Source organism: Ktedonobacteraceae bacterium (assembly GCA_035653615.1).
In the GTDB taxonomy this organism is placed as follows: Bacteria; Chloroflexota; Ktedonobacteria; order Ktedonobacterales; family Ktedonobacteraceae; genus DASRBN01.
Genome location: DASRBN010000025.1, coordinates 230685 through 288355, shown reverse-complemented (window position 1 = coordinate 288355; position 57671 = coordinate 230685). Strand labels below are relative to the sequence as shown.

Here is a 57671-nt window from a genome sequence, read left to right as displayed (position 1 = left end):
CGACCAGAACGGTATCAGCAATGCCTTCGCGACACTTGGTATGATCGCCCAGGAGAGCAACAAGCTTGATGAAGCGGAGGTAGCCTTTACTGAGAGTTATACACATGCCAGGCGAATAGAGCAGATGGGCCTCATGAGCCGTGCCCTGTCCGGTCTTGCAGATGTGGCAAGGATGCGGGGTGACGCAGCACGCGCTACTTCCCTCTTAGAAGAAGCCCTTACCAATGCACGAGCCACCGGGATCACATGGGATATCCCCATCATGACGACCCTGCTCGGCCACCTGGCCCGCCAGCAGCAAAACTATGCGCTGGCCACAGCGCGCTACCGCGAGGCTCTTGCGCTCTATCGTACTTTCAGTAGTCCCCTCTACACAGCCGGGTGTCTGGAGGGCTATGCCGCCACCATCTGTGCAGAAGGACACTACGCGCAGGCCACACGCCTCTGTGCGGCAGCGGCGAGGCTGCGCGAACAAGCGCAAGCACCACTTCCACCAGCCGAGCGCGAAGCCTTCGAGCAGGTTGTTGCAACCGCAAAAGCGGCACTTGACAGGCCAGCCTTTATCAGGGCATGGAACACAGGGACAACGCTCACGCAGGAGGAAGCGATTGACAATGCGTTATCAGACTGAAAGGCGCGAAGCCTCGTCGTGGAACGAGTGCATTCGTGACGAAACCACTTTCGCCGTCTGCTCGCCCACTATCAACAAAAAGCTGGGGCATTCTCTGGCCTTTCCCCATTTCGCCTGTGACTTGATCGCGCATCTAGCCGCCGGGTTATTCGGATAGGTACTTAGATCAGTTTGTGGTCAATGGCGTAACGCGTTGCGGCACTGCGCGAGTTGACAGCGATCTTGGTATAGATGGAGCGCAGGTGGCCCTGCACGGTACGGGGACTGATTACCAGCTTGCCGGCCACCTGGGCATCGGGTAATCCGAGCGCGACGAGACGCAGCACTTCCACCTCACGCATGGTCAGCCCGTCGGGGTAGGCTGATGGACCACGCGGTTTGGCGCTCATAGTCGGTTCCGATGCTGTGAGAACCTGTTCCGGGCTCATATTGCGCCCCTTCTCTCGTGCTTGCGCATAGGCCTCTTGCCCCAGGTAGGTACGCGTCACTGCGACCTCGCGTTCATAGTCGGTGCGTTCAGTGAGATTCAGATCGATGGTGACATTCAGGCGTGCCTCAGCGGCTCCAAGCAGAATTGCTGCTCGCTCATAGTGTCCCTGGACACGGGCTACGCGAGCCAGACCCAGGAGAGACCACCCCACAACCGCTTTGGCCTCGAACGTCTGCGCGAGCGAGAGGCTCTCACGGTAGAGCGCATTTGCCTGAACTATGTCGCCCTGGCGGGAGGCAAGCTCTCCCAGGCGCGAGTACACCAGGCTGATGTTGCGCGCCGTACCAGTTTCCCGGGCAAGGGCCAAACTTTGCTGATACAACGAGAGGGCCTGCGTATCATCTCCCCGGCCTTTCGCGATTGTTCCTAAGAGAAACAGCGCACTGAAGGCCGATTCCCTGTCACCCACCTGCTGGGCAATGGCGAGCAGTTCCTGGGCAAGGGTCTCAGCCTGGGCATCATCGCCCTGAGCAAGTGCGACGGCTGCCAGGAGCTTGCGCGGACTGATCTGGGCTCGTGTTTCACCGCTTTCCTGGCCGAGCCGCATGCTCTCTCCTGAGAGCCGCCGTGTTGCTTCAGCGTCACCTTGTTCCCAGGCCAGCCGTGCCAGGCTATCCAGCGCGTGTCCAAGCAGCCACTGGTCCTCTTCTGCCCGGCAAAGGGAGAGGCTCTGCTCAATCAAGGTACGGGCTTCTGTAAAGTTCTGTTGATAGGCCCGCACTAATCCTAAATTCAGCAGAGCCTCCGCCAGGCCTGACGTGTGCTTTAGCTCCCGGTAGCCAGCAATGCTCTCCTCAAGCAAAAGGGCAGCGGTGCTATAGTTTCCCTGTCGCAGGGCCAGATCTCCCGCTCCACAGAGCGCTTGCGCTCGCGAGGCGGGAGACACCGCGCTGGGTGGGAGCGCAAGGGCTGCTTCCAGAAAGTCGCTTCCCTCGCGAAAAGTGCCGCGTGTGATCCAGTACCAGGACAATGCCGCACAGAGTCGCACCGCCAATGTTGATTCCTTGTACTCGATCAGTTTCAAGAGTGCTGCACGGAGATTCTCCTGTTCCTGGTTGAGCAGCTTGAGCCACCGAATCTGCTGGCCGCCTCCCCGCAGGCGAGGCGCAATGTCTTCAGCGAATGTCAGGTAGTACAACGCATGTGCCCGTTCGCTCTCTTCGGTCTCTCCCTGTTCGGCCAGGCATGCCAGTCCATACTCACGCACCGTTTCAAGCATGCTAAATCGTGGTTGCTCATCCTCCTGGCTGGCCCGTTGCACCAGGCTGTTATCGAGCAACGCTGCCACTCCACTTAATGCGTCACTGGTCGAGCTACCTCCACTGCGACAGATTTCCTCGACTGCTTCGAAGGACCAGCCGCCAACGAAGGCAGCAAGGTGTCGGAAGAGCCACTGCTCAGCGGATGTGAGGAAATCATAGCTCCATTGCAGTGTTCTGCGTAATGTTTGCTGGCGTTCTGGAAGAGTGCGCGCTCCCCCGGTGAGGATCTGCAGTCGCTGTGCGAGAAGAGCGAGCAGGGCCTGGGGGGAGAACAGTTTGATGCGGGCCGCTGCCAGTTCGAGCGCCAGCGGCAGTCCATCCAGACGAACGCAGATTTCCGCAATGGTGTGCGCATTCGCCGCTGTCACCTCGAAGGACGGGAGCGCAGCCTGCGCGCGATCCCTGAAAAGGGCAATCACGGGATAGTGGAGCAGGATATCATGTGCTGGAAGCCGTGTCAGGTCAGGCAAGGCCAGGGGAAACACCGGAAACTCGTGCTCTGCCTGGAGATGGAGGACGCTGCGACTGGTTACCAGTACCTTGAGATGGGGACACACCCGCAGGAGTTCCTCCACCTGTAGAGCGGCGACGGCTACCTGCTCGAAATTGTCCAGGACCAGCAGCAGGTGCTTCTCATGGAGGAAGACACATACGCGCTCGAACACTGATTGCTGGTCGAGTGCCTTGAGATCGAAGGTGTGAGCAATGGAAGGAATGACGAAACTGGCGTCGCGAATGGGAGCCAGGGAGGTGAAGGCCACGCCATCAGCGAAATCATTGAGGAGTTCCATCGCCACCTGTACGGCAAGGCGCGTCTTGCCGACGCCACCCATGCCAATCAGGGTCAACAGGTGTATATCCGGGCGGCGGAGCAAGGTACACACGCTGGCAATATCCTGTTCGCGCCCAACGAGTGGGGTGAGTTGAAGCGGTAAGTTGCGAGGAGGGATGTGCGCTCTGAGTGATGTCTGATCAGGTTGAGTTGAGAGCATCGACATATCTTGTGATGCCCCAGGCGAGGATCCATATGCAACGTGAACATCGCTCTCACTGCTGGGCAGGCGAGCTTTACCCGCCAGTTTTGTGGCAACCACATGTAATCGTTCGAGCGTGACACGTTCCGACTTGCCTAAATAGGCTGAAGAGAGCTTACCTCCATCCTTGCGGTACGCTTTCCAATACCAGCCACCACGCCGGTTGCCGGCCTGTTCTTTGCGGGCCGTGAAGGTGCCGCTGGGACTCGTAAAGGCGAACGTCTCGGCATCGGCCAGCCAGGCATACCACTCAGGTGTTCCGACGGTCAGCATCTGCTCGTGTTCCTCCCGTCGATCCACCAGGAGAGTGTCGCGTACGAGAGGGATCGGCTTCGGCATGGTTTTGCTCCTTGAGACCGTCTCTGTTCGCTGTCGCAGTTACCGAACCAGTATAGCAGATGTTCGGTAACTTGTCACGCTGCGTGCAATTCCCGCCAGAAGGTGTTTTGGAGAAGATGCGCGGGGTACATGGCCTATTAGGCTGGAAGTGAGCGAAACTATTAGTACAGATGAGAGGAGACTTGTGAGCAAATGGCCCAAATTTTTACGAATCCTTGTTGTATCCCCTAAGAGGACAGTGGAAGTGGGATAATGAGAGTGTGGTAGAGGACAGGAGGCATGAGGAGAGCAGGCGCTCGCTCTCTATCGAGGCGAGCGAATGGAACGGCCTGTTGACCATGCCGCCTTGAACGATTTCGCAGCCTATATACAGGAAACGATTCAGTGAACACGAACAGTTTCTGTTTTAACATTTTTTTAACACTCCCTGTAACGCTGCGTGATTAGTATATCAGTAGATGGAACAAAGTAGCGGGCGATGGCGAAAACGATCTGGCTGTTGGCTTCTTGGTGGAATTTGATATTATGTATAGCTACAACGAAGGTGAAATATGACTAAACACATAGGAACTTTGGATTATCGTTCAGATCATTATTGGGTAGTTGGTATGCCTGGACACGATGACTATGAGCTGCAATCAGGAGATCTCATAGAGATTTGGCTAGAGACGCACTGGTTGTTCACGAGCATTGGGTCCTATTCGGATACCTGGAGGCGGCTTTGGAGATTTCTGGATATGGACGGTACAATGGTGATACCACTCCTGGGTATGAGAGTGCAGTTGTAGTTTCTATAAGAGGCTGATAGGGAACTGAATTTTGCTTTTTGCGTCCTGGCCTCTCTCTTAACTTTGATAAATGTTGCATTTCTGTCAAAAATAGTGTATAGTTAAAGAGTCTCATAGATCTTCGTATGAGACATGTCCCTCCAACCATATCCCTTTTAGCACCAGCCACCTGCATACTATGCAGTACCTTTTCCTCTCGTCAAATCCTACTCGCTGTGAGCAAGAAGTACGTCTGGAATACAACAGCAAAGGACAGTATTATGCCATACTTCATCTACCTGTTACTGCTCAGCGCGATCTTTGTTGGCTCACTTTGGTTCCATGATGTATGGTTCCCACCCGAGGGCCGAGCGAAGCATAAGAAACCGAACAACTACCAAGAACCCGTCTAAAGTATCAATGAAAAAAGTAGTAATAAGGAAGTGAACCATATGGCAAGTCAGAAAAATCTTGATCTTCTTTTTTCAGGGAAAACGCCCTGGAATACCTGGCGACGGGAATACCCTGAACTCCAGGCTTTCGAGCCAGACCTTCACAACGCAGATCTCCACAGCGTTGATCTGCGCGGAATAGATTTCCACGGAGTCGATCTGACCGAGGCCAATCTACAAGAAGCGGACCTGCGAGGGGCAGACCTGCGAGAAGCAGACTTGCGCCATGCCGATCTCCGGGGCGCCAATCTGAGCGATGCGAATATGCTGCAGGCACATCTCCATGCGGCAGACTTACGTGGCGCTGCTCTCCGCAGCACGAGCCTGAAGGGGGCAGACCTCAGCAACGCAGATCTGCGAGGAGCTGACCTGAATGGTGCCATCCTGTGCAAAGGTTTATTCGATCAGGCAAACTTGTCCGGGGTAGACCTCAATGGGGCAGACCTTCACACGGCAGATCTACGAGACGCGGACCTGAATGGCACCATCCTCAGCAAAGCAACCTTTGAGAAGGGCGACCTGTCCGGGGTAAATCTCAACAAAGGCCTGAAAGCAAAAGAACGAAGAACAGGAAGTGTCGCTATTCCGGATGACACGGCGGCATAGTGATCAGTCCAAATTGATAGTGAAAGGACCTGGCAGCGAACTACTGCCGGGTTCAAGGACGGCCAACCCTTAGATCCCCGCTTTTCCTGATCTTGCAACAGTCCTAAATAAATGCTAAATCGATTTGATAATAATGAATAAATATGTTATAATAGAATTAAGAAAAAGAGCAAAAGCTTGTCTCTTTCTTCCAACAGGAACAGCTTCGGCACTTCCCTGCTTCTGTATCTGCCCAGTAATGCCACTGACATCCCCTCTGTCGATTTGACGAGGAGCCAGGCTCACAACAACGGTGATCTGCCATGCCAGAAGCCGCACCAAACACCCTGACTTACAACATCCGTACGAATGAGCCATCCACGTAGCCAGGTAAAGCTGAGCAGGAACGATGAGTTACCTGTATGCATAGAGAGTAAGAGACGGAGTGAATTCTGATGAGTACTCAAGTATACACTACGGAACAGCAGGCATACTCGCCTGGGTTCCACATGGCCGAAAATTATGTGTTCAAGTCCGAGCGGGGACTGAGTCGCAAAGTTGTTGAGCAGATTTCCGAAATGAAGGGCGAGCCCGATTGGATGCGCAAGTTCCGCCTGAGGAGCCTGGAACTCTTTGAGAAGCGCCCGATGCCGACCTGGGGTGCCGATCTATCAGGCATTGATTTTGATAACATTTACTACTATATCAAGCCAGTCGCTAAGCAGGGGAAAACCTGGGACGATATCCCATCAGACATTAAGGACACCTTTGATCGACTGGGTATTCCGCAGGCAGAGCAGAAGTACCTGGCGGGCGTGACGGCGCAGTACGAGAGTGAAGCGGTGTACCACAAGGTGCGTGAAGACCTGGAGAAGCTGGGCGTGATCTTCACCGACATGGATACGGCGCTGCGCCTGTATCCCGATATGCTAAAAGAGCACTTCGGCACCGTTATCCCACCGTCCGATAATAAATTTGCATCACTCAACAGTGCTGTGTGGAGCGGCGGCAGCTTTGTCTATGTGCCAGAGGGCGTGCGCGTTGAAATTCCGCTGCAGGCCTACTTTCGTATCAACGCACAGAATATGGGTCAGTTCGAGCGTACGTTGATTATCGCTGCTCCTGGTTCCTATGTGCATTATGTCGAGGGGTGTACGGCTCCGACCTATGCCAGCGACAGCCTGCACAGCGCCGTCGTGGAGATCAAGGTGATGAAAGGCGCGCGCGTACGCTACACGACCATCCAGAACTGGTCGAAGAACGTGTACAACCTGGTAACCAAGCGCGCCGCTGTGTATGGAGATGCCACGATGGAATGGGTCGACGGGAACCTGGGCTCGAAGGTCACCATGAAGTACCCGGCGGTGCTCTTGATGGAGCCAGGCGCTCGTGGGGATATTCTCTCGGTTGCATTCGCCAGTGATGGTATGCAACTGGATGCTGGAGCCAAGGTCACGCACCTTGCTCCGTATACAACTTCCCAGATTCTCTCGAAGTCGGTCTCGAAGGGGAATGGTCGAGCCTCGTATCGCGGCCTGGTCCGCATCAACCGGGGAGCGCACCACACCAGGTCCAGTGTGCGCTGTGACGCGCTCTTGCTCGATGAGAACGCTCGCACCGACACCTATCCAACCATCCGTGTTGAGGAGAACCAGACCGAAATCGGCCACGAGGCCACCGTCTCGAAGGTCGGTGACGACCAGCTCTTCTACCTGATGAGCCGTGGCCTGGATGAGACCGAGGCCTACTCGCTGATCGTCAACGGATTCATCGAGCCGATCACCAAAGAACTCCCTATGGAGTACGCGGTTGAACTGAACCGCCTGATCCAGTTGGAGATGTCCGGCAGTGTAGGCTAACCCCCCTGCCCCAACAGTAACAAGAGATGACCTCAAACAGTCATTTCAAAAATAATTTATCGCATTGATAAATATGGAGAACCTAGCGACGCTAGTGAAAGAGATGTGTGAAAATGCAACAGGTCAAAATGTATACGCCAGGAATGTTTAAGAGAGAAGCGAGGCAGCAGTTTTGGAGGGACATAAAGAAAATGCAAAAGGATGGCTGGCGTGTTCACACGGTCACCAATACGGGAGAGGGGAATGATCAAGCACATACCGGTCGATTGACTGTGGTGTATGAGAAATAGGTGAAACAGTACTTGGGGTATTGTTCCAATGACAATGCAAAAGCGAAAGGACACAACTGATGACCATCATTGCCCCATTTTCAGAGCAACTCAGTGAACAATGGCTGCTGGAAAGAACGTACCATGCACAATTGCGCAATGGAGAGGAACTTTCTGTTCCCGACCTCACTCGTGCCATGAAGCAACTCATCGACTTCGACGTTCCTCCCTCATCGCAGTCATCGAAATCAAAGTTGCCAGAGAGAGCGTCTCTGAAGAAGAGTAGCAACTTCTCTGTTCCTCTTTCCACCTGGAGGGAGGTTTCACAAGAAGAGGCCCGTACAACCTATCAACAAGGCATACCCATTCTGCTCTTTAGCGAGCATGCCTCGGAGCATCCCAAAGGCGGCTCTGGCTACTGGAGCGCGAGTAAAAACATGCGCGTCATCATCAATGGGGATGAACGGGAGCATCTAGGAGCCGTTTCTGGAACCGACTACGCCGTGTGCTATCTTGACCTCCAACGAGGAACGTTCTCGAATGCCTCCTGGAGAAAGTGGTTCTCTGCTGACTGCACGATCTTAGAGAGCAGCGATCATAGCGACATCACCTTCCTTGTTCCTTGTATGCAGTTTCCCTCTACCACTCATTACACGGTGATTGCCGCCGATGGGCAAGTCTATGAATATGCTGGCCGTGCCGAAGCGATCCAGCACTTCCACACATTGCCACCACAACAGGTGAGCAATGGCAGCGCTGTCCAAACCGTTTTCCCACAGTTCTGCTACTATCATGAAGTCACGTGTCCCAGCGGCGTCTACCGTCTTGAATTCTTCGGACCCCGGATGGATGAGCGAGGATACGAAGTCAGAGGGACAGCATTTAGTGGGAGAGAAAGAACGCAGGAAGTCCTGGCGTGACTTCTCGTAATATGATCCCATGTGCCACATCGCTCTTTTCGGACACGTTCTTTCAGGCATCATCTCCGACCTGAGGCGTTCTGCATACCAGCGAGAAAGCGTAACGAAGTTACTCCCCAGGAACTGTATCCAGGAGGAAGCCGCGAGAAGGAAAAGGAGCCTATGACCATGCCCACCCTCGACCAGACAGAGAGGATCTGGATTGGACGCACGTCCAATCAAGGATATCACTATGTGCAGGTGGTGTTCCCAGGAAATACGCCGCGTGAGCAATGGCATCAAGCCAATTGCCGGGTGCTGATAGCGCGAGGACATCTCCAACCAGAGCAGGGGAACGATCGTGATACAACTCAAAAGGCCTGGGATCCGACACGCCGCTATACGCGAATTCATACATGAGCTGAAGAGACGTGTAGAGACACTCTTAATATTCTACACCTTGCAAAAGGAAAAACAATGTCACAGCAGATCACCACACAACAAGCATCGAAGAGTTACAGACCCGGTCTGTTCCGTTCATCACATCGCAAGTATGAACGTGACTTGAAGCGACACGTAGAACAGGGCTGGCGGCTGGTCTCTTGTACAGAAGCAGGGCGGGATATCTTCCTCCGTACATGGTTCACTGCCATCTATGAACGATAAAGGCCTGTGAGGGAAGCAATCTAGACCCCTCACAGGCTTTGTAGCATATCCTTATCAACTGGCTGTTTTCGCTTCTAAAAGGTCACGATGGATGTAAAGAAGAGATGAAGCGACCTACGAAAGCGACTTCATTGTTGGTTCTGGATCGCCCGGCGTCTCTGTAACGGTTTCCTCCACCTTTTCAGTCATGTCATCTTTCGCCCTCCGGAACTCACCCGGGTGGGTTACGCGCCATTGTGACCAGATGGCAATCAGCAGTGCCTGCAGTACCCCTGCGACAGGCGAAGCCAGGAGCGCACCAGCGATGCCAAAGAGTTCGGCCCCAGCGATCAGCGCAGCCAGAGAAACAACCGGGTGCAGGCCAATGGTCTTCCCGACGATGCGCGGCCCCACCACATCGCCCTCAAGCACATGCACGACAACAAAGTAGACCAGCACGATCACAGCGAAGACCCACCCCCTGGTCAGGGCGAGAAGCACGCAGATCGCACCAGAGACCAGCGTTCCCAATACTGGAATGAACTCTAAGGCGAACGCCAGTACACCCAGTAAGAGGGCAAACGGCACGCCGATAATCTGCATCCCGACTCCCACGAGGAGGCCAATCAGCCCACACAGAATCAACTGACCGCGAATGTAGCCACCCACGACACGCTGCAGGGTATCTAACAAAAACCTCATAGCTCCTTGCTGCTGATCCGGCATGTTCCGGCGTAACCAGTCGGACACACGAGAGCCACTGGCGAGCAGGTAAATACTGAGCACTGCCACCAGAATGACATCCAGAAGGGCACCAACGAGTCCTGTGAGCAGCGGGACAACACTCCCTGCGAAGCCTTCGATGCTGGCTACGATCTGATCACGTGCCGAGTCAATCTGGCTCTGCGAGATGCCAAGGGATCTCACTGTTTGTTCTAAGGGCGTGAGCTGGCCACTTTTTCCTGGCGTCAGCAAAAACCGCACATAGCCGGAGAGCGCGATGAACTGCTCGATCGCGGTCCTCACAATCAGGTAGAGCAGCACACTGAGAAGACCTAGCACAATGAGGTAGACAATGAGGATGGCGAGGAAACGCGGCATCACGCGCTCCAGCAACTTCACAGCAGGCGCGAGCGCATAAGCGAGCAAGGCCGCAATCGTGAGTAGAAGCAAGGTTTGGATCACGTGTCCTGCAAGCCACAGGATGAGCAGGGCGACTCCCGTCCATGCGAGAATGGCGAGTGGCAGGCCGCATCGTCGGATCCATTTGGCGATCACTGCTACAGAATCAACGTCTCTGATATTACGAGGACGAGTATCTGAAGACATAAACTTTCTTCCTTTTAGGAGACAACTTACCCTGACTCTGAACCGACAAGGCGCTGTGCCATTTGCATCAGGTCCTCGTTCCTAAAGCGCGGTCTCGCTTGCCTCCGCATGAGATCCCTTAATCCACTAGGACTTTCAAGCATGAATACTGTAGCGTGCCGCCCACCAGCTAAGTCCCAGAATGGCTACCGCTGGCAGATATATGACCGTCTCGATCCCTGGCGTATCCGCAATCACGCCTGCAAAGAGCAGCACAGGAATAGATCCCTTCGACCAGAATGTTCTCGGGTTCCAGTCCAGCCATAGGAGATGCGACCATCAGGCGCTCGTCTGTTCGGTAAACCTTGACCGCAATATGCTGTTGCTTCACTTGTTCTTGCACGCTATTTTCTCTCTACCATGCTTTTTCCCTCTTGAAGAGGTCTCCTCAATGCATACGGCTCTTAAGGAGAGCTACGGAGCGTTAGAAAAAGCGTTATGCAGTCGTTCCTTCAGGAGATGCCTGGCCCGAAAGAGGTGGGTCTTGATCGTGCCAACAGGTATGGCGAGGGCCCCGGCCATCTCTTCATACGTCATTTCCTGCAGGTAGCGCAGGATCAACACCATGCGGTACCTGGCTGGCAGGTTCTCCATCTGCTTGCGCACCATGATCTGCCAGTCGCGTAGCTCCAGAATAGCTTCTACCTGCCTCTCCTTATTCACCTCCTCGCGGATCTGTTCCTCCTGTATGGCCGCTTGCAAAGCTCTCCCCCGCTTGTGCTGTTCAAGCTGTCGCAAAGAACAATGGTAGGCAATGCGATACAGCCAGGTTGCAAAGCGCGCCTCGCCACGGAACGACGGCAGTCCTTGCCATGCAGCCAGAAACGCTTCCTGCGTGACCTCGCTGGCCTCTTCGTAGTCCTGCAGCATACGCAAACTTATATTGAAGACGCGGCGCTGGTGTCTTTGCACGAGCAGGGCAAAGGCATCCTGGTCCCCCTGTTGACTGGCTTTCACCAGTTGCGTATCGTCCTGCTCTGCTTGCCAGGAGACGGCGCCTGGGAGGGATACCTCCAGGTTGTGTGATACTTGCATCAGATTCTCGTTCCTATAAAGCCTGGTATTGCTGGTCTCTGTTCGAGATGGGCTTACTCAAACATGGGCTTCGAGTTTTGTTTTTTTGTGAACTGATCATGGTGCTTCTGCGCGATCAGCGCCACAATTTGTACAACCTAAGGTGTGGTATGTTCATTCGATCAAAATTTGATCGAACGGACCTCTGGGCGGAAATTTTTATCACTCCACGAACGTCCCTCCTGGTTGAGCCGGCACTGGAGTTAGTTCGCATTGCGCGTGAGCCGATCCAGGATAGTGCTCCGTATGCGGTAAATCTCCTGCACATCGCTCCACTCCTGCGGGCAGAACTGCACAATCTCTTTGGGCTGGAGCCCGCAATGATAGAGCAGATAGGTCAGCCGCCGCTCACGCCGGTGGGGTAGCGACGTTTGGAGAATCTCCCAGCCCGCGAGGCTATCAGTCTGATCTTCTGCGCCAGCCTCACCCGGCTCCGGCAACGAGGACTCCTTAGGCTGCGAGTAAGCGCGCAAGGTATCCAGGATCGCCCCGTGGAGGCTGGCTTGCAAGTACTGCAAGGCAGCTGCTAACGTCTTGCATGACACCTGCTGGGTCAAGGCGGTCGCCTGCCAGAAGCGCTCGAAGGTAAGCGCTATGAAGTTCTCTTCGCTCTCCAGGCGGCAGGCTGTCGCTCCGCTCGGATGGCGGCGCAGCCAGGTGAGCACGATCTCGCCGAAGCAGCGTTGCACCCATTCCCGCGCCTCCAGGTCACCCTCGACGGTCGCGCGGCGGAAGAGTTCAAGCCCAAAGGGCTGGTCGCATGGCTCGCTACGATGATAGGCACCCAGTTCCAGGAGGCATTGTTCTGCAAGCCCTGCATTACTCAGCGCGATGTTTGCACTTGTTCTTAGAAGGAGAGCAGGTCTGGCCTGCTCAGGAAGAAGCTCCTGCGTCTTTCGGCTTACATTATTGCTCATACCTCACCTGCTTTTCACGGGCTTCATGTTGCTTCAAGCTGGAACCAGGCTTGATCAAGAATCTCCCTATGTTTGCCGCAATACGTCCTGATGATTTGTAGCTAAGAGCATACTAACCACCCGGCGTTAAATAAAGCGTTAAAAAAATGTTAATCAGAGACAGAGGATAGTCATTGGCCCCCTCAGCCACCTATTCCACAGCACTACCCCTATCTACTATCCCCGGTTGACGACCGCCGAAATGCCATTGTTCTAGCCGAGCTTTCCAAGGTCAGGAATCGGCGTGTTGGCAGGAATGGTGAGGGAACTGCCGCCGTAGTTATTGTACTGGAAGTACGTCACCCTTGTGCCGGTACCGGCCAGTGAACTGATGGTATCGTTCCAGTCGTCACATGACCAGAGGAAGCAGTTCCTTAGAGGAGGTCATTGCGAGAACCTGGTTTCTGTGCAAAGGTACGCTTGCGAGACGGATAAGATTACGCACCAGATGGCCTTGCCGTTGGGCAACTTCGCCTCTGTTGCACCTGGAGGGCCAGGACTCGTGTACCAGCCTGTTCTTCAGGGATAGGACAGAGCACTTGAGGGTGCAGCGACATATCAGTTCTCCTTCAGCACCAGTTGATGCATGTTCTTTCCTATGATATGCCTCTATCTTAGCAAATACTTTTCTCTCCTGTATATCTACTAGGAGGATTCGCCAGTGGTATCATTGTTATGGTGACCCGTCAGCGACGCAGAATTGGAGGAAAGGTGACTGCACGCAGCGAGTCTATGCGAGTAGCATCCGCTCACCGCACGCTTCGGCAAGCCATCGCGCTGCCTCGAGTAGATACCAGATCGAAGGACTATCGCGTGGCCAGGATTGCCAGGTGGTTCTGGGCGGTGCTCTCCATCACCGACTGACAGGCATCCTGAGCATACGCGAGCATCAAGGTATACACCGCCCGCGCCTTCTCCCACTGGGCGTTCAGTTCATATGCTCGTCCCAGATGAGTGTAGAGGTGCTCGATCTCCGGCGCAGGGAGCATGGCTCCCAGGTCATTGCCATGCAAGCGCTCGTCCATCAGGTGCTGTGCTTGTTCGTAGTAGGAGATGGCACTGGTCACGGCTACCACCTGCATCGCCTCATCGCCTGCCGCGAGACTCCAGTGGAAAGCTGGTTCTACCAGCCCCGCAGCCAGGGCATGATATGCCAGTTCCGCCGCAGGTTCAGGCACCGCTTGCAACACTTCCAATGCACGGCGATGAAAGATGGAGCGCCGCGCCTCCCCCGCCTCAGCATAGATCACCGCACGTATCTTCGCGTGCGCGAACACGTAGCGCCCATCACTCATTGGCCTTACCTGGCGCTCCGACTCTAGCAGTAGACCGCTGTGCAGCACCTCGTCCAGGGCAGAGAGTCCGTCACGTTCTGTGAGGTCGGCCACCTGACACAGGCGCGCAAAGGTGATTCCCTGGCCGAGAATGGTTCCTGCCACCAGCAGCGCAAAAGCGTTCGGTGGAAGTCGATACAACCGGGCGCAGATGACTTCGCGCACGCTGGGTGGGAAGAACCCACGTACCACCGTCTCATGCTCCATGGCGGCGGTAAAGTCAATGGTCCATCCGCCATCGTCGTTCGGGTGAGAGGCGAGCACGCCATGCTCGAGCAACACCTTGAGCGTTTCCATCACATAGAACGGTTGCCCCTCTGTTTCAGCAAACAGCCACTGTCCAAAGCGTTCCAGGTCCGCCGTTCGCCGCTCGTCTTTGCCCGCTGGCCCCCCAAGTGCCTGGAGCAAGCGTACAATGTCTTCAAAGGCGAGGGGGCCGAGCGGCAGGCGGCTCAGCGGTACGGCGCGTTCCATAGCAGTTCGCCACTCGGCAAGCGTGGGCCTCATCTCTCTCTCTTCCATGCGCAGCGTCAGGAGCAGGAACGCGGGCGCCTGGCTCTCCGCGAAGCGCCGCGCGAGATAATGCAACACGTCGAGCGAGGCGGCATCGGCCCACTGCACATCATCGATGAACAACACCAGCGGCGTCCGTGCCGCCAGAGACTGTCCCAGGCGCGCCACCGCTTCGAACAACCGATTGCGTGCCACCAACTTCTCCCCTACAGGAGCGGGCAGGTCGGGATAGCGGTCGTATAGTTCGGGGAGCAGGCGCGCGAGTTCCGCCAGCCATATATCTGAAAGCAGGTCGTCCGGGGCATTCTCTCGCTCAATGCGTGGGCGCAAGGCTTCGATCACGGGCCGGTAGGGCAGCTGACCACCACTTTCAAAGGCCTGTCCCCGCAGCACGTCTGCCCCCTCTAGCTCTGCCCAGGCCAGAAACTCGCTCGCCAGCCGCGTCTTACCAATGCCGACCTCTCCCTCCAGCAGCACGACCTGCGTCTGGCCCTGTCGCGCCATATGGTAGACCTTGATCAACGTGCTCAACTCCGTCGTTCGTCCCAGCAGGGGCCCATCGAGGAACGCTACCGGGGGCTTGGGTGTTTCCCTGCGTCGAGGAGGAGCAACGGCGCGCATACGGCTGGCCAGCCCGACAGTTTCAGAGGTTGGCTCTGTCTGCATGCTGGTGATCAGCATCGTCCGGCAAACATCATAAGCGTGCAACGCGGCGACCCGGTCACCGGCCGCGAAGTGCAAGCGCATCAGACGCTGGTAGGCATCCTCATGCAGTGGGGAGAGGACGAGCCAGCGCCTGACCGTTTCAATAGCAGCCTCAAGCTCTCCTGCCTCGAATTGTAGCTGGGAGAGCCGGTCGAAGACCTCATTTGTACGCAGGTGCCAGTATTCGCGTTGGAAACGCACCCAGTCGTCGAAGGCCGGGGCATCGCGCAGCGAGAAGCCTTCCAGGAACTCGCCGCGCGGGAGGCCGGCCGCATGTTGGAGATGGGCGAGCAGCCGGTGACGCGTGACTTCCGGTATGGTCAGCGTTGTACCGGCCGAGGCACGCGCCGACTTCCAGGCTTCCAGGAGGATTTGGAGGTCAAGTTCGAGAGCGGAGGTGGGATCAAGACCGAGGGTGTCGCGTTGGATGAGCAAGTGAGGGACAGGGGAAGCATCGGCGCCCTCACCCAGCATATGACGCAGATGGAGCAGGCTAATACGCAACGCTGCGCGGCCATGCCTCGCGTCCCCTTCTGGCCAGAACTGCTCGGAGAGATGCTTGCGCGAATGGACGCGGCCTTCCACCGCCAGGTAGATGAGGAGCGCGAGTTCCTTGCGTGTGGAGAACAACAGCACCTGATCAGCATGGCGCACTTCTGGTGGACCCAGTAATGTCAAGTACAGCTTGCCCATTTAACGTTCCTCATAACGCTACGCGGCTATCATGTGAGAAGAGTAGATACAGACATGAGAACTGACTCGATATATCGACCTACAAGGAACAAAGAATGTGAGAGCGTTTCAATGTACCTATCACAAGTAACCTATCCATTATCGCACAAATACGACTTGAGTGAAAGGAGTGCTCCCATGCCCAAGAAAAATAATGGCCTGCATGAGCAGGACAGGCTCATCGAACTGTTGAACCGCCGCCTGGCAGACGCCATCGATCTGCAGTTGCAAAGCAGGCAGGCGTACTGGAACGTCAAAGGGCCGCATTTCATGACCCTGCGCGAACTGTTCGACAAGGTTGCCCGGGAAGTGGAGGAGTATGCGAACCTGATTGCCGAGCACATTGTGCAACTGGGCGGCATGGCTGAGGGAACGGCACACGCGGTCGCCAGGAGGACTTCGCTCGATGAGTATCGGCTTTTAACAGCAGATGGCAACGGCCATATCGCTGCGCTCTCGACGACGCTCACCGCCTTTGGCAAACATGTACGCTACGCCAGCGAGCAGGTGAGCGAACTGAAGGATGCTGATACCGCCGCTATCTTCACCGAGATCGCCCGCGGCATCGACAAATGGCTCTGGTTCGTCGAAACGAGCCAACAAGCAGGCAGTTGAGCGGGGAAGACGGCGTTTAACGTTTGAACAACGCTTTCTATAACGCTCGGTAGCTACACTGAAAGCAGAACCTCTCTTTCCTCCCCTGCCCGAGTGGGTGGGCCTGACGGGAAGACGGTCAAGAGCAGAGAGTGATACTTCGGTATCAAGAAAAGGACAAAATCATGACACTTGCGTTAGTTCTGCTTGCTGCAGTGAATCTGAGTCTGACAAATGTACTCTGGTGGCTGCTGGTTGGGTTGGTGGCTGGCTTTCTTGCCAGCCGGGTGATGCGTGGGGGAGGCTATGGGCTGATCGGTGACATAGTGGTGGGCCTGATTGGAGCGTTCATCGGAGGATGGTTGGCTGATTTCCTGGGGCTGGGAGGCTCTTCTAGTCTGATTGTGACGATTGTGATCGCTTTTATTGGTGCCTGTATTCTCCTGGCCATCTTACACGTGGTCACTGGTGGAGGCTCCAGGCGTAGAGGATGGGGGCGGCGATAAGGAGTACCGTGGACCAGAGATAGGGAAAAAAGTGGTACTCGATGTCCAATGAGTGTCATGGCTTCCCAGATTCGTGAGATTGAGGGCAAGCTGCATCATATTCATCGTGATCTTTTAGAAGCGAAAACAACATCAATTCATTAATTTAAGGAGAAACAAGATGCAAGACTCAACGTTGCAGAGCGATCTGCACTCCCCTCACAGCGATGGAAATCTCTTACCCATCACCAGCGAGCCAGCTGGACCGCCCGGCAACGAACCAACTGGGACGCTCAAAGATGCACCTCAGGTACCACTCAGCGGCCCACGTACTCAGCAACGCACTTTCCTTCCACAAAGGGGGTTATACTATGCAGCGATTGCCGGTGTCATTGCAGGGGTGTTGACTGCCCTGCTGACGATATTGGTCACCCTCGTGTTTGCGGGGACCTTTCATGCAGCCAGCAAGCAAATTGCAGTGGATACGTTGACCGTCAAGACGGCTCTTGCCCTGGCAGGATTGGAACTCCTCAATTTCACAATCAGCCTGCTCATTGGCTTTGTTGTCGGTTTGATCGTGGGCAGAATAGCTGTCCGACGCCGGCTCGGCTTCCTGGCAGGCGCGCTTGCAGGAGCCATTTTCTACCTCATCACCTTTCTGGTGAGTCTCATCTCCAGCTATCCAGGCAACCTCGTAGTAAACGGGACGGCCAGAACGACTGGGAGTCTGGTGATCTCGTTGCTGCTGCTCTGTCTCTGGTGTATTGGTGGGGGGCTCGTGAGTCTGTTCGGTACATGGGTAGCGACCGCGAGACATCCTCACTATTTGAGGTTCGAAGAGTAACAAGGATACATGTATGCAAACGCACCTCATGTCAAATAAACACCGCTCAGAGCCGACAGATGATATCCTGATCCAACAAGCACACATCGGCGATCAAGATGCGTTCGAAATGCTGGTCAACCGATATAGTGCCTTGCTTTTGCTCCTAATTTCCCGCATCGTGCGCGATGAACACCTTGCACACGATGTCTTGCAACATGTCTTCCTCCAATTGTACCACTCGTTACCCACACTGGTATCGGGGGACACGCTCAGGGCATGGTTAAGCCAGGTGGCACGTCGCCGCTCTATCGATGAGCTGCGTCGCAGGCGGCCCATCCTCTTTTCTGAGATCGAGCCGTTCCCAGGCGGGGGGGAATACGCATGCCTTACCAGGCTCCCTGACCCGGATCTCCAGCCAGAGGAGCAGGTCGAACTGCACGAGCTACGACAGCGGCTCCTTGATGCGATTGAGACATTACCCGTACGCTACCGCGCGGTCGTGCTGCTCCGCTATACTACCCAACTGAGCTTCCGCGAGATTGGTCAGGCGCTTAGCATTCCAGAAACAACGGCTAAGACGTACTTTTATCGCGCGAGAAAGCCGTTGCGTACGCTGCTGGAGTCGGAGTTTATGTACTACTGAGACAAGAAGCTATGAAAGAGCCTGCTGCATTCTATGCAGTCTCTCTTCCTCTCGTCATATCGCGCTCAAAGTGAGCAGGAAGGACGTCTGGAATACAACCGGAAAGGACATCATTATGCTAACGTCCATCTCCCTATTGCTGCTCTTCGTGATCTTTGTGGGCGCCCTGTGGTTCCATGACGTCTGGTTCCCTCCCGAGGGGCGAGGATACAAAACGAAACGGAAACTCTACCATGATGGAGTCTAAAGACGGCACCACACATACGATCATACAGCCCACACGTGCGCATCGTCCATTTGTCTACCCAGCCTGGCCGACATCCACACCTGGGCCAGAGGCGACCTGGTGCAAACTCAAGAGAGGTGATTGGGAATGTGGTATACTGAGAAGCATGAGACCACCTATCTTTGTACGCTCCTTGAGCCAGGACGAACGCGAGCAGATCGAAGCGGGTTTGCGTTCATCGGATGCCTTTGTCCTTCGTCGCTGCCAGATTCTGTTAGCATCCGCTCGTAGCAACGAGGGCCAGCCGATGCCCCCATCCGCGACCACATGTCGCTGCGCTTTGTGGATGGTCGTCCGGTGAGCGACATCACCACCCAGTTTCTGGACGGGTGCTGCACGCAATTGCAAGCCCAGGGAAAGACTTGCTGGTTGCTCATCTGGGACAACGCCTCCTGGCATGCCAGCAAACTCGTGCGCAGCTGGATTCGTGAGCACAACGTGCAGGTCAAGACCTCGGGCAAAGGCCTGCGCATTCTCCCATTGTTTCTGCCCAAGCAAAGTCCCTGGCTCAATCCCATTGAACCCAAGTGGGTGCATGGCAAGCGCGCCGTGGTCGAACCCAATGGCTTGCTCAGTGCCAAGCAACTGGCTGAGCGCATGTGCGCCTATTATCGCTGTCCCTATGAAGCTCATTTATCCATTCCTGAAAAGGTCTCTTGAGAAAGCACTAGGCATCGCCCGCAATACGGTGCGGCGCTACTTACGGGGCAAACCGGAGGCGGTGCCTCATCCCAAGCGCGGCTCGGTGCTCGACCCCTACAAGGGACAGATCCGCAGCTGGATGGAGCAGGATCACTTGTACAACTGCGAGACGATGCTGCTGCGCCTGCAAGCGCAAGGCTACAGCAGCCTCTCGACGCTCAAAGCCTTTGTGCATGGGTTGCGTCCGTCTAAAGCAGGCCATTACCTGGTGCTGCGCTACGAAACCAAGCGAGGCAACCAGTGCCCCTTGACCTTCACGCTAGTCAGATCGGCTCCCAGTGCAGGAGTGCGCAGTCCCTGGAAGACCTGCTCGCGCTTGAGATCGGGCACCCGACTGCGGCTTCCTGCACCGCATCATAGACCCGACTGCGACACATCGAGACACCAAGAGCCTCTAACGCCAACGAAGTCGCTCCATAACTTAAGCCCAACAGATAGAGCTTGACGGCCAGTCCTTTGACGCGCAAGGAGCTCTGCGCTGCCGTGACTCCTTGGGGATAGACGCGAAAGGTGCGTTTGCATTTGAGGCACTGATAGCGATAGACCTGCACTTCCTGATAGACTGTATCGCGCAGCACTTTTTTGACTGGCTGATGCAGGCGAAACTTCTGACTGGAGCACTGTGGATCCACACAATGGGTGGGCGGCGTGATCTGCTCGAGCTCCACTTTCGCTAACAACAACTGCAATCGCATGCGTTTCCTCCTTCGGCTTGTTTCTCTCCTTCCCTTTTTTATACCACTTTTACCAACTAACCAACAATCACGACCAACATGAAGATCTTGACAAGGCTACATCCATCAGTATACTTATCTGATAAGATGTCAGACATCTGATATCTGTTATCAGTTATTTGTCTTTTGAGGAAGGGTGAGTTGGCATGGCTAATCTGGCGATTGCACGGCAATCGTTGGTGGAACAGGTGCGCGAAGCAGTGGTTGATCTGCTGCGAGACGAGCAATATACAGCAGGTAGTGCTCTTCCCTCGGAAAAAGAACTGGGCGAGCGTTTTGGGGCTAGCCGGGCGACGGTACGCGAGGCACTCAAGGGGCTGGTGCAGGAAGGTCTGCTTGATTGCCGTCATGGCAAAGGCTATTTTGTGCTCTCACGCGAGGCGGTTTTTCACAAGCCCATTACCCAGTTGCAGAGCGTCACCGAACTTATGACAGAGATGGGCTACACCGTCGAAAATCGTGTCCTGCGCATTCGTGAGGAGATGCCCACGCCACAGGTGCGGCGACAGCTCCAACTGGATGAGACTCAATCTATCCTGCTGCTTGAGCGTGTACGCAGTTCGCGTGGTGAACCGCTCATCTATTCCGTCGATATCTTCCCTCGCACGCTCATTCCGGGCGCGTGGCAAGAGCTGGACTGGTCGGGTTCGCTGCTGCGTCTCTTCGATGAGCAGGCTGCGCAGATTGCCAGTAGCCGCACCACCATCCGGGCCGTCACCCTCCCGACAGAGTTATGTGCGCAGATTGGCGTTTCAAGCCGTACAGCCTGGCTGTGCATGGAACAGCTCAATTTCACCAGAACGGGGAAACCGGTACTCACCTCGCATGATTATCACCGGGGCGAAAATTTTCAGTTTTATGTCAATCGGCGACGCTACTAGCTTTCATGGAAGCCATTCCAAGGCATCGTCCCTGTCGTGGCGGTCACGCTCGCCTATTTCTTCTTCCTTGGAGAGATGCATGTTGCAAGAAAATACCGGGCAGAAAATCATCAATACATCCACTCCACCTGTCAGAGCAGGCAGCGAGGTTTCCCCCATTCCTGCTGAAGATGTAGCACGTCAGTATCAACTGATTGAGCGGGAAATTCACGAAGCCATTGATCGCACTCTGCCGAGTGGCCGCTATGTAATGGGGCCCGAACTGGTAGCTTTCGAGCAAGAGTACGCGGCCTTTTGCGGTACCCGTCATGCCATCGGCGTCAGCAACGGCACAGATGCGCTGCATTTGGCACTGCTGGCTTGTGGCATTGGCCCCGGCGATGAGGTCATTACGGTTCCCAATACCTATATTGCCACCGTTTTTGCCATTACCTACGTGGGAGCTACCCCCGTCTTTGTCGATGTGGAAGCTGATACCTATAATCTAAATCCTCTCCTGCTTGAAGAGGCCATTACCGGGCGTACACGCGCCATTATTCCCGTGCATCTCTACGGCCAGCCTTGCGACATGGAACCAATTCTTGCGATTGCCCGGCGACATGGACTGCGCGTGATTGAAGATGCAGCGCATGCACACGGGGCATTTTATCATGGTATACCTGCCGGGTCATCTGGTGACCTCGGCTGCTTCTCTTTTTATCCCACCAAGACCTTCGGAGCATTCGGCGATGCCGGAGCTATCGTGACGAACGATGCAGCGCTGGATGAACGCATCCGGCAATTGCGCTATATGGGACAGAAAGTCAAGCACCACCATGAAATGATTGGCTACCAGAAACGCATGGATGAGATACAGGCCGCTATCTTGCGTGTCAAGCTGCGCTATCTCCGTGGCTGGATTGCGCGCAGGCAGGAGATCGCTGCCCGCTACCGGCAGTTGCTGGCTGATCTAGAAGATGTATCTCTTGTCCTGCCCTCTGTCGCGCCTGGTCGTACGCATGCTTATTACCTGTACACCGTGCTTGCGCCTCGGCGCGACGAGTTGCGTGCCTATTTGACAGAACACGAAATCGGCACGCAGATTATCTATCCGGTGCTTGTGCCGGATCAGCCTGCCTATCGCGATCAGCATTTCCACTGCGGGCCAATTCCTGTAGCGCGACGTCTGTTCGAGCAAATCCTTTGTCTGCCGATGTTCCCGGAACTGCGCGATGACGAGATCGAACGTGTAAGCGCAGTTATCCATGACTTTTACCGCCGGTTGAGTTAATACATGTTCATTGTCGTCGGGATGAACACTGGAGGTGAAGATGCCCCCAATCACACTTGCCGTCCTGGGAGGAAGTGGTGTAGGCACTCCCGAACTCTTCCATGCTCTGCTCCATTGGCCTGCCAATGCAAGGCCAGAAATGCGCGTTATACTGCTTGGGCGTCCAGGCCGTTCAGAACATAAACTGGAGCGGGTACGCCAGATCAGTCAAAGGCTGGTCAGGCAGGCCAATCCGCCCATAGAGGTCGAGTCTACCACAAACTGGCGAGCAGGATTGGCAGGAGCCGATTACGTATTGAACCAGGTGCGCATCGGCGGGCTGGCAGCACGCGCCCACGACGAAACCTTTCCACAGGCACTCGGCATCGCAGGCGAGGAGACGATTGGGCCGGGCGGCTTTGCCAACGCTCTGCGCACCATTCCCCCTGTGCTTGAGGCGCTGCGATTGGTCAATGAGGTAGCACCACAGGCAGTCGTACTCAATTTGACAAACCCCGCCGGGATAGTTCAACATGCTGCTGGCCGTTATACGGATACGCGCTTCATCAGCCTCTGTGATTCGCCGATGACGCTGGCTGAGGATGTGGCAAAGCTGGTAAAGCTTCCACGTGAAGAGGTCCATATCGACTATCTGGGCATGAATCACCTCGGCTGGATTACCGGTGTCCATAATGAGGCAGGAGACTTGATGGATCAGGCCCTTGAACGGATTGAGCAACTCCCTTACCTGGGCGTTGATAGCACATATATCCGCGCTACCCGCGCTATTCCCATTCCCTACGTGCGCTATTACTTGCACCCGCAGCGCATGCTGGCGCAACAACAGGGGAAGACGCCACGCGCCCGCCAGCTTCAAGAGCTGGAAAAGGAACTGCTCGCAGCTTTCGAGCAGGCTGAAGCCGAAGACGATCCATCCAGGATACTGGGAAGGCGTGGCGCCCTCTGGTATAGCGCCATCATCATCCCGGTGCTGGACGCAATGGTGAATGATCGCAACAGTATATGGGTGGTCAATATCGTAAACAACGATCAGGTTTCCTGGCTGCCATCTGAGACCGTGATTGAAGTTCCAGTCCATATTAATCGGCGCGGCATCCACCCACTGCCGATCCCGGAGGATACGCTTTCAGAGGGCTTACGGGCCTTGCTTTATGCACAGGCAGCATATGAGGCGCTGGCCGTACCAGCCATTGTTGAACAGAAGCGCGACCTGGCTTTACAGGCGCTGGTTGCCCATCCCTTAATTCGTTCGATAGAGCAGGCCGAAGCAGTGGTGCAGGCGGTCTGGCCGGCAGGAGGCATTGAGGTATGAACACGTCCCGGCTCACCGGCGCGCTGGATATCGGCGGCACAAAAATTCTGGCGGGTCTGATCGACCAGCAAGGAGATTTGCTGGCACGGCGACGCATTGAGACGCTGGCAACACGTGGAGCGGAAGAGGTCATCGCACGTGCTGGAGCCATATTGAATGAATTGCTGTGGGAAGTTGGGGCAGATGTAGTGGCACTGCAAGCCATCGGATGCAGCGTGCCGGGACCACTGGATAGCAAGAGTGGTACTGTCATCTTCTCGCCTAATCTCGCCTGGCGCGACGTGCCGTTCGTTGAACTGCTCCATCGCCAGTTTGATGTTCCCATTGCTATCGACGATGACGCGCATTGTGCAGCCCTGGCTGAGTGGCATCTGGGAGCAGCCCGCGGAACCCATTCTGCCGTCTATGTGACAATCAGTACAGGCATCGGGTCGGGCATAATTATCGATGGCAGGCTCTATAGTGGAGCACACGGCTTTGCCGGTGAGGTGGGACATATCACGCTCGACAGAAATGGGCCACCCTGCTCCTGCGGCAATGCTGGCTGTTTTGAGGCTGTAGCTTCCGGCTCAGCCATCGCGGCAAGGGCAAGGGAGGCAGTAATGAGCGGCCAGAAGACAATACTGTCGGCATTCCACGAGAATCCCGCCCTACTCACCGCTAGCGAGGTGATGCAGGCGACGGCAGCAGGCGATGCCGTAGCAGGGCAGATCATCGAAACGGCAGGGGATTTTTTAGGTCTTGGATTAGCAGCGGTGGCATCCGCTTTTGACCCCCAGATTATCGTCGTGGGCGGTGCTGTGGTGCAAGCAAATGACCGATTGTTGGCACACGCCCGAGCAGCCTTTGTAGCACGCGCTATCCCGCCGCTCGGCTCACTGGTCTCCATCGTTCCAGCGGTGTTGGGGGACGAGAGCGCACTGCGCGGAGCAGCCCTGCTGGTTACGGCGCGGATGGAGGAGGCAAGCCATGTTTGAACACATTCCCGTCGATCTGCTGCAACGCGCCATGCAGCCATCGTTGGTCTACGGACACAACATTCTGGTGGAGACAGCACGCCAGATACAGCAGGATTCCACCGGTGGCATTTGTGCCATCTTGACACAGCCTGAACCCTGGACCAGTGCCCGCGAGCAATTTACCGATTTCAATGCGGCGCGGGTAATCTACCTGCATTCGATGGAACAGGAGGAACTGGCGCAGATGGAGCGTATGCTGCCTGCAATCGGGATGGTGATGGGCATTGGTGGCGGACAGGCGATGGACGCGGCGAAATACGTAGCCTGGAAACGCGGCATCCCCCTGATGCTCGCTCCAACCATTATTTCTGTCGACGCGGCAGTGACAAATACGATTGCGGTGCGAGCAGGCAGCCGCGTGCGCTATATTGGCTTCGTAGTGGCCGATGCCATTGCCGTCGACTTCGAGGTCATCAGCAAAGCTCCAGCAGACCTCAACCGGGCAGGCATTGGCGATTTGCTCTCCATTCACACGGCGCTCTGGGACTGGCAGCATGGCAGCAATGATTACGATCCCCTGGTTGCAGGACAGGTCCGCACCATCCTGGATGGACTGGATGAATGGGCCGAAGCCATCTCGCGCTGTGACGAGGAGGCGTTGCGCTATATCATGGAAAGCTTTGTGTGCGAGAATACCCTTTGCCTGCAAACGGGAAGCAGCCGACCGGAGGAAGGCTCCGAACATTTTCTTGCGTACAACATCGAATACATCACAGGGCAGGGCTATGTTCACGGGCAACTCATCTGTCTCTGCACCTACGTCATGGCGAGATTACAGGAGAACCGGGTGCAGTGGGTGAGACAGCTGATCGAGCGGGTACGCTGTCCCTGGCGGCTTCATGAACTGGGTATCAGCCGCGAAGCATTCACCCATGCGCTGCTGACGCTGCGGCACTATACAGAAGCCGAAGCATTTCCCTCGAGCGTGATTACCCTGCGACAGATCACGCCCGAGTTTGCCGGGCAAGTTGCTTCTGAGTGTGAGTAAGAAGGGATGTGAAAAGTGTAAGGCTCAAGAGACGAAAAAGGCTTGAAAGGAGGTAAATTCGTACGCTCATCCGGTTGAAATACCGGCATTATGAGTGCATGAGGCTGTTCGCATTGAGATATGGTTCCTGAAATTGCCATGAAGGCAAGCTCGACATCGTTGCTCGTCTCCGTATCTCTTTTAGTGTTTTGTTCTTTCACCACAGCTTCGGAGGTCTTATGGCAAATACAATCGAAAGCGGCAGGCCAGCGGCAGCGGTCTTTGTCCGCCAGGCGACAGGACTGGTACGCGAACTCTCGTGGGTTGATACGTTCATCATGGTGTTCGCGATTCTGAACATTCCACTCGGGCTGTCGGAGGTGGCAGCATTCGCGACGGGAACCTCAACTTTTCCGGCGGCGAACATGCCCCTGGCGTTCATCTTCTCTGCTCCCGCCATGCTCACCATTGGCATGGTCTATGCCCTGTTTACTGCCGCCATGCCCCGCTCCGGCGGCGACTATGTCTGGGCCAGCCGGGTGTTGCACCCGGCCATCGGCTTCGGGGTCAACTTCTTCGTCACCTTTATTCTGCTTTCCAGCGCCGGCCTCAACAGCCTGCTGATGGCAACCTGGTTCTTGCCCCCGGTTTTCCACATCATCGGACTGGACAATGTGGCGGCATTCTGCGCCGATACTACCGGCTATGGCGCCGTCACGGTTGGTACGGTTGTCACGTTAATCCTGCTGGGCGTCTTTCTGCTCGGCCTGCGGCGCGTGCGCCAGATTATGTTCGGGCTGTTCACCTTCATCATGCTCGGCACGATTTTCTGGCTCATCCTGCTCTTTGCCTCCTCGCACAGCGATTTTGTCTCGCTGTTCAACGCCAGTCAAGGCAATGGAGCTTACGCGGCAGTGCTCGCTACGGCAGCGAAGAATGGCTACAAAATCCTGCCCGCTGCGGTGTTCTTCAACACCTTCCAGGCCGTTATTTACGCCTTCCAGAGCTACAACGGCTTCCAGAGCTCTGGCTACTTCAGCGGTGAAATCAAGCAGGCTCCCTCCTCGGTGATGCGGGCGATGCTGACCGCGTTGATCTGTGGGGCCATCGGATTCAGCCTGGGCATGCTCGCCATCTACCATTACTACGGGCAGGATTTTATCGGCTCGCTGGCTACCAATGGACTGGCCTTCCCTAACTCCAATGCATTGCCTTTCCCGGCGGTAATGCCCGCCCTCGGCCTGTTCGTGACCACGAACCCAATTGTCCATATGATTATTGCCCTGACGTTCCTGGCCGCCATCTTCTGGATTCAGCCCCCGGCGGTGCTGATCGGCACGCGCAACCTCTTCGCCTGGTCATTCGACCGGCTGCTACCAGGCAGGCTGGCCGATGTGAACGAGCGACTCCACTCCCCGGTCATCGCGACGGTGATTGTAGCTATCGTCATCGAACTGTTCACCCTGATTACGATCAAGACGAACTACTTCGGGCAGTTGCTTGGCCTGGCAGCCTTCAGCGCGCTGGTCGGGATTATCATCTCCTTCGCGGCGGTGATCTTTCCTTTCCGCCGGCCAGACATCTTCGAGAAAGCTCCGGGTTTCGTGCGTGCTCGTTTTCTAGGCGTACCGGCCATCTCGATCTGGGGGGCGCTCTCGATGATTGTGAACGGTGTGCTCTGCTACATCGCTTTCACCTCCCCGGCTTTCGGTGGTAGCTCGAACGTGCTTGACCCGACTTTCTTGAAAGGTGTCTTCTTCACTGCTCTTGGCATCATTATTCCCGCCCTGCTCTACTTCGTGTCGCGCTTCATCAATAGGAGCACCCGGCAGCTGGATATAGCGCAGGCGTATAAGGATATTCCGCCAGAATAGACCATAGGCCAGGTCATCCCCCCACCTGGTCAACCGCAAGAGTTGGCTCTACCATCCACCGCTTGCCGGCGCGAATGTGCCAGCAAGGGGTCATAGAGAGTAGAGGCAATTCTTGTGGTCGTCCTGGGTGGTGAGGTTATGGAGTAATCTGGCGGACCGGGCATTGTGATGGAGGCGATGGATAGGAAGGAAGATTCTTTATGAGCGGTTTTCGTTTGTATTTCGTGACCGATATTCACGGGTCGGATGTGTGCTTCCGCAAGTTCATCAACGCGGCAAAGTTTTATAAGGCAGATGTTCTTGTGTTGGGTGGCGATATTACGGGGAAGTTGATCATGCCTATCGTGGAGGGCGATTCCGGTACCTACAGCTTTCGCTGGCATGGCGAAGAGCACCAGGTCAGTGGGAGCGAGCTGGTCAACGCACAGAAACAGCTACGGGATGCTGGCTACTATCCGGCGCTGCTCACGCCGGAGGAAGTGGCCGCACTGAGTGAGGATCAGGGGAAAGTTGAGGAGCTTTTTGTGAAGCTGGCCTGCGAGTCCATCAACCGCTGGATGGAGCTTACCGAGGAGCGGCTGCGCGGCACGGGCGTCGAATGCTACATTTCACCGGGCAACGATGATCCCGTCGCTATCGATGCCATCCTCAATCGGGGAAGACTGGTGGTGAATCCGGAGGAGCGCGTCGTGGTGCTCAAAGGCGAGTGCGAGATGATCTCCTGCGGTACGACGAATATCACGCCCTGGCACAGCCCACGTGAATTGCCGGAAGACCAGTTGGAAAAGTTGCTGGATGGGCTGGCGAGGCAGGTGAGAAATCAGACGAAAGCCATCTACAACATACATGTTCCACCCTACAATACTCCGCTCGATAAGGCTCCAAAGCTCGATAACAATTTGAAGCCCCTGGTTTTGCCAGGCGGTGTGCAGATGGTGCCAGTAGGCAGCACAGCAGTTACAAACGTCATCAAACGCTACTCCCCGATGCTGGCCTTGCACGGCCACGTTCACGAGTCGCGTGGCAACGTGAAACTGGGACGCACGCTCTGCATCAATCCAGGTAGCGAGTATGGCGAAGGCGTGCTGCGCGGCGCACTGGTACAGATTGGCAGAAAAGGCATTGAGGATTTCCTGCTGACAGAAGGATAACCAGGAAGGAGACAGGCTATGGAAACATTGCAAGCAGGCGCGGCACGCGTGGTCATCACGCCACCAATCGGAGTCCCACTTTCAGGGTATTTTGCGGCGGAGGGACGCAAGCAGACAGCGCAGGATGTGCATGACGACCTGTACGCCCGCGCCCTGGTACTCAAAGATGGCGAACGCACCGTTGCCATCGTGACAACCGACCTGATCGGCCTGGATGACGAGGAAGTGGGAGCAGTGCGCGCCATTGTCGAACGCGAAACCGGTATTGCGCCGGAGCATCTCATTGTTGCCTGCACGCATACGCACTCGGGGCCGATTGTTCGCCCTTTTCCGCCCAGCGACCTGGTGCCGGGGCAGGCAGACGAGCACTATTTTCGCCTGCTGCCACGCCTCATCGCTAGCGCGGTCATCATGGCAGAGCGCAGGCAGCGGCCGGCACGCGTGGGAGCAGGAAGCGGCACCTGCTTTATCAACATCAACCGGCGCGAGATCTTGCCGGATGGCACCTTGCGCGGCTTGCCATTTCTGGGCAGAAACCCCGATGGCATTACCGACCGCGAGGTGGGCGTGTTGCGGGTGGATGATGCTACGACAGGTGGCGTGTTGGCAGTTTTGCTCAGCTATGCCTGTCACCCGGTTGTGCTTGGCCCGAATCTCGAAATTTCCGCCGATTACGTTGGCTACGCCGTCAATTTTCTTGAACGGGTGCTGGGAGGAAATGCCGTGGCGATGTTCGCCAACGGAGCGCAGGGTGACATGAACTCCATTGTGCATCCGGGAACATATGCAGACGCCGAGCGGCTGGGAACGATTCTGGGCGCAGAGGCGCTTCAGGTGGCATTGAGCACACAGACCCGGGACGAGGTGCGTATTCAAACCGCGACGCGCCGCACGGAACTGCCGCTCAATCTCGCCGCCTCACCCGAACGACAACAGGAGTATATTCGCTTTCTGGAAGAGGAGCAGCGGCGCTTTGTGGCGGAAGGCGACGAGAGACGGGCCTGGGATATCGAGATGCGCCTGGCAGTGGCTCGCTACCGGCTCTACAATCGCGAGCACCTGGGGCAGCCCTATATGCCTGCTGAAGTCACGGCATTCGGGTTGAAAGGCGATGGTATCAGCGTAGGTCTCGTTTCAGAACCGGCAGAACTCTTCTGCATGTATGGTATGCAGGCGCGGGAGCATTCGCCGTTCGCTACGACGCTGGTACTCGGTCTGGCAAACGGCTTCATCGGCTACGTGCCAACGCCCAACATCTATACAGAAGGCGGCTATGAGTGCGAGGCCACACAGGTTGCGCCAGAGGCCGGCGAGCAGCTCTGTCAGACCATGATCGATGCACTTTATGCCGTTTATCACCTGTTATCCTGAGTGCAACGAAGGATCTAAAGGAAACATCCATGTCTCTACTCGAACAGTTACAACATGCTAATGTCAAACACCTGGAATTCGGGCGCGGCCTCGTTCATGGTCTCGGTTCGCAGTTTGGACGCTATGTCGTCACCAGTATGCCCGTTCCCTGGGGACTGGTCAAGGGGCAGATCGGCGCGCAGCCGGTGAAGGTGATTGACGTACAGGATATGGAGCTGGAACATGCCAAGCAGATCGAGCAAATAGCGCCCTCGTGCGATGCTGTCGTTGCCGTTGGCGGTGGACAGGCAATGGATATGGGCAAGTACATCGCGTGGAAACGGGGCTGCCCACTGATCACTATTCCCACGATAGTTTCCACCAATGCCTATGTCACGCAGGCGGTAGGAGTGCGCAACAATGGCCGCGTGGAGTATATCGGCGCAGTCACACCCGAACTGGTAGTGGTCGATTACGACCTGATTCGTACAGCACCTGCCGAACTCAATATTGCCGGATGCGGTGATATCCTCTCCATTCACACAGCCTCATTCGATTGGAAGCTGGCCTATGATGTGGGGCAGGAACCGCAAGGCTATGTGCCGGAGGCTGTGGAACGCGCACGGGGGCTCATCCGGCGGCTAGATGAAGCGGCGGAAGAGATTCGCACCCTCAGTGATGAGGGCATTCGCACCATTGTCGAATGTTACCTGGAAATTAACGATATCTGTATTCCCCTCGGCCACTACCGGGCTGAAGAAGGGCCAGAGCATTTCTTTGCCTACAACGTCGAGTATCTGACACGGCGCACGTTTGTGCATGGTTGGATTGTCGGTCTGGGCATTCAGTTGATGAGCCAGCTCCAGGAAAATGCCCCTGAAGAGATCGAGGCCATTATGCAACGTGTAGGCTTGCCGCATTCTCCCCGCGCCAACGGGCTGAGCCGCGCCGATGTCATCACTGCCTTGAAGACGTTGCGCGAACGCACACTGGCAGATGAGCGCTGGTACGGCATCATTCACCAGCGCGGCATCACCCCCGATTTCATCGAGCGCGTCACGGCTTCCCTGGATTTTTGACGTGAAGAGATGTTCTGGCTATGCAGTTACTTGGAAAGGGGGGTTTTGTGGTATAACATTCTAAACATGGGTATGTTCTTGCGTAGCAAGCCAACAAAAAACCGCTCAGCATGACACGTGAGAGGTCCTTTTTCACGATATAAAGGGTACAAGATGAAACCAGAACCCGATACTGATACCAGCAGTTCGCATGACGAAAAACCTCCGACGCTTGAGGCGGGGCAGGAAGAGGCGCAACGTTTGATTGCGCTGGCACAAGAGAAAGGAATTACGCTGCGCGCGCTGGGCGGTGTTGCCATACAGCTGTGCTGCCCGCATGCTAGCCATCGTGCGCTCAATCGCAGCTATGCTGATCTTGATTTTGTCGTGGGCAGCAAGCAGACTCGCGCTCTTACCAGCCTTTTGACCGCTAACGGCTACTCAGCCAATCGTCGTTTCAACGCCCTGCATGGCGAAAAACGGCTGCTCTTTTATGATGAGCCGAGATCGCGGCAGGTGGATATCTTCGTGGGCAGTTTCGAGATGTGCCACAAGCTGTCGCTCGACCAGCGCCTCCACCTCCATCCCTTGACGCTCAGCCCCGCTGATCTGCTATTGACCAAGCTTCAGATCGTGCAATTGAATACGAAGGATATCCAGGATGTACTCGCGCTGCTGCTCGATTTCCCGCCTGTAGAATCCTCAAGGCAGCCGGGCGAAGAATTGGATGTGAGCATCATAACGCGGTTGTGCGGACAAGACTGGGGCTGGTTTACAACAGTAAATGACAACTTCGAGCAGATAAAAGCACATGCAACCGAGTTGCTGGAGCCTGAAGAAGCTGCACTTGTGAATGAGCGTATCGAGACGATCCGGCGTCTGATGGAGGAGGCGCCGAAATCCACGGGCTGGCGTATACGCGCGCTAGCGGGTCGGCGTATTGCCTGGTACGAGCTGCCGGAAGAGGTCAACCGCTGACACCTCTTTATTTCCGATTACCTGTACTACCCGTTTTGTCCGGCGTCGATGGTTGAAGCTTCAAAACTGAGAATGGGATTGGCCTGGAAAGCCAACAATGAAGACCAGCCCACTCACCACGAGAACAAATACCAGCATCGAGAAAGAAACGGCTTTCCACTAGCACGCGGACCTTTACTGCAAGCGGCTCGCAAAGGCATAGTCTTCAACACCAGGTCTTCCATCCTTTTAAGACAGGCGGTTTTTCTCTGGAAAAGAGGGTAGAGCCTGCAGGTATCAATAATCGAGCTGGCCGAGTTCAGGTAAATAGGTTTGCAAACGCGTGTAGAGGTCCCGGTATAGTGCGAAACCCTTGCGATACCGTTGCACTGCACTGATTTGCGGAAAATAAACCGGCCCCCGCGTGATAAAGCGAGCAATATCACTCCAATCAGTACACATACCCACCCCCATAGCGGCTACGTACGCGGCTCCGAGAGCGGAAGCCGCCTGGCCTGCTACTACCTGTACGGGCAGATCTACGACATCAGCAGCTATTTGCATCCATAGCGCGCTGCGACTCCCGCCATCAGCCGCCACTACATGGCGGATTGGCCGTCCCGCTTCTTTCAGGAGCGTCAAATGATGCGCGAAGCCGTAACAAACTGCCTCCAGTACAGCACGATACAAATGTGCGCGGGTGTGATGTAACATCACGCCGGCGAAAACACCACGCGCTGCCGGGTCGAAAATGGGCGTCTTCTCCCCCAGGAAATAGGGCAAAACGACAATTCCGCCCGCGCCCGGCTCTACCAGCTGCGCCTCGCTATCCAGCTCCTGTGGAGATGTGCCACCGGCCAGCTCTTTAGCAAACCACTTGACCAGCGAGCCACTAGCGGCCATACAACCGTTAATCAGCGTCAGGCCTGGAATATCGTGATAGTCAAAGTAGAAATGTGGATCGGGGTCGGGGCGCGCATCGCAATACAAGATATCGCCGGCGCCGCCAAATTTCAGCAAAACATCGCCGCTCTGGGTAAGCCCCGCTGCCAGCGCTGCCGCTACATGGTCGGCGCTACCTGCGACTACAGGAGTGCCGCTGAGGAGGCCCGTCAATCGTGCGGCCTCTTCGCTTACCCCGGCCACAATTTCCACCGGCGCATGTACAGGGGGCAACAGGGCGGGATCGATGCCGGCGTGTTCCAGGTAGGGTCGATGCCAACGGTGCCGCGTTACGTCATACAGGCCGCTTTCGACAGCCCAGTTCTCCTCCAGTGAGTAATGACCGGTGAGCCTGTAGACGATGAAGTCATACGAGCCACACATATGCGCAGTCTGTTCGACAACTTGAGGCTCATGCCGCCCCAGCCAGCGCCACTTCGTATCAATGCTTTGCTGATTCGGAACACCTCCAGTGATGCGCAGAAATTCTCGCGGGTCCACGGCGGCACGTAACTCTTCGACCTCCTGAATCGCGCGCACATCATTTTGCTGAATGCCGGGCCGCAGTGGAGTACCAGAGGCATCGAGCAGGAGCAGAGCAGGCACCATCCCGGAGATTCCTATCGCCTCGATGGCTCGCGGCGGAACTACTTGAAGCAGGCGACGACAGGCTTCGCAGCAAGTTGCCCACCATTGTTCTGGATCTTCTTCCGCCCAGCCAGGATGAGGAGAACGCAACTCATGGGGTAATTCGACCTGCGCCACGATACCCTGTTCGCGCTCTAAGGCAATCGCCTTCAGAGCAGTTGTACCAACATCGATACCCAGCACATAGCGAGCAATCATGGATGTGCCTCACTCAAAGCACGCGCGGCACGAACTTCATCCATAAAACGGCGAACGCGCTCCGCATCGACGGGATTCCAGGTGTAGCCGTCGTATTTCAGGCCTGTGCCGACGATGACGCCATCGGAAACGGCCAGGGTGTCACGCACTGTTTCAATTTTCACGCCGGTATTGGCCAGCACGGGCGTACCAGGTACAGCGGCCCTGGCCTCGCGAATATGATCGAGGTTGACTTCCGCGCCCGCCATGGCTCCCGAAATGAGAATGGCATCGGCCAGCGAAGAAACAACGACGCTATGGGCCAGCGCACCAATTGGGCGAGGCGAAACAGGGCGCGCAAACTCAGGCTCGATATTGAAAAACAGGCGCACCTGTTGCGCGCCAATGTGCCGCCGGTAGTCCAGCGCCGCGGCAGCATCCGGTTGCCACAACCCCATATCGCTATCGTAGACGCCGGTGAAGACCTCGCGCACAAATGTTGCCTGCACGGCCTGGGCTACCGCGATGGCGGCCAGCGGGTCCCAGAGAAGGTCAACGCCATAAGGAAGCCGGATATGCGGGCGCAATTCTCCAATGACCGCTGCCATGGCGGCAATGGGCGCACGATCAATATGAAATCTGTACGGGCGATCTCCCTCGTTACAAAACAGCAGGCCATCCACTCCGCCATCTTGTAAGATATCCAGGTCGCGCCTCAACGCATCCACTATGCCTGCCATTCCTGCTTTACTGTCATAAAGTGGGCGCCCAGGCAGAGGCAGCAGGTGCATCATCGCGATCACCGGCTTTGTCTGCCCGAAAAGGGTTTCCAGTAACGAACGATTTGAAGTATCCGCGCGATCATTTCCATTCACATTGGACATGCTTTGGCCCCCTGATTGTCATTCTGAGCACAGCGAAGAATCTTCGCCCTGGCGTTCACCACGTCTTTTTCATGATGCTAGCATTTACTCGGGCGGCAGTTCGCTGTAAATGAGGTCGAGATTCACTCCTTGCCGCGCCCTCACAAAACGCGCCACATAGAAGATCACCAGGCCGATTACGATGAGAGCTCCCATAAAGATGAAGCCCGGCAGCGGCCCCAATTGAGGCGTAGCAATGCCAAGTGACTGGTAAGAAAGCACCAGGTACGCCAGACCAATCATCACCGCTATAGATAGTACCGCAACTACGGGCAGCAGCGGAATACCCGCAATCCTCACATTCGCCGGCGAGTTTTTAAACAGGTCGGGACGGCGTAGAGGAAACACAATCGCCGCCACGCTCACACAAAGAATGGTCACCACTCCGGCCAGCACACCCATAGAGAGCAGCGTGGCGAACGAACTTGAGAGTACCGACCAGATCAAGATGGCTGTGACAATCAGCGAAGCAGTAATGATGGCCGGAACCGGCGCGTGCGTGCGCTCGCTCACCTCCGAAAGCTTGCCGGGCAGAATGCGGTCGAAAGACCAGGCGAAAATCGTGCGCACGGGCATAAACGTATTGGGAAACATGGCCGGCAGGTTCCAGAAGACAAAGCTCACCGCGATCAGTAGCGCGAAGACGCTATTGTTGGCCGCGATACTCGCCATCAAGTTGTAGTAAGGCAGCACCGGCAGCGGATAGGTAGTAGTGCCTGCCAGGGCATTGATGCTGGCGATAAATTGCTCGGTCGCGCTACGGTAGAGAAGCAATACGCCAATAATCATAAAAAGCGAGTCCCACACCAGCGCACCAATCATGATAGAAACCTGGCGGCGCAGCTTCCCGGCAGATTTGAGTTCTCCGGCGATATAGACCGACCACCAGTTCCACATCATGAAGGTCATAATAATGGCAATGACCGGCAGGGTCGAGGAGAATTGATGCCCGCCAGTGAAAACAAAGCCAATCTTAGAGGCAGCGGTCTCGATGGCTTGAAAGGAATTCGCACTGTGCGTAAATGGCCGCGCAAAGGCATTGAAGTTGGCGATGAAGCTCGCATTTGAGCTTATCAGCAGGGCGATAAACGCCAGGAAGGTGCCCAGGCTAGCAATCGTCCAGCACACATTCTGTACGCGGAACGATGCTTTCGTTCCGGCTGACATAGCCACCGCGAGAATAATAATTAACAGCAGACCAAGCCCGAATGTCCACCACTGGCCGACGGTATCGCTACCGCTCACAGCATTGCCCGCGTTAATCAGGCTATTGTTTTGCGTGACCGCGCCCAGCACTGCCAAGGCCGGGCCGACCGCCAGCACCGCGAAAGAGCGCGCCCAGAAGGCCGCGCCAATCAAGGCGGAGACCGCCGCAGAAAAATTGCTGAACACGGCAACTGCCGGATGCAAGATACGGCTGATCCACACGTAGTCGCCGCCGGTGCGAGGCATAGCCGATGCCATCATCGACATCATGATGCAGACAGGAATATTGACCAGGAAAGCGATCAGCAACGCCAGCACCAGGTCGGCTCCAGGGAACGATCCCAGCGCGTAGAAAATACCGAAAGCCAGGGTCGCCCCCACAGGCGCAGAGAAGACCGCGTTGAAAATAATAGCGTCTATCACCGATGCTTCACGAACAAGACCCGATGATTGCCGCACATAGAGGGATGAGGACGTGGAAGATGCAGATTCTGATTGCATGTCGACTCCTTGTTTCAATCCCCATCAGGAAGCCGGGAAAAGGTCCGGTTCCTGCCGCTTCCACGTGGGGAGAGTATAGTAACCAAACCCGAACATGTCAAGCGTAAATGCACCAGGCACTACAAGGAAAGGAAATACTTGACATACAAGAATTTATTAGCTAAAGTATACAGCAAAGAACATGATCTGTCAATGAATATATGTAATTGTTTGTTCTATCTTGTTAGAGGACGGAGAAGCGCATCTTATGCTGGCGAGTGAGCGGAGAAGGCTTATTCTGGAGCGGGTGGCCGAGCTACAATCGATTGAGACCCAGGCGCTGGCCGATGAGCTGGGAGTGTCCGTGATGACCATCCGGCGCGATATTAAGCGGCTGGAACAGGATGGTTTTTTACGCCAGACATACGGCGGCGCGACCGTCCACATTACCAAAAGTGTGGAACTGGGCTTTAACAGCCGGGCATTACAGAACGCCGCGCAGAAGCGATTGATCGGCGCGTGTGCAGCGCGGATGATTGAGCCTGGGCAGACATTGTTTCTGGGTGAGGGAACAACCACTTCCCAATTCGCGCAGTTTCTTCCTCCCCATCCGCATCTGCAGGTAATTACAGCCTCCCTTTCGCACGCCAGCCTGCTCTGCTCGCGCAACATTCAGGTCATCGTACTCGGTGGCAAGCTGCACAATGATGAACTCACCATGACCGGCCCTATCGCGGAATCCACGCTCCACCGTTTTTACGCGGATGTTTGCATCCTGGGCGCGGCAGGAGTCGATCCCAACGTCGGGGTGACGGAGTTAGATCATGAAGTGGCCTCGCTTCACCGGCTGATGATGGAGCGCGCGAGCCGCGTTATTGTGCTGGCCGATCATGGGAAGCTCGGTCTTCGCGCTCCCGCTGTTGTCGCCCCCATAGCGATGGTGACGAATCTGGTGACCGACGAAGCGGCTCCCGCGGAGATGCTCGATCAACTCCGGGCCTGCGGCGCGCAAATCACATTGGCGCGCCAGCGAACGACTGAACCTGAATCAGAAATGGTGAAGTAATGGCGACAACAATCTACTACGCCAGCGATGTGCATGGCTCCAACCGGTGCTTCCGCAAGTTTTTAAACGCGGCAAAGTTTTATAAGGCGCAGGTGCTCGTCATGGGCGGCGACATACTGGGGAAAGGCCTGGTCTTCCTTGAAGAGGTACGACCGGGGGTGTACGTCACACAAGTCCGCGGCCAGCGCCTTGAACTGTCATCAGAAAGCGAAGTGCAGGCCTTCGAGAAGGCAGCTGCCGATAAGGGGCTGTATCCTTATCGCTGTCGCAAAAGCGAACAAGAAGCGCTTGCTGCTTCGGGCGAGATCGAAAGCCTCTTTGAACACCTGATGAAAGCGCGCCTCGAGGAATGGGTGGCGCTGGCGGATGAACGCCTGGAGGGTACAGGCGTGCGCTGCTATATCATGGGTGGCAACGATGATCCACCTGCTGTCCTGGAGGCGCTCGCCGCCGGTCGCATCGTGCGCAATCCCGAGGATGGCCCCGTTATGTTGGATGATACGAGCGAAATGATCAGCCTCGGCTGGTCGAATCCTACCCCCTGGAACACGCCACGCGAATGCAGTGAAGATGAACTTGGTCGCCGCATTGATGCCCTGATGTCCCGGGTCAAGAGGCCTGACGCGCTCGTTATGAACCTGCATGTTCCTCCTTATGGAAGCGGGCTGGATGACGCGCCGGAGCTCAACGCCGATTTAAAGGTGCAGAGCAACCTGGGCCAGACACGCTTTAAACCCGTTGGCTCGACAGCCGTGCGCGCAGCCATCGAGCGTTATCAACCCCTGCTTGGCCTGCATGGTCACATTCACGAGGCTCATGCCTCTTGCAAGATTGGGCGCACCGTCTGTATAAATCCCGGCAGCGATTTTAGCGAGGGCGTTCTGCATGGAGTACTCGCCACCTTGCATAAAGGAAAGCTGCGCGGCTACCAGATGGTGAGCGGTTAACACCTTTGAGGCGCTAAACATGGAGGGAGGCCCTATGTCTCGCATACACCTCGGCATCAATACCTGCTTCGCCGTCAAACGCTGGCCAGAGCCGGAGCAGTGGGTGCGTATAGTACACGATGAACTTGGACTGGATTGTTGTCAATTCAGCTTTGACCTGATCGATCCATTGTTCGATGAGGAGGCAGTCCAGGCCTACGCAGACGAGACCAGAGAGGTTGCTTCCGCGCGGGGTCTCCAGATTCACAGCACCTTTACCGGCCTGGCCGCCTACTCCTGGAGCCAGTTGCTGCATCCCGATGCGCGTTTGCGCCTGGCCGCACTGCGCTGGTATAAGCGAGCGATTGAGGTGACCGCTCGCCTGGGCGCCTGGGGGACAGGTGGACACATTGGCGCGTTTAGCGTGCGAGATTTCTCGCATACCGAACGTAAATCGGCACTGCTGACCGAATTGCAAGAGCATCTCTCTACCTTGTCCGACTACGCGTCACAACACGGTTTGCGTTTTCTGCTGTTCGAAAATATGGCGGCGGAGCGCGAATGGGGACACACACTTGACGAGGCGCAGTGGCTCGATCAATTGGACACAGCAGTTCCGCTTGTCCTCTGCTTTGACGTGGGGCATGTCTTACGCACGAATACCCTCAGTGCTACCTACCAAAACTGGTTCGCCGCTTCCTGGAGGCAGATACCAATCATTCACTTGCAGCAAAGTGACCTCCTGAACGACCACCACTGGCCATTTACCGAAGCATACAACAAACAGGGTGTAATAGAAGCCGGGGATATTCTACAGGCCATTGCGCATTGGCAGAGGCACGAAGATCTCTATCTCTTTCTCGAACCTATCCATCCTTTCGAGGCTCCAGATACACTGGTACTGGACGAATTACGCGCGAGCGTTACATACTGGCGGCGATTTCTCGTTCAGCAGAGTCCAGGTGCCAGTTCATAGAGCCAATGTGTCTTGAGAGAGGGCAGAGCGAAATCGAGTGGTGTAGAGACGGCCAATAAAGAAAGGGAACGACCATGTTTCGCCTGGAAAAGAAAATCGCCTTCGTGACTGGAGCCGGCTCAGGCATCGGAGAATCTATCGCGCGACTTTTTGCGCAGCAGGGTGCGCATATTGTGCTGGCAGACCTTCGAGAAGATGCAGCGCAGCGAGTTGCCGGTGAGATTCAAGAAGCGGGAGGAAGCGCGCGGGTACAACAGTTGGACGTTGCCGAAGAGTCTCAGGTGAAGGCTGCCATAGAGCAGATCGCCGCGCGCGAAGGAAGGCTCGATATCCTGGTTAATAATGCAGGTATCAGCCACGTTGGCTCTCTGCTGGAAACCAGCTTTGAGGATTGGGAGCGCGTGATGCGAGTGAACGCGGGTGGTGTTTTCCTGTGCGCACGTGAAGGGGTACGACAAATGCTGGCGCAATCGCCAGGGGGCGGCGTCATTATCAACATGGCCTCGGTCGCGGCGATGATCGGGATCGAGCGGCGTTTGCCCTATTGCGCCAGTAAAGGTGCGGTGCTGGCCCTCACACGCTCGATCGCCATCGACTTCGTCACACAAGGCATTCGCTGCAACGCCATTTGCCCCGGCACGGTGCAGACACCTTTCGTCGAGGGCTACCTCGCCCGCAACTTCGCCGGACATGAGGACGAGGTGCGCCAGCAGTTGCACGCCCGCCAGCCCGTCGGACGCATGGGACTTCCGAATGAAGTTGCCCATGCCGCTCTATACCTGGCTTCAGACGAGGCAGCCTTCGTCACCGGCTCGGCCCTCGTTATTGATGGCGGCTGGACAGCAAAATAAGCCTTGCAAGATAAAAGGAGAAAATAACCTGTGCCTTCTCAATCAGAAGCTTCCGGATAATGGCGTGGTTTGGTCAAAGTGTGCAAAGTACGTGATGATAAAATCACGCAATTCACGCGCGGCAACAGAGAGGTAGCGCTCCTTTGACCAGAGCAAAGCCAACTCACGCTGGCAGAGTGGCTCTTCGATATGGACGCGTGCAACCGCTATCTCAGGGACGCTCTTCCAGACAAGCGCGGGAATACAAGCAATACCCAGTCCAGCTTTGACAAGGTGCAACAGCGCCATAGGCTCATCCCCCTCAAACACGACATGTGGAGTAAAACCTGCCTGTTGACAACACGTGTCGATAAGTTTGCGCAGACTATATCCCTGTTTGAGTGCTAAAAAGGGCTCTTGCGCAACTTCGTTCAAACGGACTGTCTTGCGTTCCGCCAGGCAATGCCCCGGCGGGACCGCAAGCAGAATTTCCTCCATCATCAATGATGTATACTCGATCTCTGGCCGTTCGAGCGGCGGGGCAGAGAAGCAAAGATCAATTTCTCCGCGTTCAAGCTGAGCGAGCATTTCCTGACGAGGAGAGCCAAAAATGCGGATGTTGACGCCTGGATGGCGCTCACGGAAGGACTGGAGAAGACCAGGGAGGAGATAGATACTCATCGACGCGAGCGACACTTGCCCCTGCTTCCCTTCTGCCAGATCAGCCAACTCGCGCTGTCCATCATCCAACGCCGCAAAAACCTGCTCGACACGCCGTAAAAACGCTTTGCCATACTGGTTGAGCTGGATCTTGCGTCCCTGTCGATCGAACAGCGAGACACCCAGCTCGTGTTCAAGATGAATAATGGTCTTACTCAGAGAGGACTGGGAAATGTAGAGTTCTTGCGCTGCCTGCGTCATATGCTCAAGCCGGGCAACGGTCTGAAAATAGCGAAGCTGGAGCAGATCCATCGCCTTTGTATCCTCTCTTATGGCTGCAGAGTCATGGATATATGAATACATATGTATTGTAACACATAAGATGACCGGTCTACAATCAAACCACACGGTCATGCACAAACCAATATGGTGTTGAAGCTTGTGGTCAGCCAGGTTTCTGCCGGGTGAATATCCTCACAGAAGAGAAAGCGGAGGTTTTCTGACATTTATGATGCACAAAAAAGAGATAGAACTTGCTGTTGAAACTGACGCAACCAGGGGCACGCCCCTGACTCAGCGACCTGGTAAACGCCTTGTCAGTGCGGTGCTGGCGGGGACGCTGCTGAACCCGCTCAACTCGTCGATGATCACCGTTGCGCTCATTCTGATCCAGACGAACTTCAGGATCAGCGTGACCACCGCGTCATTGCTCCTCTCCGGCTTCGCACTAGCGGCTGCTATCGCACAGCCCTTGATGGGTCGATTCTCTGACCTGTTCGGTCCCCGGCGTGTTTTCTGCACCGGCTTACTCATGGTCGGGATAGCAAGTGCGTTCGCGCCATTCGTACCGGCATTCGGCTGGTTGATCGCCATTCGTATGGTGCAGGCACTCGGTACCTCGGCAGCATACCCGGCGGGACTTGCCATCATTCGCGCTGGCGATCCACAAGGCAAGGCTCCTGCAGGAACGCTCGGCGCAATCTCCATCACCTCGTCGGTGAGCGTTGCTCTCGGGCCGGTGCTTGGTGGGTTTCTGGCGAGGCTTTTGGGCTGGCCTGCGATCTTTCTCGTCAACGTTCCACTGACCATCGTGGGTCTCATTCTGGCCTTGCGTTGGTTGCCAGCAGACAGCACCCCTGGTCTGGCCACACTGGAAGACTCGCCGTCGCGCCTCTCGGTCGCACAAGCGGCGGTGAGAATGGCCGACGTTCCTGGGATCGTCTTGTTCAGCGGGATGCTGGCTAGTCTCCTCGCATTCCTGCTATCACTGGCCAGCGGCCCGCTGTGGCTCTTGTTACCGGTCGCCCCGCTTGCCGCTGTCCTACTGGTTCTACGCGAGCGCGGTGTGGCTGAGCCATTTCTTAATGTGAGAATGCTGGCTGCCAACCGCCCGTTGATAGGTGTCTATGCTCAATTTGCGGGTGTCAATATCGTCTTCTACGCCGTCTTCTTCAGCATGCCACTCTGGTTAGAACAGGTGCGCGGCTTCGATAGCGGCATGGCAGGACTCCTGCTGCTGCCTATCTCCGGTATGGGTGTACTGGCCACACCCATCGCAGCGCGGCTCATCAGCAAATCTGGCCCCAGACCGGCCCTCATCATCGGTTCCTTCACGCTCATTGTGGGCTCCCTTTTGCTGCTGGTCTTCAACGCTGCCACCCCGGTGATCGTGATCCTCGCTATCGGGGCCATCCTCGGCATTCCCAACGGCTTCAATAACCTCGGCCTACAGGCTGCTCTCTACGAACACGCCCCGGCCAGGCAGATGGGTGCTGCGAGTGGTCAGTTCCAAACCTTCCGCTACGTGGGAGCCATTCTCGCCACCAGCCTGCTTGGGACAACGATCACCAGCGACGGCCTGCATATCATTGCCACCATCCTTACTATCATCAGCGTACTGCTTCTGCTGGCCAGCTTCCCGATCTATCGGCTGCGGCACGTGAGAAAAGGCGAGTGAATCTTGGAGTGAGGATGGTAAGGAGGTTCTCCGTGGCAAGAAAACAAGCACGCCCAAACGCCTCTCGGCAGGTAATACTTGAGCCCTTTCAGTTTGCTCAGGATCACCAGGTTCTGATGAATTTTTCCCATCGAATCGGGGAATCACCATCATCGTGTCCTGTAGGGACAGCGGCTCGTCCCTGCCCCCGCCCAACACGCACAGGGCCTGCTGCCTGCCTCACGCCCCAAGCAGGACAGGGGCTTGCCCCTGTCCCTACAGTAGCTGTGGTAGAACAGAAAAACGGTTGACAACCACGAGAACTTTTGCACAAAAACAAGGAGGCCTACCAGGACGTGCTCTGCCCATTTTGGGTCGCGTCGGCAGTACTTATTGCACCCTTGAGCGGCACAAATGTTCCGCTGATCTCCTGGTGCTCCGGCAGTTTCTCTTCACGGTAGAGATAGAGCGCCTGTAAGACGGGCCGGTCGCTGACGGCGAACAGGTCGGCCTGCTCCTCGGCCTGGTGATCAACGCTGGCCCAGGAGGGGGTGACGAAAATATCGCCGGGGCCCCAGTCGAAGCGCACACCATTGATGACCGAGCGGCCGCTGCCCTGAAAAACCACGTAGATGGAACTGCCTGTCTTGCGTTTCGTAGCAGTGCGCTCGCCAGGGTAGAGACGATGCATCTCGCAAGCGAAGGTGGCGACGGCCGGCGTACCCGTGAGCGGGTTGACAAACTCCAGGCTGGCCATGGGGCCGCCGCGCGCCCGGTGCAACGCCTCCAGGGTGCGCTCAGTCTCGGCCCAGCGGTAGCGCAGCAGTGGCGAGTGGGCAACGGGAGAGCTGGCGCCCAACTCGCGCAGCCCGACCCCGGAGAAGCCTTGTTCGGAGAGATTGTGACCCTCTACCGGCTGCAGCTGGTTGGGGTGGTTTTCGAAGAAGATCGACTCCAGTGTGGTCAAAAGGGGCAAGTCCAGGCCATCGAACCACACCATCGGCTCGTCGCTGCGGTTGTTGTGGTCGTGCCAGTTCCAGATAGGCGTCAGGATCAAGTCGCCCGGCTCCATGTCACAGGCATCGCCGTTGACTGTCGTGTAGACGCCCGAGCCGGTGAGGACGAAGCGGATAGCGCTGGGCGTATGCCGGTGCGCGGGGGCCGATTCGTGCGGGCCGAGGTATTGTAGCGCGCCCCACAACGTCGTGCTGGTGAAAGGCAGGCCATTCAACCCTGGATTGGCGAGGGCCAGCACCCTCCTGTCCCCGCCGCGTTCCAGCGTAATCAGTTCTCCGGCGCGTTTGGCAAGCGGCAGCACGTCGTCCCACTTCCAGAGCCAGGCCTGGGTGGTCGGTAGTGGCACCTCCGGCATCAACTGCCTGGCAATTTTCCACAACGGCTTGAGATCGCGCGCCGCCAGCGCCCCGCAAAACTCGTCATAGCCGACCTCGACGGTCTGCGCATGACTCATATCAATGCCCATCTTTTCTCTCCTTTCTCTCCAGCTACCAGCCAGAGAAGCAGTCCGTATACGTGAAAACGCCTGGTACTCGTCCTGTGAATAGCGCATTACACAGGAGCTCGGCAGGTCATCGCTATGAATGATATTGACATCCTACAAAAGCTATCGGTATCAAGTCAACCTCTTTTCCCTCATCTTACAAATTCCTTCCTTCGGTTGATCTCCAGGTACTCTGCATGAAGGGCGCTGACGATCTCGCTTCCGCGAGCGATATCCGATACCGGAATGCAGGCTGCGACATAATGGTCCGGGCGCAGCAGTATGAGATGATCTGGATAACCTGCCAGTGCCGCGGCTAGCGTATCATCGATTTCGCGACCCGTGGTGACGCCAGGTATTTGGCACCAGGTTGCGTCTTGAGGTAGCACAGCTATGCGTCATACCGAGAGACGATCACAAACTGGCTGGGTAATTGAGCTGGCATTGATGGTAGGAGTAGGGCTTGGGAGTCATTCCCGGTCTCGAGTATACCCTTGTTACGCTGGATCAAACGCGTACTGAACCTCATACATTCGAGGGCTACTACTTTGTCAGTAAAGATGGTCACGTTCTGGGCCTGTATACCGGGATGCGCGTGCGCGTCTGCCCGAACGATTCATAGTTGGCGGGAAAGCCTGGCTCTACCGTCCAATCCGGCATCTGACGCGAGTGATAACACCGCTACGGCGCCCCGGTCTCAAACGTCTCCTTTACAGGAGTATGCCCTCTCGGCTCGACGGGAGCATGTTATCTGATAGCAGGCATTCGTCAATGCAACTGCTGCTTTGTTCTTTGGCCTGGCATTACGGCACGCTCAGCTGTGATGGGCACTCAATTCGGGAGCCAGTACGCATGCAGGTGAGTTCTTCAGTACGCATAAAGAAACGTTCGGAGCAAGGGGCCAGTTTCAACGGTTGGCTCTCGTGGTTCCTGCTGCCCTTTATCCTGCTCGTGCAAGCCAGCACTTCTCTGCTCCTACTCAACAATACGCCTTTCCAGGATGAAGCCCTCTACCTGTTAGCCGGACACCAGATTCTGCTCCGATGGCAGGGCCAGGCAACGTATCTGGAGCCGTATGGCCTGTATTTTTCCGGCTATCCTTTCTTTTACCCGCCCATAGCGGGCTTGCTCGATTTGCTGGGAGGACTGGAGATGGCACGTCTGTTCAGCCTGCTTTGTATGCTGATCGCCACCACCTGCGTCTATGGCCTGACGCTCCGGCTGTTTGATCGTACAAGCGCGCTGCTCGCGGCTTTCATTTTCGCCTGCGGCGGGTCGGTCCTGTTTGTGGGACGCCTGGCTACCTACGATGCCCTGTGTTGCTGTTTGCTGGCACTGGCGCTAACCTTCTGCCTCTGGGCCAGCCAGGCGGCATCGGACCGCCGCCTGCTGGTATTCGGTCCTTTGCTGATGCTCATGGTTGCCGCCAAGTACGCCGGATTGTTATTCATCCCAACGATACTGGCCCTGCTTGCCTGGTGGAGCTGGCAACAGCAGGGATGGCGGGAGATGCTCGACCGCTTACACCTGGCGCTCACGTCATTGATCATAACAGGCCTTCTCGCTTTCCTGGTGATGGATCAGCAGGCGCTCACCGGAATGAACGTGACAACCATCAATCGCGTCAGCCTCACTGCTGCCCCAGCGCTGGTGGTCATAGGACATATCGCAACCACGACCGGGATCTTTTTCGCGCTCGGTTTGCTGGCCCTGCCGCTGTGTGGCAGGAAGCGCGTGCTGACCGGCCTGCTATTCTTTGGCTCAGCATTGCTCGTCCCGCTCTATCACACGACCAGGGGAGAAATGGTCTCACTGGACAAGCACCTGGCGTTCTGTATGATCTTTCTGGCCCCGCTGGTCGGCTATATCACTGCCTTCTTCGTCAACGTGCTACACAGATACATGGGTGGTCTTTCCTGGCTGGCTGTGCTGGCACTATGCCTGCTGATCTTCCTTTCGGGTATCCAGCAAGCATCTCTGCTCTACGAGGGCTGGCCTTCGAGTACACAGCTGACCACATTCTTGCAACCGCAAGTACACAAAGGAAAGGATCACTACCTGGCGGAAGATTATGATGTGTTGCGCTATAGCTTACAGAAGCAGACCGATATCTGGCAGTGGAGTAGCCTGGACTATTTCGTGTACATCGCTGCGGACAAACGGGAGCTTTCAGGAGAAGCGGCCTATACGGCCGCAATTCAAGCCGGATACTTCGAGATGATTGAACTGAGTTATGGGTATCACGCGGCCCTGGCCAGACATATCACACAAAGCCTGAATGCCAGCCAGGACTACCAGCTCGTTGCGAGAATCCCCATGCACAGCGCTTATGGCGACGGCTCCTACTGGATATGGAGGAAGCGAGTCACGGCAGCAAACGACGCAGCCCTGGTGGGAACAGGAAAGAAGGACCGCGCTCACATCCCAAAAGCCTGATACAGAATTTGCATTCCCTGAAAACGCGTACTATAACCTACATAAGCGCTATAAAACACAGGAGAAAAGTATAGGGAACCGGAAAAGGCAGAAAGGAACAGAGAACATGTCCTCACTTTCCTTGCATCGTCCCATCACCTTCGCTCGAAAGGGTATGGTTGTTGCGCCGCATTATCTGGCAGCAGAAGCAGGGTTGGAACTTCTGAAAGGTGGGGGCAACGCCGTTGATGCGGCAGTAGCAGCAAGCGCCGTTCTCCAGGTTGTGTATCCTTTTGTCTGCGGACTCGGCGGCGATGTCTTCATGCTTATCTACGACGCTGCCAGCGGAAAACTCTCTGGATTGAACGGCAGCGGGCGCTCAGCGCGGGCAGCAACTATCGAACGCTACCGCGCCCTGGGCTATACATCTATGCCCGTGCTGGGTATCCACACAGTCACTGTTCCTGGATGCGCCGCCGGATGGGATGAGGCAGAGCAACATTTTGGCCGTTTGGGGCTGGCGCAGGCGCTTGCCCCGGCTATTTCCTACGCCGAAGAGGGCGTGGCCGTGGGACCGGACCTGCATGATGCCCTGACACGTATGAGTAGAAGAGAAGGTATTCATCGCTCCTGGCACGCCCACTTCTTGCCCGGTGGCTCTGTTCCTGCAGCCGGAACAATAATCCGCTTTCCTACACTGGCACAAACGCTACGAACCATCGCCAGAGAGGGATCCTCAGCGTTTTACCGGGGAGAGATCGCGGAACAGGTCGCCGCGTTTTTTGCGCGCGAGGGCGGCTTGATTACCCGCGAAGACCTGGCCGCGCACCAGAGCGAATGGGTCACACCCCTCAGCGTTCCATTTGCGGACCTGAGCATCTATGAACTGCCACCCAATACCCAGGGCGTGACGGCCCTTCAAATGCTTGGAATCCTGGATCGCCTGTCCCTCGGCGATGGCCCGTTATCGCCGGATACCATCCACATGGCGGTCGAGGCGAAAAAGCTGGCTTTCGCGGACCGTGATGCTTATCTTACTGACCCTGCCTATATGCGATTCAATCCGGCAGCACTCATTGAGCCGGACTATCTGAGCCAAAGAGCGGCGCTCATCGACCCAGTTAGAGCGCAACCGTCCGTTGCACCCGGCAGTTTTGGTGGCGATACGATATATCTCTGCGCGGCTGATAGAGAGGGTAACGTCGTTTCGCTCATTCAGAGTAATTATATGGGCTTCGGAAGCGGCGTCGTTGTGGATGATACGGGCATCGTTCTCCAGAATCGAGGAGCATATTTTTCGCTCGACCCAGCTGCCGCGAACGCGCTTGCGCCAGGCAAACGAACGCTGCACACGCTGATCCCATCGATGGCGCTGCGCGATGGCAGACCCGCGATGGTCTTTGGTACGATGGGCGGTGATGGACAGCCCCAGATTCATTTGCAGGTCTATACCGCGATAGCGCGTTTTGGGCTGAACATCCAGGAAGCTATCGAGATGCCGCGCTGGATCCACGGTGCGGCAAACGGTATAGAGCTACTGCGCGTGGAAGACCGCTTTCCGCCAGCAACGCTGGCAGTTTTACGCCAGCGCGGCCACCAGGTGGAAGAACTGGGCGCATGGGAAACAGGTATGGGCTATGCGCAGGGTATTACATTCGATGCACAGACAGGCATGATGCAGGGAGGAGCCGACCCGCGCGCCGAAAGTTTGGCCGCCGCCTGGTAAAGCAAACATCGGCCAGACAAGTAAAACAGGCAAGGATAGAGAGCAGGGCCGGCAGACGAGGAAACGTTTGTCCGGCTCTCACATCATCTACAACAGGGTAAAACATCCCCAACCGCGCAAAAGAAGCAAGTGAACATTGACATATGCTTTTCCCCAAATTATACTGTTCATATAGTAGTACGCATTGTTCAGCTAATTGAACAGTTGAATCCACATCATCTGGTATCATCCTAGAACAAGGAGGTCCGGTTCATGAAGTATCATCCCCCCGTGCAATGCGTCCGCTCTCAGAAGTTATTTTTCCAACTCGTAGCAATGTTCTGTCTTGTAACAATTCTGGCAGCGTGTGGTAGCAGTGGTACGCAGGCTACCAATTCATCGTCGAAGTTCGGTGGAAACATCAAGGTTGGACTTGATGCTGACGTAACTACACTCGATCCATTACTATCGACCTCGTTGTACGACCGACAGGTGATGCTGAACATTTACGACACGCTGGTCAGGCTCGATGCCAACAATTCCATCGTACCAGACCTCGCTACATCATGGTCGTATACGTCTCCGACACAACTTGTATTCACCTTGCGCACCGATGTGAAGTTCCAGGATGGCACGCCGTTCAACGCCGACGCGGTTGTCTTCAACATCAACCGCATTTTGAAGACGCCGACTTCGCCACGCTATAGCGAGATATCCAGCGTGCAATCGGTGACGGCTGTGGATGCCTCGCACGTGCAGTTCACGCTGAAAAAGCCTTTTGCGCCCCTGCTGGCAGCGCTGACCGATCGCGCCGGTATGATGCTTTCGCCAACTGCCGTGCAAAAGCTAGGCAGCAGTCTGGCAAATGGCCCGGTCAATGCCGGCTCTGGCCCGTTCACGTTTAAGGAATGGGTGAAAGGCGATCACCTCACTATCGTAAAGAACCCGCATTATTGGATGAAAGATGCCCAGGGGAACGCCTTACCGTACCTGCAATCAATTCGCTACGTTCCCATCACCAATGAGAGTGTGATGTACTCCAACCTTGAAACCGGCACCATCAACGTCGCCGATGATCTCGGTCCAACCGAGGTAGCTTCCGCGAAGTCCAATCCCAGCCTTGTTTACAAACAGGAGCCCGGATTAAGCTTCTTTGGGTTCATGCTCAACACAAAGGTTGCCCCATTCAACAACGTCCACGTTCGCCGGGCTATCGAGTGGGGAGTGAACCGCAACGAGATTGTCAATACTGTCTTGAAAGGGATTGGAGTTGTTGCCCAGGGACCGCTCTCTCCGGCTAGCTGGGCATACAACAGCAGCTTCGCGCCTTATAGCTACAACATCAACAACGCCAAATCTGAACTTGCGCAAGCGGGCAAGGCGAGCGGCGTGAGTTTCACGCTCTTGATTACCAGCGGCTCCCCGCTGAATGCTCAGGAGGCACAGTTCATTCAGTCGGAACTGCAGCCGGCCGGTATTACCGTGAACATCAAGCAGGAAACGTTCACAACCCTGCTCAATGACACATCTGCCTTTAACTTCCAGGCGGCCCTGATAGGATGGAGCGGGCGCCCAGACCCGGATGGAAACATGTACTCCTGGTTCCATACTGGCGGTGGCTTTAACGACATGCAGTATTCGAACCCGCAGGTGGACTCGCTCCTTGAGGCCGCACGCGCGACCAGTGATCAAGCCACGCGCACTTCTGACTACCAGCAGGCAGAACAGTTAATCTTGCAGGATGCCCCCTATGTGTTCATCAACTATGGGGTAAACGAGCAGGCAACCGGGACGAATATCAAAAATTTCACGCTCCTGCCTACAGGATTGATGAACTTTGCCAGCGTGTACGTCGGTTCATAGGTGAAGGGCCACTCGCCTGTCATGCTGAGGGCTTTGCTGATGGTATGGGCAGATTCTTCGCTTCGCTCAGTATGACAGGGTGGAGTGCCGCCCAGCATGACAGGGTGGAGTGCCGCTCAGTATGACAGGGTGGAGTGCTTTCCTGATGGCATGATAGGTCTATGTGATAGGTCTAGAGGAGTGCTACTGTGATGCGTTATATCCTGCGGCGGATTCTTTTCATGTTCCCCGTCGCATTGCTTGTGAGCTTCCTGACATTCATGATGATTCACCTCGTTCCGGGTGATCCCGCGCGTGTTCTCCTGGGAGAATATGCGACGCCGCAATCTGTAGCGGCCTTAGACCACCAGCTGGGGCTGGATAAGCCAATACCAGTACAATTCGTTCTCTGGTTATGGCAGGCGTTGCAAGGCAACCTGGGGCAGTCTATCCAGCTTCAACAGCCGGTAGTGCAGGCAATTGAACAGAGACTGCCCGTTACGGTAGAACTGGGGATTTGCTCGTTGCTTTATTCTCTGATTCTCGCCATCCCGCTTGGTATCTATGCCTCCACGCACCCGAATTCGATAGGAGACTGGCTGGTCAACGTGTTCAGCCTGTTTAGCACGGCTATTCCGGTGTTCGTCCTGGGGCTGGTGCTTATTCTCTTCTTTGCCGTCGATATCCGCCTGTTCCCTCCAGGCGGATATACAGCATTCGGTGATGATCCGGCGGGTAATATTCGCGATCTCATCCTACCTATGGTAACGCTCGGAACAGGAGTGGTAGCCGTCAATATGCGGCAGATACGAGCCAATATGCTCGAAGCGCTGGGGCAGGACTACATACGAACCGCGCGCGCTAAAGGGCTGCCTGAGCGCCGCGTGGCTTACGTCCACGCCCTCAGAAATGCTTTTCTGCCGGTTCTTACCCTTATTGGGCTGCAGATAGGCTCAATTCTGGCCGGGGCATTTATCGTGGAAACGATCTTCCTCTGGCCCGGTATTGGCCAGTTGACGATTATGAGCATCCTGTCAAAAGACTACCCGGTCGTTCAGGGCGTCGTCTTACTCTCGGCATTCTCCTATATGGTCGCTAATTTACTGATTGATATATGCTATGCGTTCCTTGATCCACGCATACGCTACGAAAAGTAGATCTTCAGCAGTGAGGAGCATTGTGTGGCAGCGCCAGTAGAAACTTCACAACCAGAGGTAGTAAACATCCAACCAACCACAAAAGCTTTACGGTGGATTGGGCATGCTCTCCATACATTCGCGCATGACCCACGCCTGTGGTTTGGCGTTATCCTGCTCGTATTTGTGATCGCCGCCATTTTCGCGCCTTTCATCAGCCCTTATCCGCCTTTACTGTACCACCCGGCCATCGCGGAACAGGGGCCAACGCTGGCACATCTGCTGGGAACTGATGATCTGGGCCGCGACCAGCTGAGTCGCGTGATTTATGGGACGCGCATCTCACTTACAGTCGGTGTTGCTTCAATTCTGGTTGGAGGGCTGCTTGGCACGTTGCTCGGTATCCTGGGCGCATATTTCAAGGGATGGATTGACCAGGTCACCATTATGATCACCGACGCGCTCCTTTCGTTCCCTTCGCTGATCCTTGCGCTCGCAATTGTCGCAGCCTTAGGGCCGAACATCATCAACGTCTTGATTGCGCTGGCCATCGTGCGCATCCCTATTTATGCGCGTCTCGCACGCGGCCAGACATTGCAGGTAGCGACTGAAGGCTATGTGACGGCGGCCATCGCCTGCGGCACACGAGCCCGCAAGATCATGTTCCGCCATATCCTGCCCAACATTTTCGCCCCGTTGCTTGTACAGGCCACCATTTCCATCTCGTTTGCCATTCTCGAAGAATCGACGCTGAGCTTTCTGGGGCTGGGCGTGCAGCCACCGACGCCCGAATGGGGTTCGATGATCAGCGAGGCGCAGGTGTATCTCACTAGCGACCCCTGGATGCTGCTTGGTCCGACTCTCGCCATCGTTCTCGTCGTCCTGAGCCTCAACATACTGGGCGATGCCCTGCGCGACCACCTTGACCCCCGCTCGCGCGGTATTCGGGAAATGGGAGCTCCATTGAAGGACCTGGGATAATGACTATTTCGTCCTGCGTGTCATGCTGAGCCTTTCGCTTCGCTCGAAGGGAAACTCCACGAAGAATCCCGGCAGCCCAATGCATGGATTCTTCCCCTTCGTTCCTCAGGGCTTCGGCTTACTTCACTCAGAATGACAGACCGGGACCTGTCATTCTGGATACAAAAAACGAGAGAGGATGCGATCTGATGCCATATGCTGATCGCATCCTCTCTCGTTTACTCGTCGTTTATGTTCTTTGCCGCGTGCTTGAAGAGCAGTTACACGCGCCTAGCCGTGCTTCTGCCCGTAAATGCATGGATGATGGCGACCAGGATACAGGCGCCGATCAATGCTACGACGAAACTTCCCCAGAAGCCAAAAGAGGCATCGGGGACAAGAATGTCCATCAATATGCCACCAATAAGGGCTCCTATTAATCCAACGATCAGATCGCCAATCAGGCCAAAGCCCTTACCAGGCATAATCACGCCTGCCAGCCAGCCAGCGAGCAGACCAATAATAATCCAGCCGATGAATCCGCCAGGATTCAAAGCAGCCGCTATCACCATTGTTGCCATTGACATTTCTCCATTCTCTCTGTTTCAATAAAGTCGATGTTTCAACACGGTCGAAACGGTGCCCAGCACTTCACCTTTTGTTCCAGAAGCTTGTGCTGGTTATACTATACACGTGGAAAAGAATATACTGGTTGCATAAGGACAGAAGAAGATGCGGGATCCTGCGCGTTTCCTGATTCTGATGCCATTTGGCATCGGAGATGCTGCGGCTATAGGATTAAGCGCCATCGACCAAATTGTTAAAAATGACCCGGCAGCGCAGGGAAAAATTGATATCGTCTGCAACGAATTGCAGGCCAACCTTTTTACATATGACCCTCGTATCAACGAAATACTCTTCGTTACAGGCCTTCTTTTCCCAACACCGGACGCAAAAACCTGGATCAAGGGAATCATGCTTCCACCTGAAGCGCGCCGCCTAAAACAGGTACTACGAAGCAGAAATTACGAGGGAATATTTCCAGGTAACTCAACGCCAATCTTTTACCGCGGTTTGCGTGCCAACATTATAAAAGCAAGCCTGCCAGAGCTATTTCAGGCCTTTTTATTGCTGCGAACCGGCGCGGATATACCCATTGGCAAAATCACACGCCAGGCCATCAACGCTTATTTTGGCAATACGCTGCCTGAACCGGGCATCGATGAAGCTATTCCCCTATACGTACATCCTCGCCACCTGCGAAAGGCAGTTGCCACAATCGAAGGCATAAAAGAGCAATCAGGTATTTCTGGCGAACGGTGCCGCATACTGCTGATAGCGCCCGATGCATCGTCTATAATCACAAGACCACCGGCAAACTTGCTGGCCGAAGGCGTCAGCGCCGCGCTTCGTATGCGGCCAGACCTGCTCGTCTACATCTTGCCCGGCTATACGGACACTGCTGCCGCCGGCACTCTCTACAATATGCTCGCGCCGCGCTTCGAACAGCGTATTTTCCTCATGCCATCTGAACCGCGGCCCTCGCTAGCTGACCTCGCCATGCTTATCGACCAGGCCGATGTCTTTATCACCGGCGATACCGGGACGATGCACCTGGCAGTCACCACGCGGAAATTGAGCATTGAGGAAAATGAGCAAGTATGCCCGCGAAACATGAAGAATACTATCGCCATCTTTGGTGGCACCAATCCAGGGCTGCATGGCTATAGCAAACAAACGATTACTGTAGGTCGGGGTCGCAAAGAACAACGATCTCTGGCACCCGGCGTGTTCAAAGAAGCCTACCCCTGCACACGACGGAATTTCTTCGATCACATCGCTCCACAACAATTAACCGAGGCGATTATTGCGCTGTTACAATCTTCGGAAGCGAAAGCCAGGAGATGCAAATAGGTACATTGCCCCATGAATATTTCCTCAAAAGGGTGTACAATACCGCTGAGATAACGTACTGTTAAGTTAGCTGTAGGGACAGCGCCTTGGGCCTGTCCGCGAAGGGAAAGAACTATGCTTCCCATAAAAATGGCTGGGCTGGGCTGGTATTTACCGGGACGGCGTGTGACTAATGCCGAACTTGAGGAGCGACTCGGCATTCCGGCAGACTGGATTGAACGCGCGACAGGCGTAAGGGAGCGTCGCTATGTTTCCGCGTGCGAAACAGCGGTCAGTATGGGGGCAGCTGCCGCCCATATGGCGCTACGGCATGCTGGATTAGAGGTACATGATATCGATGCGATCATTGGAGCATCGTCGGCGCCGCACCAGGCTATCCCTTGCACGGCGGCACTGTTACAACGCGAGCTGGGAGCGCCGGAGGGTGCAAGCGCCTGTTTTGATATCAATGCCACCTGCCTCAGTTTCCTGTTTGCGCTTCAAACAGCTGCACACCTGGTTGCCGCGGACATCTATCGCACGGTATTGATATGCAGCACCGAAATTGCTTCTCGTTCCTTAAATCCACAGGAGCGTGAGAGCGCGGTACTGTTCGGTGATGGAGCAGCGGCTGCCATCATCACTCGTAGCCAGTTGGGGGAGGAAAGCGCATTCTGCCATGCTTGCTTTGAGACACATAGCAGCGGTGCCGATTTGACAGAGATTACCGGTGGGGGAACGCATCATCACCCCAACGATCCCGAAACCATACCTGAGATGAACATGTTCCATATGCGCGGCCCGGCCATCTTTCGCCAGGCCGCGCTGCTGATGGAACCCTTTTTGGAGCGTTTCTTCGCGGCATCTGATTGGGAGCGCGGGCAGATCGATGCTGTCATTCCGCACCAGGCGAGCCGGCATGCCATTGAGCAATTGAGCAAGCGGTTTGGATTCAGCAGCGACCAGCTTATACTCAACCTCACACTGCGTGGCAATTGCGTCTCCGCATCCATTCCCCTCGCGCTTGCGGAAGCAGTATACGATGGGCGCATCAGGCGCGGCGACCGCATACTGCTGGTTGGCACCGGCGCCGGGCTTACCCTGGGAGCTGTATCATTGATTTACTAACTAATACCAGGACGGAGCAGTACATGCAGATTCTCGTTACCGGAGGCACCGGCTTTCTGGGACGGCATCTCGCCAGGGCTTTACTGGCAAATGGTCATGATGTCCATCTTATGGGACGCAACTTTAGCGGCGTATCGTCTCTAGTAGCAGCCGGTGCCAGCCCGGTAGCCGTCGATTTGCGAGATCGAGCGGGCGTCAGCGCGGCGTGCGCGGGAATCGAGGTCGTTTATCACGCCGGAGCCTTCTCAGCGCCCTGGGGCAAACGCTCCGATTTTTACGCGATCAACGTTGGTGGAACACAGGCCGTGCTGGATGGTTGTCGTAAGCACGGAGTTTGCCGGCTGATCTATGTGTCTTCGCCCAGTGTTGTCTTCGATGGCCGCGATCAGCATAACGCGCCTGAAAACGTGCCATATCCGCGTCGTTTTTCGTCGGTCTATTCATTGACCAAAAAGCTGGGTGAAGACATGGTCAATGCATCGGGCCTGGAAACCGTGATACTGCGTCCCAAGGCCATTTTTGGCCCCGGTGATTCAACGCTCTTGCCCCGGCTCATCGAGGCCGCGCGCCAGAAGCGCCTGCCTCAAATTGGGGACGGCCACAACCTCGTCGATCTCACCTACGTGGAAAACGTTGTCCATGCCTTGCTGCTGGCGCTGGATGCCCAGGCAGCTGCTGGCAAGACGTACACGATCACCAACGACGAACACGTTTCGCTCTGGGAGGTTATTCGTGAGGTGCTGAGGCGGCTCGATTTGCCTGCTAACTTGCGTAGGGTGCCGCTCTCCGTCGCGTTGGCAGCCGCCTCGCTTATGGAAATGCGCGCCGCGCTGACCGGCAAAGAGCCACTGCTCACACGCTACTCGGCCCTGATTCTAGCGCGCACGCAGACATATGATATTGGCGCCGCTAAGCGTGACCTTGGATATGTGCCACAAGTCTCTGTTGCTGAGGGCATTGAACACACATTGGAATCGTTGAGGATACAGGTATGAGTTCAACACCTGTACATCTACAATGCCACATACTGGATACCGGCTATTGTATCGCCTGGGAACACCACGTCATGCAGGGGGGACAGCGCAAGAAAATCGCCTGCCACTCGCTGGTAGCCCTGCTACACCATCCACAACAAGGCTGGTTATTATGGGATACCGGCTATGCCCCGCGTATCCTCACCGCTACACAGCGCCTGCCTTTCCTGCTCTACAGGTACGCTACGCCCCTCAGACTGCGGCCAGAACTCAGTATCGCGGCGCAACTGGCACGCTGGAAGCTGCAACCGGGCGATATCCGGCGCGTCATTCTGTCTCATTTTCACGCCGATCACATCGCCGGCCTGCGTGACTTTCCAGAAGCTGAGATTATTGCGTCTAATGCCGCCTACGAGGATATAGCCTGGAGGCAAGGGATCGCTGCATTAAGGCGGGCGTTCATTCCCGCGCTACTGCCCAACGACTTCGATACACGCAAGTGCCTTGTCTCATCTTTTGACGGGCCTGCTCTGCCTGGATTGGGACCAACGCACGACCTGTTCGGCGATGGCTCGCTGTTGCTCATGGGGCTGCCCGGACACGCTCGCGGGCAAATGGGCCTGCTCGCGCAAACCAGGCGTGGCCGGATACTATTCGCGGCGGACGGCTGCTGGTTGCGGCGGTCAATTCGCGAGCGTCGCCCCCCTGCCAGGATAACGCACCTGTTTGTAGACGATGCTCGCGCCGCTCGTACCACCATTGACCACCTGTATGAGTTCGCCCAGGCATGTCCCGATGTTGTAATCGTGCCCAGCCATTGTCCAGAAGCATTTGCGGAAGTAGTAGAAGTATGAATCTTACCGATATTCCCACTTTCATGCATCACTTCACCGGCGCTCGCTGGCGCTGGAAACACCTGCATGGCAGCAGGTTGGAACAGTTTCAAGAACAACGCGCGCGCCGGATAGTAACCTACACCTTGCGACACGCGCCTTTCTACCGCCAGCATTGGACAAAAGAGGTGCAATCCCCTGTCGAGAACTGGCGCACCCTGCCAACCGTCGATAAGCAACTCATGATGGACAACTTCGAGACGTTCAATACGCGCGGCATCAGACGTGAAGAGGCGATGGAGGTTGCGCTGCGAGCCGAACGCAGCCGGGATTTCCAGCCTCTGTTGCATGGTCTCACAGTCGGCTTATCATCGGGCACTTCGGGACACCGCGGCCTGTTTCTGGCCAGTCCCATGGAACAGGCAGGCTGGGCCGGGACTATTCTGGCGCGCGCGCTACATGGAATACCACGCCACCGTCTACGCGTCGCA

The 57671-nt window shown here is 55.8% G+C and carries 52 protein-coding genes (2 of these 52 cut by a window edge); 39 read left to right on the top strand and 13 right to left on the bottom strand.

The features are described 5' to 3' along the window. Positions 1–631, top strand: partial view of a helix-turn-helix domain-containing protein gene (locus tag VFA09_13900; protein HZU68364.1) — the 3' end only. 1688 nt of this gene lie to the left of the window's left edge; only the last 631 of its 2319 coding nucleotides appear in the window; its start codon lies beyond the left edge, outside the window; the stop codon is at positions 629–631. Continuing rightward, positions 615–788, top strand: coding sequence for a hypothetical protein (locus tag VFA09_13895; protein HZU68363.1), 174 nt, complete (start codon positions 615–617; stop codon positions 786–788). Before VFA09_13900 ends, VFA09_13895 begins: the two co-directional genes overlap by 17 nt. A 4-nt stretch (positions 789–792) precedes the next feature. On the opposite strand, the gene VFA09_13890 is transcribed toward VFA09_13895, so the two are convergent. Beyond that, the gene (locus VFA09_13890) at positions 793–3756 is read right to left on the bottom strand and encodes a tetratricopeptide repeat protein (GenBank protein ID HZU68362.1); all 2964 of its coding nucleotides are present in this window, start codon (positions 3754–3756) and stop codon (positions 793–795) included. 1219 nt (positions 3757–4975) lie between these two features. Here VFA09_13890 and VFA09_13885 point away from each other — a divergent pair. The 5 genes from VFA09_13885 to VFA09_13865 all read left to right on the top strand — a co-directional run bounded on the left by VFA09_13885 (position 4976) and on the right by VFA09_13865 (position 9253). Next, a complete protein-coding gene (locus tag VFA09_13885; GenBank protein HZU68361.1) occupies positions 4976–5581 on the top strand; it encodes a pentapeptide repeat-containing protein in 606 nt (201 codons plus the stop codon). A 434-nt stretch (positions 5582–6015) separates the two neighbouring features. Beyond that, positions 6016–7419, top strand: a complete 1404-nt coding sequence (gene sufB, locus VFA09_13880; GenBank protein ID HZU68360.1) for a Fe-S cluster assembly protein SufB — start codon at positions 6016–6018, stop codon at positions 7417–7419. A 349-nt stretch (positions 7420–7768) separates the two neighbouring features. Next, complete coding sequence (locus VFA09_13875) at positions 7769–8608, top strand: hypothetical protein (protein ID HZU68359.1); 840 nt, start codon at positions 7769–7771, stop codon at positions 8606–8608. A 162-nt stretch (positions 8609–8770) separates the two neighbouring features. Then, positions 8771–9007 carry a hypothetical protein gene (locus VFA09_13870; GenBank protein HZU68358.1) on the top strand — a complete coding sequence of 79 codons (237 nt, stop codon included), beginning with the start codon at positions 8771–8773 and terminating at the stop codon, positions 9005–9007. Between the two features lie 57 nt (positions 9008–9064). Next, positions 9065–9253 carry a hypothetical protein gene (locus VFA09_13865; GenBank protein ID HZU68357.1) on the top strand — a complete coding sequence of 63 codons (189 nt, stop codon included), beginning with the start codon at positions 9065–9067 and terminating at the stop codon, positions 9251–9253. Between the two features lie 114 nt (positions 9254–9367). On the opposite strand, the gene VFA09_13860 is transcribed toward VFA09_13865, so the two are convergent. The 4 genes from VFA09_13860 to VFA09_13845 form a co-directional block, all read right to left on the bottom strand. Continuing rightward, positions 9368–10561 carry an AI-2E family transporter gene (locus tag VFA09_13860; protein ID HZU68356.1) on the bottom strand — a complete coding sequence of 398 codons (1194 nt, stop codon included), beginning with the start codon at positions 10559–10561 and terminating at the stop codon, positions 9368–9370. A 453-nt stretch (positions 10562–11014) separates the two neighbouring features. Continuing rightward, positions 11015–11635: a sigma-70 family RNA polymerase sigma factor gene (locus VFA09_13855; protein ID HZU68355.1), complete on the bottom strand. Its 621-nt coding sequence runs from the start codon at positions 11633–11635 to the stop codon at positions 11015–11017. Between the two features lie 242 nt (positions 11636–11877). Then, the gene (locus VFA09_13850; protein HZU68354.1) at positions 11878–12591 is read right to left on the bottom strand and encodes a hypothetical protein; all 714 of its coding nucleotides are present in this window, start codon (positions 12589–12591) and stop codon (positions 11878–11880) included. A gap of 845 nt (positions 12592–13436) precedes the next feature. Then, entirely contained in the window at positions 13437–15875 is a 2439-nt protein-coding gene (locus VFA09_13845) for an AAA family ATPase (GenBank protein ID HZU68353.1), read from the bottom strand. Between the two features lie 177 nt (positions 15876–16052). Here VFA09_13845 and dps point away from each other — a divergent pair, with 177 nt between their 5' ends. The 6 genes from dps (at position 16053) to VFA09_13815 (ending at position 19408) form a co-directional block, all read left to right on the top strand. Continuing rightward, on the top strand, positions 16053–16529 hold the full coding sequence (dps, locus tag VFA09_13840; GenBank protein HZU68352.1) for a DNA starvation/stationary phase protection protein Dps: 477 nt from the start codon (positions 16053–16055) through the stop codon (positions 16527–16529). Between the two features lie 164 nt (positions 16530–16693). After that, entirely contained in the window at positions 16694–17014 is a 321-nt protein-coding gene (locus VFA09_13835) for a GlsB/YeaQ/YmgE family stress response membrane protein (protein HZU68351.1), read from the top strand. Positions 17015–17174: 160 nt separating this feature from the next. After that, positions 17175–17837: a hypothetical protein gene (locus VFA09_13830; protein HZU68350.1), complete on the top strand. Its 663-nt coding sequence runs from the start codon at positions 17175–17177 to the stop codon at positions 17835–17837. 13 nt (positions 17838–17850) lie between these two features. After that, positions 17851–18462 carry a sigma-70 family RNA polymerase sigma factor gene (locus VFA09_13825; GenBank protein ID HZU68349.1) on the top strand — a complete coding sequence of 204 codons (612 nt, stop codon included), beginning with the start codon at positions 17851–17853 and terminating at the stop codon, positions 18460–18462. A 233-nt stretch (positions 18463–18695) separates the two neighbouring features. Continuing rightward, positions 18696–19049: a hypothetical protein gene (locus tag VFA09_13820; GenBank protein ID HZU68348.1), complete on the top strand. Its 354-nt coding sequence runs from the start codon at positions 18696–18698 to the stop codon at positions 19047–19049. Then, complete coding sequence (locus VFA09_13815) at positions 19046–19408, top strand: transposase (GenBank protein HZU68347.1); 363 nt, start codon at positions 19046–19048, stop codon at positions 19406–19408. Before VFA09_13820 ends, VFA09_13815 begins: the two co-directional genes overlap by 4 nt. Before the next feature lie 305 nt (positions 19409–19713). Here the strand turns inward: VFA09_13815 and VFA09_13810 are convergent, their stop codons facing one another. Next, the gene (locus VFA09_13810; GenBank protein HZU68346.1) at positions 19714–20145 is read right to left on the bottom strand and encodes a hypothetical protein; all 432 of its coding nucleotides are present in this window, start codon (positions 20143–20145) and stop codon (positions 19714–19716) included. Positions 20146–20330: 185 nt separating this feature from the next. Between VFA09_13810 and VFA09_13805 the strand changes: the two genes are divergently transcribed. The 10 genes from VFA09_13805 to VFA09_13760 all read left to right on the top strand — a co-directional run bounded on the left by VFA09_13805 (position 20331) and on the right by VFA09_13760 (position 32044). Then, complete coding sequence (locus tag VFA09_13805) at positions 20331–21065, top strand: GntR family transcriptional regulator (GenBank protein HZU68345.1); 735 nt, start codon at positions 20331–20333, stop codon at positions 21063–21065. A 79-nt stretch (positions 21066–21144) separates the two neighbouring features. After that, complete coding sequence (locus VFA09_13800) at positions 21145–22335, top strand: DegT/DnrJ/EryC1/StrS family aminotransferase (GenBank protein HZU68344.1); 1191 nt, start codon at positions 21145–21147, stop codon at positions 22333–22335. Positions 22336–22375: 40 nt separating this feature from the next. Beyond that, positions 22376–23647, top strand: a complete 1272-nt coding sequence (locus VFA09_13795; protein ID HZU68343.1) for a hypothetical protein — start codon at positions 22376–22378, stop codon at positions 23645–23647. Further along, positions 23644–24624 (top strand): ROK family protein, encoded by a 981-nt coding sequence (locus VFA09_13790; GenBank protein ID HZU68342.1) that lies wholly within the window; start codon positions 23644–23646, stop codon positions 24622–24624. Before VFA09_13795 ends, VFA09_13790 begins: the two co-directional genes overlap by 4 nt. Beyond that, positions 24617–25654 carry an iron-containing alcohol dehydrogenase gene (locus VFA09_13785; GenBank protein ID HZU68341.1) on the top strand — a complete coding sequence of 346 codons (1038 nt, stop codon included), beginning with the start codon at positions 24617–24619 and terminating at the stop codon, positions 25652–25654. Before VFA09_13790 ends, VFA09_13785 begins: the two co-directional genes overlap by 8 nt. Before the next feature lie 218 nt (positions 25655–25872). Then, on the top strand, positions 25873–27507 hold the full coding sequence (locus VFA09_13780; protein HZU68340.1) for an APC family permease: 1635 nt from the start codon (positions 25873–25875) through the stop codon (positions 27505–27507). A gap of 200 nt (positions 27508–27707) precedes the next feature. Then, the gene (locus VFA09_13775) at positions 27708–28658 is read left to right on the top strand and encodes a hypothetical protein (GenBank protein ID HZU68339.1); all 951 of its coding nucleotides are present in this window, start codon (positions 27708–27710) and stop codon (positions 28656–28658) included. An 18-nt stretch (positions 28659–28676) separates the two neighbouring features. Further along, positions 28677–30029, top strand: coding sequence for a neutral/alkaline non-lysosomal ceramidase N-terminal domain-containing protein (locus tag VFA09_13770; protein HZU68338.1), 1353 nt, complete (start codon positions 28677–28679; stop codon positions 30027–30029). Between the two features lie 29 nt (positions 30030–30058). Then, entirely contained in the window at positions 30059–31087 is a 1029-nt protein-coding gene (locus VFA09_13765) for an iron-containing alcohol dehydrogenase (GenBank protein HZU68337.1), read from the top strand. Positions 31088–31240: 153 nt separating this feature from the next. Further along, entirely contained in the window at positions 31241–32044 is an 804-nt protein-coding gene (locus VFA09_13760) for a nucleotidyltransferase family protein (protein ID HZU68336.1), read from the top strand. 276 nt (positions 32045–32320) lie between these two features. Here VFA09_13760 and VFA09_13755 read toward each other — a convergent pair whose 3' ends face one another. The 3 genes from VFA09_13755 to VFA09_13745 form a co-directional block, all read right to left on the bottom strand. Next, entirely contained in the window at positions 32321–33811 is a 1491-nt protein-coding gene (locus VFA09_13755) for an FGGY-family carbohydrate kinase (protein HZU68335.1), read from the bottom strand. Beyond that, on the bottom strand, positions 33808–34674 hold the full coding sequence (locus VFA09_13750; GenBank protein HZU68334.1) for a BtpA/SgcQ family protein: 867 nt from the start codon (positions 34672–34674) through the stop codon (positions 33808–33810). The genes VFA09_13755 and VFA09_13750 overlap by 4 nt, the downstream gene beginning before the upstream one ends. An 84-nt stretch (positions 34675–34758) precedes the next feature. After that, positions 34759–36420, bottom strand: coding sequence for an amino acid permease (locus VFA09_13745; GenBank protein ID HZU68333.1), 1662 nt, complete (start codon positions 36418–36420; stop codon positions 34759–34761). A 247-nt stretch (positions 36421–36667) separates the two neighbouring features. On the opposite strand from VFA09_13745, the gene VFA09_13740 reads away from it, so the two are divergent. The 4 genes from VFA09_13740 (at position 36668) to VFA09_13725 (ending at position 40218) form a co-directional block, all read left to right on the top strand. Continuing rightward, positions 36668–37465: a DeoR/GlpR family DNA-binding transcription regulator gene (locus tag VFA09_13740; GenBank protein ID HZU68332.1), complete on the top strand. Its 798-nt coding sequence runs from the start codon at positions 36668–36670 to the stop codon at positions 37463–37465. After that, the gene (locus tag VFA09_13735; protein HZU68331.1) at positions 37465–38412 is read left to right on the top strand and encodes a hypothetical protein; all 948 of its coding nucleotides are present in this window, start codon (positions 37465–37467) and stop codon (positions 38410–38412) included. Before VFA09_13740 ends, VFA09_13735 begins: the two co-directional genes overlap by 1 nt. A 34-nt stretch (positions 38413–38446) precedes the next feature. Continuing rightward, complete coding sequence (locus VFA09_13730; GenBank protein ID HZU68330.1) at positions 38447–39367, top strand: TIM barrel protein; 921 nt, start codon at positions 38447–38449, stop codon at positions 39365–39367. A 74-nt stretch (positions 39368–39441) separates the two neighbouring features. After that, on the top strand, positions 39442–40218 hold the full coding sequence (locus tag VFA09_13725) for a glucose 1-dehydrogenase (protein ID HZU68329.1): 777 nt from the start codon (positions 39442–39444) through the stop codon (positions 40216–40218). Between the two features lie 42 nt (positions 40219–40260). Here VFA09_13725 and VFA09_13720 read toward each other — a convergent pair whose 3' ends face one another. Beyond that, the gene (locus tag VFA09_13720) at positions 40261–41169 is read right to left on the bottom strand and encodes a LysR family transcriptional regulator (GenBank protein HZU68328.1); all 909 of its coding nucleotides are present in this window, start codon (positions 41167–41169) and stop codon (positions 40261–40263) included. Between the two features lie 196 nt (positions 41170–41365). On the opposite strand from VFA09_13720, the gene VFA09_13715 reads away from it, so the two are divergent. Further along, positions 41366–42814 carry an MFS transporter gene (locus VFA09_13715; protein ID HZU68327.1) on the top strand — a complete coding sequence of 483 codons (1449 nt, stop codon included), beginning with the start codon at positions 41366–41368 and terminating at the stop codon, positions 42812–42814. 325 nt (positions 42815–43139) lie between these two features. On the opposite strand, the gene VFA09_13710 is transcribed toward VFA09_13715, so the two are convergent. Both VFA09_13710 and VFA09_13705 read right to left on the bottom strand, forming a co-directional pair. Continuing rightward, a complete protein-coding gene (locus VFA09_13710) occupies positions 43140–44363 on the bottom strand; it encodes a cupin domain-containing protein (protein ID HZU68326.1) in 1224 nt (407 codons plus the stop codon). 83 nt (positions 44364–44446) lie between these two features. Next, positions 44447–44683, bottom strand: a complete 237-nt coding sequence (locus VFA09_13705; protein HZU68325.1) for a hypothetical protein — start codon at positions 44681–44683, stop codon at positions 44447–44449. A gap of 74 nt (positions 44684–44757) precedes the next feature. On the opposite strand from VFA09_13705, the gene VFA09_13700 reads away from it, so the two are divergent. From VFA09_13700 to VFA09_13675, 6 genes are all read left to right on the top strand, one after another. Next, entirely contained in the window at positions 44758–44916 is a 159-nt protein-coding gene (locus VFA09_13700) for a hypothetical protein (protein HZU68324.1), read from the top strand. Between the two features lie 230 nt (positions 44917–45146). After that, positions 45147–46730 carry a glycosyltransferase family 39 protein gene (locus VFA09_13695; GenBank protein ID HZU68323.1) on the top strand — a complete coding sequence of 528 codons (1584 nt, stop codon included), beginning with the start codon at positions 45147–45149 and terminating at the stop codon, positions 46728–46730. Positions 46731–46836: 106 nt separating this feature from the next. Next, on the top strand, positions 46837–48435 hold the full coding sequence (gene ggt, locus VFA09_13690; GenBank protein ID HZU68322.1) for a gamma-glutamyltransferase: 1599 nt from the start codon (positions 46837–46839) through the stop codon (positions 48433–48435). Positions 48436–48687: 252 nt separating this feature from the next. After that, entirely contained in the window at positions 48688–50277 is a 1590-nt protein-coding gene (locus VFA09_13685; GenBank protein HZU68321.1) for an ABC transporter substrate-binding protein, read from the top strand. A 191-nt stretch (positions 50278–50468) separates the two neighbouring features. Beyond that, positions 50469–51413, top strand: coding sequence for an ABC transporter permease (locus VFA09_13680; GenBank protein HZU68320.1), 945 nt, complete (start codon positions 50469–50471; stop codon positions 51411–51413). 24 nt (positions 51414–51437) lie between these two features. Then, positions 51438–52373, top strand: coding sequence for an ABC transporter permease (locus tag VFA09_13675; GenBank protein ID HZU68319.1), 936 nt, complete (start codon positions 51438–51440; stop codon positions 52371–52373). Positions 52374–52633: 260 nt separating this feature from the next. Here VFA09_13675 and VFA09_13670 read toward each other — a convergent pair whose 3' ends face one another. Continuing rightward, on the bottom strand, positions 52634–52939 hold the full coding sequence (locus VFA09_13670) for a GlsB/YeaQ/YmgE family stress response membrane protein (protein HZU68318.1): 306 nt from the start codon (positions 52937–52939) through the stop codon (positions 52634–52636). A gap of 145 nt (positions 52940–53084) precedes the next feature. Here VFA09_13670 and VFA09_13665 point away from each other — a divergent pair, with 145 nt between their 5' ends. The 5 genes from VFA09_13665 to VFA09_13645 all read left to right on the top strand — a co-directional run. Continuing rightward, positions 53085–54266 (top strand): hypothetical protein, encoded by a 1182-nt coding sequence (locus VFA09_13665; GenBank protein HZU68317.1) that lies wholly within the window; start codon positions 53085–53087, stop codon positions 54264–54266. Between the two features lie 114 nt (positions 54267–54380). Beyond that, entirely contained in the window at positions 54381–55373 is a 993-nt protein-coding gene (locus VFA09_13660; GenBank protein HZU68316.1) for a ketoacyl-ACP synthase III, read from the top strand. A 23-nt stretch (positions 55374–55396) separates the two neighbouring features. Beyond that, positions 55397–56368 (top strand): NAD-dependent epimerase/dehydratase family protein, encoded by a 972-nt coding sequence (locus VFA09_13655; protein ID HZU68315.1) that lies wholly within the window; start codon positions 55397–55399, stop codon positions 56366–56368. Then, entirely contained in the window at positions 56365–57201 is an 837-nt protein-coding gene (locus tag VFA09_13650; protein HZU68314.1) for an MBL fold metallo-hydrolase, read from the top strand. Before VFA09_13655 ends, VFA09_13650 begins: the two co-directional genes overlap by 4 nt. Next, on the top strand, positions 57198–57671 hold the start of the coding sequence (locus VFA09_13645; GenBank protein ID HZU68313.1) for a F390 synthetase-related protein. 858 nt of this gene lie beyond the right edge of the window; only the first 474 of its 1332 coding nucleotides appear in the window; the start codon lies at positions 57198–57200; the stop codon falls past the right edge of the window. Before VFA09_13650 ends, VFA09_13645 begins: the two co-directional genes overlap by 4 nt.

Coding starts and splice junctions, on each gene's coding strand:
- VFA09_13855 (HZU68355.1), bottom strand. CDS start 11,635: ATGCAAGTATCACACAACCTGGAGGTATCCCTCCCAGGCGCCGTCTCC.
- VFA09_13715 (HZU68327.1), top strand. CDS start 41,366: ATGATGCACAAAAAAGAGATAGAACTTGCTGTTGAAACTGACGCAACC.
- VFA09_13735 (HZU68331.1), top strand. CDS start 37,465: ATGGCGACAACAATCTACTACGCCAGCGATGTGCATGGCTCCAACCGG.
- VFA09_13725 (HZU68329.1), top strand. CDS start 39,442: ATGTTTCGCCTGGAAAAGAAAATCGCCTTCGTGACTGGAGCCGGCTCA.
- VFA09_13710 (HZU68326.1), bottom strand. CDS start 44,363: ATGCGCTATTCACAGGACGAGTACCAGGCGTTTTCACGTATACGGACT.
- VFA09_13685 (HZU68321.1), top strand. CDS start 48,688: ATGAAGTATCATCCCCCCGTGCAATGCGTCCGCTCTCAGAAGTTATTT.
- VFA09_13895 (HZU68363.1), top strand. CDS start 615: ATGCGTTATCAGACTGAAAGGCGCGAAGCCTCGTCGTGGAACGAGTGC.
- VFA09_13870 (HZU68358.1), top strand. CDS start 8,771: ATGACCATGCCCACCCTCGACCAGACAGAGAGGATCTGGATTGGACGC.
- VFA09_13665 (HZU68317.1), top strand. CDS start 53,085: ATGCGGGATCCTGCGCGTTTCCTGATTCTGATGCCATTTGGCATCGGA.
- VFA09_13845 (HZU68353.1), bottom strand. CDS start 15,875: ATGGGCAAGCTGTACTTGACATTACTGGGTCCACCAGAAGTGCGCCAT.
- VFA09_13720 (HZU68328.1), bottom strand. CDS start 41,169: ATGGATCTGCTCCAGCTTCGCTATTTTCAGACCGTTGCCCGGCTTGAG.
- VFA09_13790 (HZU68342.1), top strand. CDS start 23,644: ATGAACACGTCCCGGCTCACCGGCGCGCTGGATATCGGCGGCACAAAA.
- VFA09_13805 (HZU68345.1), top strand. CDS start 20,331: ATGGCTAATCTGGCGATTGCACGGCAATCGTTGGTGGAACAGGTGCGC.
- sufB (HZU68360.1), top strand. CDS start 6,016: ATGAGTACTCAAGTATACACTACGGAACAGCAGGCATACTCGCCTGGG.
- VFA09_13835 (HZU68351.1), top strand. CDS start 16,694: ATGACACTTGCGTTAGTTCTGCTTGCTGCAGTGAATCTGAGTCTGACA.
- VFA09_13780 (HZU68340.1), top strand. CDS start 25,873: ATGGCAAATACAATCGAAAGCGGCAGGCCAGCGGCAGCGGTCTTTGTC.
- VFA09_13825 (HZU68349.1), top strand. CDS start 17,851: ATGCAAACGCACCTCATGTCAAATAAACACCGCTCAGAGCCGACAGAT.
- VFA09_13670 (HZU68318.1), bottom strand. CDS start 52,939: ATGTCAATGGCAACAATGGTGATAGCGGCTGCTTTGAATCCTGGCGGA.
- VFA09_13765 (HZU68337.1), top strand. CDS start 30,059: ATGTCTCTACTCGAACAGTTACAACATGCTAATGTCAAACACCTGGAA.
- VFA09_13695 (HZU68323.1), top strand. CDS start 45,147: ATGCAGGTGAGTTCTTCAGTACGCATAAAGAAACGTTCGGAGCAAGGG.
- VFA09_13800 (HZU68344.1), top strand. CDS start 21,145: ATGTTGCAAGAAAATACCGGGCAGAAAATCATCAATACATCCACTCCA.
- VFA09_13750 (HZU68334.1), bottom strand. CDS start 34,674: ATGTCCAATGTGAATGGAAATGATCGCGCGGATACTTCAAATCGTTCG.
- VFA09_13810 (HZU68346.1), bottom strand. CDS start 20,145: ATGCGATTGCAGTTGTTGTTAGCGAAAGTGGAGCTCGAGCAGATCACG.
- VFA09_13850 (HZU68354.1), bottom strand. CDS start 12,591: ATGAGCAATAATGTAAGCCGAAAGACGCAGGAGCTTCTTCCTGAGCAG.
- dps (HZU68352.1), top strand. CDS start 16,053: ATGCCCAAGAAAAATAATGGCCTGCATGAGCAGGACAGGCTCATCGAA.
- VFA09_13775 (HZU68339.1), top strand. CDS start 27,708: ATGAGCGGTTTTCGTTTGTATTTCGTGACCGATATTCACGGGTCGGAT.
- VFA09_13860 (HZU68356.1), bottom strand. CDS start 10,561: ATGTCTTCAGATACTCGTCCTCGTAATATCAGAGACGTTGATTCTGTA.
- VFA09_13885 (HZU68361.1), top strand. CDS start 4,976: ATGGCAAGTCAGAAAAATCTTGATCTTCTTTTTTCAGGGAAAACGCCC.
- VFA09_13650 (HZU68314.1), top strand. CDS start 56,365: ATGAGTTCAACACCTGTACATCTACAATGCCACATACTGGATACCGGC.
- VFA09_13680 (HZU68320.1), top strand. CDS start 50,469: ATGCGTTATATCCTGCGGCGGATTCTTTTCATGTTCCCCGTCGCATTG.
- VFA09_13655 (HZU68315.1), top strand. CDS start 55,397: ATGCAGATTCTCGTTACCGGAGGCACCGGCTTTCTGGGACGGCATCTC.
- VFA09_13660 (HZU68316.1), top strand. CDS start 54,381: ATGCTTCCCATAAAAATGGCTGGGCTGGGCTGGTATTTACCGGGACGG.
- VFA09_13745 (HZU68333.1), bottom strand. CDS start 36,420: ATGCAATCAGAATCTGCATCTTCCACGTCCTCATCCCTCTATGTGCGG.
- VFA09_13740 (HZU68332.1), top strand. CDS start 36,668: ATGCTGGCGAGTGAGCGGAGAAGGCTTATTCTGGAGCGGGTGGCCGAG.
- VFA09_13875 (HZU68359.1), top strand. CDS start 7,769: ATGACCATCATTGCCCCATTTTCAGAGCAACTCAGTGAACAATGGCTG.
- VFA09_13730 (HZU68330.1), top strand. CDS start 38,447: ATGTCTCGCATACACCTCGGCATCAATACCTGCTTCGCCGTCAAACGC.
- VFA09_13755 (HZU68335.1), bottom strand. CDS start 33,811: ATGATTGCTCGCTATGTGCTGGGTATCGATGTTGGTACAACTGCTCTG.
- VFA09_13785 (HZU68341.1), top strand. CDS start 24,617: ATGTTTGAACACATTCCCGTCGATCTGCTGCAACGCGCCATGCAGCCA.
- VFA09_13830 (HZU68350.1), top strand. CDS start 17,175: ATGCAAGACTCAACGTTGCAGAGCGATCTGCACTCCCCTCACAGCGAT.
- VFA09_13795 (HZU68343.1), top strand. CDS start 22,376: ATGCCCCCAATCACACTTGCCGTCCTGGGAGGAAGTGGTGTAGGCACT.
- VFA09_13770 (HZU68338.1), top strand. CDS start 28,677: ATGGAAACATTGCAAGCAGGCGCGGCACGCGTGGTCATCACGCCACCA.
- VFA09_13760 (HZU68336.1), top strand. CDS start 31,241: ATGAAACCAGAACCCGATACTGATACCAGCAGTTCGCATGACGAAAAA.
- VFA09_13890 (HZU68362.1), bottom strand. CDS start 3,756: ATGCCGAAGCCGATCCCTCTCGTACGCGACACTCTCCTGGTGGATCGA.
- VFA09_13865 (HZU68357.1), top strand. CDS start 9,065: ATGTCACAGCAGATCACCACACAACAAGCATCGAAGAGTTACAGACCC.
- VFA09_13820 (HZU68348.1), top strand. CDS start 18,696: ATGATGGAGTCTAAAGACGGCACCACACATACGATCATACAGCCCACA.
- ggt (HZU68322.1), top strand. CDS start 46,837: ATGTCCTCACTTTCCTTGCATCGTCCCATCACCTTCGCTCGAAAGGGT.